The sequence below is a fragment of the Raineya sp. genome, assembly GCF_053497555.1.
On sequence record NZ_JBRCWE010000101.1, the window covers coordinates 1 to 40,611 of the forward strand.

33 protein-coding genes and 1 tRNA gene are annotated in these 40,611 nt (G+C 39.5%); 18 read left to right on the top strand and 16 right to left on the bottom strand.

All coding sequences use genetic code 11. The annotated features are described in order from the left end of the window. Positions 1 to 4 precede the first annotated feature (4 nt). Positions 5 to 79, bottom strand: a tRNA-Val gene (locus tag ACWITO_RS12870). 102 nt (positions 80 to 181) lie between these two features. Further along, the gene (locus tag ACWITO_RS12875; RefSeq protein ID WP_448530402.1) at positions 182 to 1,180 is read right to left on the bottom strand and encodes a 3-oxoacyl-ACP synthase III family protein; all 999 of its coding nucleotides are present in this window, start codon (positions 1,178 to 1,180) and stop codon (positions 182 to 184) included. 171 nt (positions 1,181 to 1,351) lie between these two features. Here ACWITO_RS12875 and dusB point away from each other — a divergent pair, with 171 nt between their 5' ends. The 3 genes from dusB to ACWITO_RS12890 all read left to right on the top strand — a co-directional run bounded on the left by dusB (position 1,352) and on the right by ACWITO_RS12890 (position 4,025). Then, positions 1,352 to 2,338, top strand: coding sequence for a tRNA dihydrouridine synthase DusB (dusB, locus tag ACWITO_RS12880; RefSeq protein ID WP_448530403.1), 987 nt, complete (start codon positions 1,352 to 1,354; stop codon positions 2,336 to 2,338). 228 nt (positions 2,339 to 2,566) lie between these two features. After that, the gene (locus ACWITO_RS12885; RefSeq protein WP_448530404.1) at positions 2,567 to 3,397 is read left to right on the top strand and encodes a CheR family methyltransferase; all 831 of its coding nucleotides are present in this window, start codon (positions 2,567 to 2,569) and stop codon (positions 3,395 to 3,397) included. A gap of 4 nt (positions 3,398 to 3,401) precedes the next feature. Next, on the top strand, positions 3,402 to 4,025 hold the full coding sequence (locus ACWITO_RS12890; RefSeq protein ID WP_448530405.1) for a chemotaxis protein CheB: 624 nt from the start codon (positions 3,402 to 3,404) through the stop codon (positions 4,023 to 4,025). 4 nt (positions 4,026 to 4,029) lie between these two features. Here ACWITO_RS12890 and rpiB read toward each other — a convergent pair whose 3' ends face one another. Continuing rightward, positions 4,030 to 4,461 (bottom strand): ribose 5-phosphate isomerase B, encoded by a 432-nt coding sequence (gene rpiB, locus ACWITO_RS12895; RefSeq protein WP_448530406.1) that lies wholly within the window; start codon positions 4,459 to 4,461, stop codon positions 4,030 to 4,032. A 108-nt stretch (positions 4,462 to 4,569) separates the two neighbouring features. Between rpiB and ACWITO_RS12900 the strand changes: the two genes are divergently transcribed. Both ACWITO_RS12900 and ACWITO_RS12905 read left to right on the top strand, forming a co-directional pair. After that, a complete protein-coding gene (locus tag ACWITO_RS12900; RefSeq protein WP_448530407.1) occupies positions 4,570 to 6,780 on the top strand; it encodes an FG-GAP-like repeat-containing protein in 2,211 nt (736 codons plus the stop codon). A gap of 81 nt (positions 6,781 to 6,861) precedes the next feature. After that, entirely contained in the window at positions 6,862 to 9,741 is a 2,880-nt protein-coding gene (locus ACWITO_RS12905) for a T9SS type B sorting domain-containing protein (RefSeq protein WP_448530408.1), read from the top strand. A gap of 6 nt (positions 9,742 to 9,747) precedes the next feature. Here ACWITO_RS12905 and ispE read toward each other — a convergent pair whose 3' ends face one another. Further along, positions 9,748 to 10,560: a 4-(cytidine 5'-diphospho)-2-C-methyl-D-erythritol kinase gene (ispE, locus tag ACWITO_RS12910; RefSeq protein WP_448530409.1), complete on the bottom strand. Its 813-nt coding sequence runs from the start codon at positions 10,558 to 10,560 to the stop codon at positions 9,748 to 9,750. A gap of 166 nt (positions 10,561 to 10,726) precedes the next feature. Further along, entirely contained in the window at positions 10,727 to 11,827 is a 1,101-nt protein-coding gene (gene ychF / locus ACWITO_RS12915) for a redox-regulated ATPase YchF (protein ID WP_448530410.1), read from the bottom strand. Positions 11,828 to 12,134: 307 nt separating this feature from the next. Between ychF and cphA the strand changes: the two genes are divergently transcribed. After that, a complete protein-coding gene (gene cphA, locus ACWITO_RS12920) occupies positions 12,135 to 14,759 on the top strand; it encodes a cyanophycin synthetase (RefSeq protein ID WP_448530411.1) in 2,625 nt (874 codons plus the stop codon). A 44-nt stretch (positions 14,760 to 14,803) separates the two neighbouring features. Here the strand turns inward: cphA and ACWITO_RS12925 are convergent, their stop codons facing one another. Together ACWITO_RS12925 and ACWITO_RS12930 are read right to left on the bottom strand one after the other, a co-directional pair. Continuing rightward, positions 14,804 to 15,721 carry a universal stress protein gene (locus tag ACWITO_RS12925; RefSeq protein ID WP_448530412.1) on the bottom strand — a complete coding sequence of 306 codons (918 nt, stop codon included), beginning with the start codon at positions 15,719 to 15,721 and terminating at the stop codon, positions 14,804 to 14,806. A gap of 90 nt (positions 15,722 to 15,811) precedes the next feature. Beyond that, on the bottom strand, positions 15,812 to 16,564 hold the full coding sequence (locus tag ACWITO_RS12930; protein WP_448530413.1) for a collagen-like triple helix repeat-containing protein: 753 nt from the start codon (positions 16,562 to 16,564) through the stop codon (positions 15,812 to 15,814). 277 nt (positions 16,565 to 16,841) lie between these two features. Between ACWITO_RS12930 and ACWITO_RS12935 the strand changes: the two genes are divergently transcribed. Further along, positions 16,842 to 17,255: a LytR/AlgR family response regulator transcription factor gene (locus ACWITO_RS12935; RefSeq protein WP_448530414.1), complete on the top strand. Its 414-nt coding sequence runs from the start codon at positions 16,842 to 16,844 to the stop codon at positions 17,253 to 17,255. Between the two features lie 31 nt (positions 17,256 to 17,286). Here ACWITO_RS12935 and ftsY read toward each other — a convergent pair whose 3' ends face one another. Continuing rightward, positions 17,287 to 18,243 (bottom strand): signal recognition particle-docking protein FtsY, encoded by a 957-nt coding sequence (gene ftsY / locus ACWITO_RS12940; RefSeq protein WP_448530415.1) that lies wholly within the window; start codon positions 18,241 to 18,243, stop codon positions 17,287 to 17,289. A gap of 74 nt (positions 18,244 to 18,317) precedes the next feature. Between ftsY and ACWITO_RS12945 the strand changes: the two genes are divergently transcribed. Beyond that, positions 18,318 to 20,021, top strand: coding sequence for a M3 family oligoendopeptidase (locus ACWITO_RS12945; RefSeq protein ID WP_448530416.1), 1,704 nt, complete (start codon positions 18,318 to 18,320; stop codon positions 20,019 to 20,021). Positions 20,022 to 20,139: 118 nt separating this feature from the next. Here the strand turns inward: ACWITO_RS12945 and ACWITO_RS12950 are convergent, their stop codons facing one another. The 7 genes from ACWITO_RS12950 to ACWITO_RS12980 all read right to left on the bottom strand — a co-directional run bounded on the left by ACWITO_RS12950 (position 20,140) and on the right by ACWITO_RS12980 (position 26,600). After that, positions 20,140 to 21,105: an AAA family ATPase gene (locus tag ACWITO_RS12950; protein WP_448530417.1), complete on the bottom strand. Its 966-nt coding sequence runs from the start codon at positions 21,103 to 21,105 to the stop codon at positions 20,140 to 20,142. A gap of 99 nt (positions 21,106 to 21,204) precedes the next feature. Continuing rightward, positions 21,205 to 21,864 carry a polysaccharide deacetylase family protein gene (locus ACWITO_RS12955; protein WP_448530418.1) on the bottom strand — a complete coding sequence of 220 codons (660 nt, stop codon included), beginning with the start codon at positions 21,862 to 21,864 and terminating at the stop codon, positions 21,205 to 21,207. Beyond that, on the bottom strand, positions 21,864 to 23,069 hold the full coding sequence (locus tag ACWITO_RS12960) for a PP2C family protein-serine/threonine phosphatase (RefSeq protein ID WP_448530419.1): 1,206 nt from the start codon (positions 23,067 to 23,069) through the stop codon (positions 21,864 to 21,866). The genes ACWITO_RS12955 and ACWITO_RS12960 overlap by 1 nt, the downstream gene beginning before the upstream one ends. Next, positions 23,066 to 24,355, bottom strand: coding sequence for an ABC transporter permease (locus ACWITO_RS12965; protein WP_448530420.1), 1,290 nt, complete (start codon positions 24,353 to 24,355; stop codon positions 23,066 to 23,068). The genes ACWITO_RS12960 and ACWITO_RS12965 overlap by 4 nt, the downstream gene beginning before the upstream one ends. Before the next feature lies 1 nt (position 24,356). Beyond that, positions 24,357 to 24,611 (bottom strand): transporter, encoded by a 255-nt coding sequence (locus tag ACWITO_RS12970; protein WP_448530421.1) that lies wholly within the window; start codon positions 24,609 to 24,611, stop codon positions 24,357 to 24,359. Next, positions 24,598 to 25,740, bottom strand: a complete 1,143-nt coding sequence (locus ACWITO_RS12975) for a glycosyltransferase (protein ID WP_448530422.1) — start codon at positions 25,738 to 25,740, stop codon at positions 24,598 to 24,600. Before ACWITO_RS12975 ends, ACWITO_RS12970 begins: the two co-directional genes overlap by 14 nt. Then, a complete protein-coding gene (locus ACWITO_RS12980) occupies positions 25,737 to 26,600 on the bottom strand; it encodes a hypothetical protein (protein WP_448530423.1) in 864 nt (287 codons plus the stop codon). The genes ACWITO_RS12975 and ACWITO_RS12980 overlap by 4 nt, the downstream gene beginning before the upstream one ends. Positions 26,601 to 26,700: 100 nt before the next feature. Here ACWITO_RS12980 and ACWITO_RS12985 point away from each other — a divergent pair, with 100 nt between their 5' ends. The 10 genes from ACWITO_RS12985 to ACWITO_RS13030 all read left to right on the top strand — a co-directional run bounded on the left by ACWITO_RS12985 (position 26,701) and on the right by ACWITO_RS13030 (position 39,938). Continuing rightward, a complete protein-coding gene (locus ACWITO_RS12985; protein ID WP_448530424.1) occupies positions 26,701 to 27,288 on the top strand; it encodes a DUF3109 family protein in 588 nt (195 codons plus the stop codon). Then, entirely contained in the window at positions 27,257 to 29,488 is a 2,232-nt protein-coding gene (gene porW / locus ACWITO_RS12990; protein WP_448530425.1) for a type IX secretion system periplasmic lipoprotein PorW/SprE, read from the top strand. The genes ACWITO_RS12985 and porW overlap by 32 nt, the downstream gene beginning before the upstream one ends. A gap of 102 nt (positions 29,489 to 29,590) precedes the next feature. Further along, on the top strand, positions 29,591 to 30,886 hold the full coding sequence (gene glyA / locus ACWITO_RS12995) for a serine hydroxymethyltransferase (RefSeq protein WP_448530426.1): 1,296 nt from the start codon (positions 29,591 to 29,593) through the stop codon (positions 30,884 to 30,886). A gap of 136 nt (positions 30,887 to 31,022) precedes the next feature. After that, complete coding sequence (locus tag ACWITO_RS13000; RefSeq protein WP_448530427.1) at positions 31,023 to 31,367, top strand: heavy-metal-associated domain-containing protein; 345 nt, start codon at positions 31,023 to 31,025, stop codon at positions 31,365 to 31,367. Positions 31,368 to 31,437: 70 nt separating this feature from the next. Next, positions 31,438 to 32,463 (top strand): 4-hydroxythreonine-4-phosphate dehydrogenase PdxA, encoded by a 1,026-nt coding sequence (gene pdxA, locus ACWITO_RS13005; RefSeq protein ID WP_448530428.1) that lies wholly within the window; start codon positions 31,438 to 31,440, stop codon positions 32,461 to 32,463. Positions 32,464 to 32,589: 126 nt separating this feature from the next. Further along, positions 32,590 to 32,769, top strand: coding sequence for an antitoxin VbhA family protein (locus tag ACWITO_RS13010; RefSeq protein WP_448530429.1), 180 nt, complete (start codon positions 32,590 to 32,592; stop codon positions 32,767 to 32,769). Positions 32,770 to 32,835: 66 nt separating this feature from the next. Further along, entirely contained in the window at positions 32,836 to 36,681 is a 3,846-nt protein-coding gene (locus ACWITO_RS13015; protein WP_448530430.1) for a DUF7149 domain-containing protein, read from the top strand. A gap of 10 nt (positions 36,682 to 36,691) precedes the next feature. Further along, entirely contained in the window at positions 36,692 to 38,209 is a 1,518-nt protein-coding gene (locus tag ACWITO_RS13020) for a M28 family metallopeptidase (protein ID WP_448530431.1), read from the top strand. 132 nt (positions 38,210 to 38,341) lie between these two features. After that, positions 38,342 to 39,652, top strand: a complete 1,311-nt coding sequence (locus tag ACWITO_RS13025) for a DUF349 domain-containing protein (RefSeq protein ID WP_448530432.1) — start codon at positions 38,342 to 38,344, stop codon at positions 39,650 to 39,652. Positions 39,653 to 39,716: 64 nt separating this feature from the next. After that, on the top strand, positions 39,717 to 39,938 hold the full coding sequence (locus ACWITO_RS13030) for a DUF2795 domain-containing protein (protein WP_101359004.1): 222 nt from the start codon (positions 39,717 to 39,719) through the stop codon (positions 39,936 to 39,938). Between the two features lie 65 nt (positions 39,939 to 40,003). Here the strand turns inward: ACWITO_RS13030 and ACWITO_RS13035 are convergent, their stop codons facing one another. After that, positions 40,004 to 40,309, bottom strand: a complete 306-nt coding sequence (locus tag ACWITO_RS13035; protein WP_448530433.1) for a DUF3467 domain-containing protein — start codon at positions 40,307 to 40,309, stop codon at positions 40,004 to 40,006. Between the last annotated feature and the right edge of the window lie 302 nt (positions 40,310 to 40,611).

The window sequence follows — 40,611 nt, forward strand, 5'->3', positions numbered from 1 at the left end:
GGGGTGGAGTTTGAGGGATTCGAACCCCCGACCCTCTGCTTGTAAGGCAGATGCTCTGAACCAGCTGAGCTAAAACTCCTTTGTTTTTGTTTGGGACTGCAAAGGTTTCACTTTTTTTTCTAAGTTCCAAATTTTTTTCAAAAATTTTTTTAATATTTTTTGTATATTCTTGGAAATCAGACTACCAACGAATAAGAGCAGAAGCCCAAGTAAATCCACTACCGAATGCCGCAAGACACACCAAATCCCCTGCTTTGATGCGTCCTTGCTCATAAGCCTCGCAAAGGGCTATGGGAATAGACGCCGCCGTAGTATTGCCGTATTTATGGATATTACTTACAATTTTTTCATCAGGCAAGTTCATTACTTGCTGAATGTACTTGGTGATGCGTAAATTGGCTTGATGTGGCACTACTAAATCCAAATCAGCTTCGGTATAGCCGTTGGCTTGCAGAGCCTCGCGAATCACTTCGGGGAAACGTTGAACAGCGTGCTTGAAAACAGCCTGTCCCTGCATAAAAGGCAGATGTTTGCCTTCTTCCACCATAGTAGCCCAAATGCGTTGTTTAAGCCTTCCGCCGGGGTGTTCAAGCATCAAATCTTCTGCGTACGCTCCTTGCGAGTGCAAATGTGTAGAAAGTATGCGGCTTTCGGGCTGGGTAGTTGCTTGCAATACTGCCGCTCCTGCTCCGTCTCCGAAAAGCACCGCAAAATTTCGGTTACGAGTGCTTAGCTCTAAAATATTGGACTGAATTTCCGAACCAACTACCAAAACATTTTTATACATTCCTGTTTTGATATACTGGTCGGCGATAGAAAGCCCATAAATAAAACCCGAACATTGAGCCCTGACATCAATAGCCCCAATTTCCCGAAAAGGCAATAACCTCTGCAAAAGTACGCCTGAACCGGGAAAATTGTAATCGGGACTCAAAGTAGCTAGTACAATCAAATCTATATCTTGGGCTTGCAGACCTGCTCTTTGTAGGGCTATTTTAGAGGCTTCTGCCGCCATTGTGGCAGTGGTATCTTTCCCCTCTGTAAAAAAACGCCTTTCTTGAATACCCGAACGCTCTATAATCCATTCGTTAGAAGTATCCATCAGTTTTTCTAAATCAAAGTTCGTAACAACATTTTCAGGTACATAGTATCCTAAACCTGCAATTTTGGAATAATACATAAAAATTTTTGCGTTGAAAATGATAAAGGGGCAAAACTAACAAATTCTTTGAAAAATTATACCAAATATTTGAAAAGTTCTACATTAAATTTTTGTGAAAATATTGTGGATTTTATTTGGCTCTTTCTAATTCGCTTTTTTTCTTGTATTTTTGCATAAAAATCTTTGGCAATGGTAAAAATTGGAAAAATAGAGTTAGGAGAATTTCCTTTGCTTTTAGCCCCGATGGAAGACGTTTCCGACCCTCCTTTTCGGGCTGTATGCAAAGCAGGTGGGGCAGATTTGATGTACACCGAGTTTATTTCTTCCGAAGGATTGATACGAGATGCCGTAAAAAGCAAGCAGAAATTAGATATTTTTGAATACGAACGCCCTATCGGCATACAACTATTTGGCTCTGATATTGAAACAATGCGAATTTCTGCAGAAATAGCCACCCAAGTTAGCCCTGACTTAATAGATATTAACTATGGTTGCCCAGTGAAACAAGTAGCTTGCAAAGGGGCAGGAGCAGCACTATTGCAGGATATTCCTAAAATGGTCAGAATGACAGAAGCTGTGGTAAAGGCTACTCACTTGCCCGTAACCGTCAAGACACGCTTAGGCTGGGACGAAAACAGCAAAAATATTGAAGAAGTTGCCGAAAGGTTACAAGATATTGGTATTCAAGCTCTTACTATACACGGCAGAACACGTGTGCAAATGTATAAAGGTGAAGCAGATTGGATGCTCATCGGCAGGGTAAAAGAAAATCCACGTATCAAAATTCCTATTTTTGGAAATGGTGATATTGATAGCCCTCAAAAAGCCCTCGCCTATAAAAATCGTTATGGTATAGATGGTATTATGATAGGCAGAGCCGCAATTGGTTATCCTTGGATTTTCCGAGAAATCAAGTATTTCTTACAAACAGGTGAGCTACTACCTCCGCCAACTATTGAGGAGCGTATAGAAGCCTGTCAGAAACATTTGCAGTTTTCAGTAAAATGGAAGGGAGAACGCTTGGGCATTTTGGAAATGCGTAGGCATTACGCAAGCTATTTTAAGGGCTTTGAAAATTTCAAATCGTTTAGAATGAGATTGGTAGAAGCCGTTACAGAAGCCGAAATCATACAAATTCTTGGTGAGGTAGAACAATTTTATACAGCATTTGTATAACAAAAACCCTCATTTTTACGTTATTACAAAAAAGATAAAATACATTCAAATATTACACCACGCTCATAATTTTATTTTGTGGCAAGGTATTTGAATAAGTTTTATCGGTAAGTTTTAGTAAAAGTTTAAAGATACGAAAAAAGCAAATCTTCATAAGGTTTGCTTTTTTGCTATCAAAACTTGTAAAGTTTTCATAAAAATTTGTATTTTGGGCAAAATTATTCGGGTATGTTAGAGCAGGAAATAGAAATCAGCGAAATTCGTCTGATAACCGATTTAATACGGCAAAAGTACGATTACGATTTCACGAATTATGCAATGTCTTCGTTCAAAAGAAGAGTAGCAAGAGTGCTGGAAGTCTATAAGATGGATAGCGTAGCTACGTTGGTTCGCCGTTTAGATGCAGATGCTAAATTTTTCAAGGAGTTTCTGACTGAAATTACGGTGAATGTTACGGAGATGTTTCGCGACCCTACGTGCTGGATAGCTATACGCGATCAGATTATTCCTCATATCTTGCAAAACAATAATCGCTTTTCTATATGGCACGCAGGTTGCTCATCAGGAGAAGAGGTCTATTCTATGGCAATTTTGCTTGAAGAAATGGGAATTTTGGATAATGTCCGCATTGTAGCTACCGATATAGACCACGTAATTTTGGATAAAGCTCGCGAGGCTCGTTATCACCTCAAAAATATGGAGGTAAATAAGAAAAATTACGCCGCCTTTGGCGGAAAGTTTTCTTTGGAAAAATACTACCGCGAAGAAAACGGCAAAGCCGTAATGGACAAAAATCTTGTAAGAAATGTAGAGTTTCGTGAGCAAAATTTAGTTACAGGAACACCTTTCAGTAAGTTTGACCTTATCCTTTGCCGAAATGTAATGATTTATTTCAACCAAACGCTGCAAAATCAGGTCTTGAAGTTATTTCACGAAAGTTTGTTCAAATACGGCTATCTGGTGATAGGTTCAAAAGAATCTTTGATTTGGTGCGAATTGGCAAATAAATTTATCGTGGTAAATAACGAGGATAAAATCTACAAAAAAATTAGAGATTAGCAGAATGGCAGTTGTTTTGGAAAAAAATAAATACAATCTGCATAATCAGTACAAAGCGATTGTAATAGGTGGCTCGGCAGGGAGTTTTCAGGTGATAAGCAAGATTTTGCAACATTTGCCCGAAGATTTCCAAGTTCCTATTATTATGTGTTTGCACAGGCTCAAAGATGTACGCAATGGTTTCGCCGAAGCACTTAATATCAAAAGTAGCAAAATTATCACAGAACCCGAAGATAAAGAGCATATCCGCAAGGGCTGTATTTATCTTGCCCCTGCCAATTATCATTTGGGCGTAGAATTAGGCAATACTTTTACGCTTTCTACCGAAGAAATGGTCAATAACTCTCGCCCCGCAATTGATATTACTTTTGCAACGGCTTCTTATGTTTTTCGTAATAAACTTATTGGCATTTTGCTTTCAGGGGCAAATCGTGATGGCGGACTTGGAATGAAGCGAATCAGCGAAAGAGGTGGGCTTACCATTGTCCAAGAACCCAAAGAATGCCTCATTGATACAATGCCCAATGCCGCTTTGGAGCTTGCCCCGCAGATAGACCACATTCTTACTACCGACGAAATTATTGATATGCTTCTGCAATTGCACAAATTGTATGTTGCACAAGTCTGAAAATCTACCCGCAAATCATTTTTTTCACTCGGTTTTCGTGCCTACCTCCTTCAAAATCAGTTTTCAAGAATGTTTCTACCATTTTTAGAGCTTCGTCTGTACTTACAAAACGAGCAGGCAAGCAGATAATGTTAGCATCGTTGTGCAAGCGAGCCAATCGGGCAATTTCTTCGTTCCAGCATAGAGCGGCACGAATTTGGGCGTGTTTGTTGGCGGTCATTGCTACTCCATTGCCACTGCCACAAATCAGGATACCTCTTTTACATTCGCCATTTTCTACGGCAAGAGCAACAGGGTGAGCAAAATCAGGATAATCTACCGATTCGGCACTATGCGTGCCAAAATCTTTTACTTGAAAGCCTTTTTGTAAAAGCCATTCTTTTACAGATTCTTTATACGCAAAACCTGCGTGGTCTGCACCAATAGCTATGAGCATATTATTTTTATTTTTTGCGTAAAATTAGTGATTTTGACGAAACCCAAAATCAATATTTGGGCTTTCCAACTTTTTTCCTAATTTTGATGTTATTCCAAAAAAGTTTTTATGAAAACACGATTGGTCTGGTTTGCGTGCTTTTTTATCATTGAGAGCTTGCAAGCTCAAAATTTCACTTTTACCCAAAAAACTCTACATCAAATACAAGGGGGAAATTTTGAAAATGCTTGGGCTGGGGGCTTAAATTCGCCTCAAATATCACCCATAGACCTCAACCAAGACGGCACAGACGACCTTTTTATCTACGATAGAGCCAATCAAAAAATTTACACTTTTCTTGCCCGCCCCGCTGAAAAAAAATATCGCTACACCCCCGAATATGAAAAATTTTTCCCCGATTTTGAGGACGCAGGTTGGGTGCTTCTGCACGACTACAACTTTGACGGCAAAAAAGATATTTTCGCAGGCTATAATTTTGGCGTACAAGCCTACCTCAATGTTTCTGCCTATCAGCCTACTTTTCAAAAAACCTATGACCTACTAATGACCGAAAGCAGTAATATTGCTTTCCCTTACAATTTGGCTATTTTTTCAACGGATATTCCTGCCTTCTATGATGTAGATAACGACGGCGACCTTGATGCTCTTTTCCTTGATTTCCATAACGGACTTATCGAACTGCACCTGAACCGAAGCAAAGAACGCTACGGTAATGCAAATTTTTTAGAATTTGAGCGTATCAACTACTGCTGGGGTGATTTTCTTATCAATGAACTTAACTGCGATGATATTGTTTTTGATGTGGCTTGTCCTTTCAATAATTTACGCACCTCTGATGGCAGACAAAAGGTTTTGCATACAGGTTCGGCTGTTTTGCTTGCCGATTTAAATAACGACAACTTGCTGGATATAATGCTTTCGGGGGTGAGTTGTGATAAAACCTATGTAATGCTCAATCAGGGCACTAACAAAGGGGCTATTTTTCGTAGCTTTACCACAAACTTCCCTCATAACAAACCCATTGATATTGCTATTTTCGCCGCTTTGTATAGTTTTGATGTAACCTTTGACGGCAAAAAAGACCTTATGGTTTGCTCCAATCTCAAAGAAGACGAAAACGGCAATGCCGATTTTGCAAATTCCGTGTGGCTCTATGAAAATAAAAACACCAATAGCCTTCCCGATTGGCATTTCGTTCAAAAAAACTTTTTGCAAAATACAATGCTTGATGTAGGGCAAGATTCTGCTCCTGCTTTTATAGACTACGATGGCGACGGTGATTTGGATATGTTTGTAGGTAATAGCTTTTACACTGCCACTACTATTCCCGCTTCTAAACAGAAATTTGCGACTATTCACTTTTATCGCAATCAGGGTACGCTCGAGAAAGCTAATTTTGTATTAGAAGACGCTGATTTTCTCTCCCTTTCCCAAAAAAAGTTTATCCAAATTGTACCGCAATGGGTAGATATTAACCAAGATGCCAGTTTGGATTTAGTTTTTTCGGCTTTGGAAAGCGAAACACAGAAAAATATTGTGTATTTTTTGCCTAACCAAGCTCCGCGTAACAATGCCGTTCAACTCAACGAAAATTTTATTCCTTTCCCTTTGGCAATTGAACGAGGTGATAAGATTTACTTTTACGATATAGAACAAGACGGCGACCTTGATGTTATCCTTGCCAAGCCACTTGGCAATTTGGTTTTTGTAGAAAATTGGAAAGGCAACTTTATTGAAAGGAATAAAAATTTCTTGCAAACTACCATTTCTGCCACAGCTCGCAATCCGAGCATAAGCATTGCCGATTTTGACCAAGACGGCAAAGATGATTTAGCTCTTGCCACCGATGAAGGCAAACTTAAATTCCTAAGCAATCTGCGAGAAATCTATCAAAATAGCAGTGTAAATTGGCAAAATTTGTTTTTAGAAACAGAATTGAGCAGTAAAAGGTGGGGAAAAAACCTTATTCTTGCAAGTGCCGACCTCAATGCGGATAGAAAACCTGATGTAATCATTGGCTCTTTGGCGGGCGGCGTGCAAATTCTACAAAACGAAAACCCCAATGCAGTTTCTACCACTGAACCAGCCTTTTGGCTGATGCCTAATCCTGCGAAAAAATATGTGTATATCCGCACTACGCAAGCAGGCGAAGTGGTGTTTTTCAATAGTATAGGGCAAAAAATAGCCGAAAGTAAAGTTTCTGCTATTGCCCAAGAAGTGGCTTTCAGAGTAGAAAATTGGGCAAATGGCATATATTTTGTGCATTTTATTCCGCAATCGGGCGAGAAAAAAATTGCAAAATTTTTGAAATTTGACTAAATTGCTTGTTACCTTTTAGAGCAGAAAGCGAATATATGTAAAACCTCGCTATTCTGAAACGATGTCTAAACTTTGGAAAATATGAAAATCTTTCGCTCTATTATTCTTTTACTCCTTTTGCTTACAAGTTTTAGCAAGGCTTGGGCTACACACTTGCAAGCAGGACAAATTACGCTTACACGTTTAGACCCTATTTCGCTTACCTATCGCATTACACTGATAGTGTATCGGGATAAAGTGAATTTTTTTGGCACCGGAGCTACTGCAGAGCTTTCGGAAACAGCTACTATTGTTATTTATGGTGCGAGCAACCAAGTTATTGCAAGACTTGAAAACGTACCCCTTGTGAATTTAGACGCCAGCGACCCCAATGTTGATGTAGGCAGATACGAAACTACTTACACTTTTCCCGGACAAGGTTCTTTCAAGGTGGCTTTTTCAGAAAGTTTTCGGAATGCTTGTGTGGTAAATATGCTTTCTCCCGACCAAACAGATTTGTATGTAGAAACACAAATCGTTATCAATCAGTTTTTGGGCATAAATAATTCGCCTGTACTTCTTTCTCGCCCCGTGGATTTTGCAGGTTTAGGGCAAAAATTTTTACATAATCCCGGTGCCTACGACCCCGATGGCGATAGTCTTGCTTTTAAGCTCGTAACCCCTCAGAGTGGCTTAAATACCAATGTTAGAGGCTACCGAGACCCCAGCAACTTTTTAGGACCTGCCGAAGCGGGCGGACCGGGTTCTTTTGGCATCAGTGCTACACAAGGCACCGTAACTTGGGACACGCCCAACACGATTGGCTGTTTTAATATTGCTATTCGGGTAGAAGAATGGCGTAGAACCCCTAATGGCAATTACATATTTTTGGGCTATGTAATTCGCGATATGCAAATTATTGTTCGCAATTCCAACAATCGTCGTCCTATTGTGAATGTTCCTAACAATATTTGCATTGCCGCCAACGAAAACCTTACCGCCCAAATTACCGCTTCCGACCCCGACGGGCATTGTATGCGTTACGAATTTACAGGGCAAATGTTTGATGCTTCTGCTCCCAATCCTAAACCTTTCATTACTTTCAGCGGTGGGAACTACGTGAATCAGTGCTTGGTAACCCCTGCCGCTGTTACTTTCAACTGGAACCCTTCTTGTACATACATACGCGAAAGACCTTATCAAGTCATTGTGAAAGTTACAGATAACCCGCCCCCTACCTTACAACCTGCTTTGGTAGATATAAAAGTTTGGGAAATTACGGTAGTAGGTCCCAAACCGCAGAATTTGCTGGCTACCGTAGATAATGTAAATGATTTCATCAATCTAACTTGGTCTCCTTATGTATGTGCTTCGCAGGCACAAGAAATCATCATTTGGCGAAGAGAGGGCTGTCCGACAAATAACCCTGCTGTTTGTGATGTAGGTGCCCCCGATGGGCAAGGTTATTACGAAATAGGCAGAGTACCCGCAACAGCAACCTCTTTTACCGACCGCACCGCCCGAATTGGTGTGGTGTATTCATACCGAATTTCGGTGGTATTTCCTCGCCCCAAAGGTGGTGAAAGTTATGCTTCTGATGAAGTTTGTACTTCACTTGCCGTTGATGTTCCCATTTTTACCAAAGTTGATGTAACAGAAACTTCCACCACCACAGGTAAAGTACGAGTAGAATTTGCTCAACCATTTCAGTTTCCCAACGGAACGCCACCTGCTCCTTTTGGCTATAAAGTGTATCGTGGCGAAGGGATTCGTCCTGCCAGCGGTGTAACTTATACCGAAGTATTTAGCCTTTTGAATGTAAATCCTGCCGATACGGCTCTTATACGCTTTACGGATAACAACCTCAACACACGCGATAGGCAGTATCATTATCGCATAGCTTTTTTTGCAAATGCTACCAATGAAGCCAGCAAAGTATTTCGTGATTCTTCTGATGCCGCTTCTACGGTGCGTTTGGATATTCAATTTGTAAGTAGCTGTTTGCGTTTGGTATGGAAATATGATGTCCCTTGGGGCAATAACCGCCGTTTCAATCACGATATTTTCCGAGCCGAAGGCTCGCCGAGTGGCTTTACAGACGTAGGCGACTACTTCCCTACTTTCCAAGATGCTGGTATTTTTGATGATAGCAACGTACTGCTTCAGAGCAATTACTTCTACTACACTACTACAAGGGGTTGGTATTTTAACGACGCTATCAGCAATTACTATCAGCAGCTGGCTGTGCCACTGGTAAATAACTCTCAAATCAATTCAGGCTCGCCAAAAGATGTAATCAAACCCTGTCCGCCGATTTTGAGCATTGCTGAAATAGATTGTAACAATTTCCGACAAACACCGCCCTTTTTCAATAGACTTACTTGGGTAAATGATAACTCAGGCAACCCTGCACCTGCTTTTTGTGGAAATATTGGCGATGGTTGCGAGTTTGAACCCAACAACATTGCCTTTTTCAAGATTTACTACAAACCCAACCTGAAAGCAGACTACGCCGAAATCGCACAAGTAGCGGGTAATGTATTTACTTTTGACCACACCAATTTACTTTCTTTGGCAGGTTGTTATGCTGTTTCGGCAGTAGATAAGGCAGGCAACGAGGGCGAAAAAAGTAATGAGGTTTGCGTAGATAACTGCATTACGTTCTATTTGCCCAATGCTTTTACCCCCAATGGCGATTTAATCAATGATGTATTCAAACCTTATGAAAATGATGCCTATTCGGTGGCTTTTGTAGAAAAAGTAGAGTTTGAAGTGTATAATCGTTGGGGGAAGCGGGTATTTTTCAGAGATAATGATATTCGTATCAATTGGGCAGGTAATACTACTTTTGAAGGAGATGGCGATGGAGGTGGCAAGTTGCCCGCAGGTTTGTATTATTATGTGGCAAGGGTTCGGTTTCTTCGCCTCAATCCTGATGAAGCCGAGCAAGTCTATAAAGGCTGGGTGCAGATTTTGCGATAAAATGCTTTATACCATCTCCCCTTTCCATATCCAAAATTTTTCGGAATAGCGAAAGGTTTGAGGAAGGCTATCAAAAATTCCATAAATAGCAGAGCCCGAGCCTGTCATAGACGCATACAAAGCTCCTTGTGCGTAGAGTTGAGCCTTAATTTCTGCCAAAATAGGGTATTTTTCAAACAAATGCTCCTCAAACTGATTTTTGAGCCAGTTTTTCCATTCGTGTAGCGGAGAGCTTTCTATGGCTTTCTGTAAATCAAACCCAATAGGTGTGGGCTTTACACCTTTATATGCTTCTGCTGTTGAAATCGCAAAACGAGGATACACTATCATTATTTTTTTACCTTTCAAATTCAAGCCCGTGGGCAAAAAAACATCTCCTTTGGCAAAGCAAATTTTAGGTGTGTTTTCTATAAAAAAAGCACAATCGCTCCCCAAACGGCTGGCATAGGCTTGCATTTGCTCAAGACTTAAACCTAACTTGAAATATTCGTTGAGCATTTTTATCAAAAAGGCTACATCTGCCGAGCCGCCGCCAAGCCCTGCACCCATAGGAATATTTTTCAGCAAAACAATGCGAACAGGTGGCAGAGCAAAATCTTGGGAAAGCAGTTTGTAGGTTTTGTAACAAAGGTTTTCTTCAAGCGAAGCCTCAATTGCCAACCCTTTGATTTCCAAAGTTAATTTTTCAGAAGGCAAAATTTCCAAAACATCTTGCAGAGGTACAGGATAAAAGCAAGAAACTAGATTATGATAACCATCGGGGCGTTTTTCGGTAATATACAACCCTAAATTGATTTTAGCATTTGGGAAGCTAATCATTGGCTCAAATGGTAAATTTTGGCAGAATTATTTACATTCAAAAAATTCAGCGTTCAGGGCTTTAAGCTTTATCATTTGTTTTTTACGTACGAAATCAATTTTCTAATGTCTAAAAATCTTGTTTCACGCTTCTTGTTTCCTGATTCCTATTTCTCTAATACCAAACTTACACATTAAAACGGAAGTGCATAATATCGCCGTCTTCTACAACATAATCTTTGCCTTGCATAGCCATTTTACCTGCTTCTTTGCAGGCTTGTTCAGATTTATATTGCATAAAATCAGCAAATTTGATAACTTCTGCCTTGATGAAGCCTCTTTCAAAGTCGGAGTGAATCACGCCAGCGGCTTGGGGGGCTTTCCAGCCTCTCTCTATGGTCCAAGCACGTACTTCTTTTTCGCCAGCGGTAAAGTACGTAATGAGATTGAGCAATTTGTAAGCGGCACGAATGAGTACATCTAAGCCCGATTCTTCTAATCCATACTCTTTCAAAAACAACTTACGTTCTTCTTTATCTGCAATTTCTGCAATCTGAGCCTCCAAAGCCGCACAAATACGTAGCACTTCTGCACCTTCGTCTTTTACAGCTTCCCGAAGGGCTTTTACGTGATGATTGTCTTCGTGCAAATATTTTTCATCAACATTTGCCACATACAAAACAGGCTTCATTGTGAGCAAAAACAAGTCTTTTACGGCTTCTTTTTCTTCTTCGGTAGCATCGGGCAAAGTTCGTGCATTTTTTCCCTGTTCCAGATGAGCTTTGTAACGTTTGAGGGCTTCAAATTCTACTTTGGCTTTGCTATCTCCCGATTTGGCGGCACGCTCTACCCTACCAATTTTTTTCTCAATGCTTTCTAAATCTTTGAGTTGCAATTCCATTTCTACTACTTCCTTATCCGAAACTGGGTTCACAGGTCCGGCAGAGCGTACTACGTTGTCGTCATCAAAGCAACGCAAAACGTGGATAATTGCATCAACTTCACGAATATTTGCCAAAAAGGCATTGCCTCGTCCTCCACCTTTGCTTGCCCCTTTTACAAGCCCTGCAATATCTACAAACTCCACGGTAGTATGCACAATTTTTTGAGGCTTTACAATATCGGCAAGAGCGTACAAACGGCTATCGGGTACATCTACGATGCCGACATTGGGATCAATAGTTGCAAATTCATAATTTGCCGCAACATTCTGAATGCTGGTGAGTGCTGAAAACAAAGTAGATTTTCCTACATTAGGCAAGCCTACAATTCCACATTTCAAAGACATAGTAACAATCTATTTTTTAGGCTCGCAAAAATAGAGAGAAAAAATTGCTTTCGCAAACTGAAAAAACTTATGCCGTAATGTAGCAGACTGAATAAGCTATTTTTTGCAATTGCTATGAGCGAAAATATCAAAAATGGTTGCTGTTTTTGCTTTTGGCTATGTTTTACCCTCTCAAAAATCAGCGAAAGTTTTTGCTAAAAGCAAAAAACAAAATAAAAGTCTAAATATTGACTTATTTGCAAATTTTTGTTTTATTGCCAAAACTATCTGCGAAATATCTTTTGGTTTTACTAAAATTTTTACCCTTATGAAAATTTTGAGCATACAAGCCTTGCGAGGTCCTAATGTTTGGAGTATCCAACGCAAAAAACTTATTCAGATGCGTTTGGATTTGGAGGATTTGGAACACAAGCCCACCAACAAAATCAAAGGTTTTTTGAGCCGCCTGAAAAAAATGTTTCCTTCTATGTACGAGCATCGCTGTTCGGAGGGCGTGCCTGGTGGCTTTTTTATGCGGGTAAAAGAAGGAACTTGGATGGGGCACGTCATTGAACACATCGCTCTTGAAATTCAGACACTTGCAGGTATGGATACAGGTTTTGGCAGAACCCGCCAAACCAAAACACCCGGAGTGTATAATGTTGTGTTCAGTTATGTAGAAGAAAAAGTAGGCATTTACGCCGCCGAAGCCGCAGTACGTATTGCCGAAGCCCTCGTAAAAGGCGAGGAATACGACTTGCAAAAAGATATTCAAAAAATGCGTGAAATACGTGAAGAGGTACGTTTGGGTCCGAGTACAGGCTCTATTGTAGAAGAAGCCATAGCACGCGATATTCCTTGGATAAGGTTGGGAACAAACTCTTTGGTACAACTGGGCTATGGAGTAAATCAAATGCGGTTTCAGGCAACTATCACCTGCAAAACCAGCAATATTGCCGTAGAAATTGCTTGCGATAAAGAAGAAACCAAGCGTATGCTCGCCAACAATGCCATTCCTGTTGCCAAAGGCGATACTTGCGTAGATGAAGAGGATTTGGCAAGGGTTATCAAAAAAATTGGTTATCCGATTGTCATTAAACCACTGGACGGCAATCACGGCAAAGGGGCTTCTATCAATGTAAAAACTTGGGAAGCGGCTCTAGAAGGATTCAAACACGCCAAAAAATACTCTCGCCGAGTGATTGTCGAGCAATTTATCACAGGTTACGATTTTAGAGTACTGGTCATAGACCACAAAGTAGTTGCCGCCGCCCAACGCATACCCGCCCACGTAAAAGGCGATGGCAAACATACCATTCAAGAACTGATTGATATTGAAAACAAAGACCCCCGCCGTGGCTACGGACACGAAAACGTACTTACGGAAATTACCGTAGATAGAGATACCCTTGATTTACTTGCCAAAAAGGGCTATTCGCTGGAAACTATTCCTGAAAAAGGAGAGGTTGTTTATCTCAAATCTACCGCTAATTTGAGTACAGGAGGCACTTCTATTGATGTTACCGACCTAATGCACCCCGAAAATGTATTTTTGGCGGAAAGAATTTCTCGTGTCATTGGTTTGGATATTTGTGGCATTGATATTATGGCTCCCAACCTTACTGAACCGCTTTCCGAAAATGGAGGAGTAATTTTGGAGGTAAATGCGGCACCGGGCTTTCGTATGCACCTTGCTCCTGCCGAAGGTTTGCCTCGGAACGTTGCCGCCCCCGTGCTGGATATGCTCTATCCTCCGGGCAAGCCTTCTCGTATTCCTATTATTGCCGTAACTGGCACAAATGGCAAAACCACTACTACTCGCCTCATTGCTCATATTGTAAAAAATATGGGCTATCGGGTTGGCTTTACCACTTCCGATGGCATCTATGTACAAAACCATCTTCTGGAAAAAGGGGATACCACAGGACCTTACAGCACCGAATTTATCCTCAAAGACCCTACCGTAGAATTTGCTGTTTTAGAATGTGCAAGAGGGGGAATTTTAAGAGCTGGCTTGGGTTTTAGTCGTTGCGATATAGGCATCATTACCAATATTGCCGAAGACCACTTGGGGCTAAACGATATTGAAACGCTTGATGACTTGGCTCGTGTAAAAGCCGTAGTGCCCAAAAGCGTAAAACCCGATGGTTGGGCAATTTTGAACGCCGAAAACGAATATTGTGTAAAAATTGCCAAGGAGCTAGAGTGTAATGTTGCCTATTTCAGTATGGACGAGGAGCATCCTGTTGTAAAAAGGCACTGCAAAGCAGGCGGAATTGCCTGCGTATATGAAAATGGCTTTGTTACTATCAAAAAAGGTGAGTGGAAAATACGTGTAGAAAAAGCAAGCCATATCCCTATTACAATGGGCGGAAAAGCCAAATTTATGATTGCCAATGCCCTAACTGCAACACTTGCGGGCTATTTGGCAGGCTTTAAGACCGAAGACATTAAAGTTTCTTTGGGAACTTTTATTCCTTCGCCTGCTCAAACGCCGGGCAGAATGAATATTTTTAACTTCCGCAATTTCCAAGTAATGATTGATTTCGCCCACAACCCTGCGGGTTATTTGGCTATTGAGGAGTTTTTGGCAAATGTAGATTCGCCTTACAAAATTGGCATTATTGCAGGCGTAGGCGACCGCCGTGACCAAGATATTATGGAATGTGCCAACATTGCCGCTCGTATGTTTGACCACATCATTATCCGACAAGAAAAACACTTGCGAGGTAGAACAGAACAAGAAATCATTGACCTCATTCTGAAAGGTATCAAAAAATCTAAGCGTAAAGTAACCCACGAGGTAATTCGCAAAGAAGTTGATGCCCTCAAACACGCTATTTCCTTGGCTCAAACTCGCAAAGGCACTTTCATCACAGCTCTGAGTGATGTTATTGATAATGCCATTGATGTTGTGCAAGAATACTTGGATAAAGAAATAGAAGCAAGCTAATTGAAAAAAACAAGGGCTTCGTTTTATGGAAGCCCTATTTCTGATTATTTGACCTCCCAACGAATGGCAAGTAGCGGAACATTGGTGGTATAAACGACTTCTTCGGTACGACTTCCGTCAAAGATTTTATCCCAAAAACTGCGTTTGTGTGTAAACATCACGAGCATATCGGGTTTATACACGCGTACAAACTCTTTCAAGCCGCCGTGAATATCATTTTCTTTGCGTGTTTGCATAAAAAAGAGTTCCATTTTAGAATAGGCGAGCTTTTCTCGCAGTTCAGCAATAAAACGGCGATTCGGAAAAGTATCTAATTTTACCATTTCAGGGTAATTGGGATAAACGTGCACTAGCTGCAAGTTGGCATCAAAAATACGAGCAAATTCTAAAACTTTGCTAATTTTAGGTTCGGGGTTCATCAAATCGGTGGCAAGGGCTATATGCTCAATTTTCGCACCCTGATAAGAAGCAGGTACGGCAATTACAGGCACTTTTGAGTTTTGAATAGTATTGGAAGCATTGCTTCCAAAGAAAAGTTTTTTCATTCCGCTGGCTCCCGTAGTTCCCATTACAATCAAATCTGCTTTGTATTGCTCTGCTATTTCGGCAATGCTTTCGCTTACAAGAGGGCTTAACCGCACTACATAAGCAATTTCTCTTTTGGCAGAGGCTTGCACGCCAAGGGCTTCTATGTGCTTTTGGAGCTTATCTTTTTGCAAAATAGTATAATTTTCCAGAGCTTCGCTATGTTGCTGTCCTGTAAGATTGACAGGAATTTCGGGTTGCGAAACATTTACAAATACAAAGCGGCAAGGCTCTTCTTGGTTGATACGTAAGACAAGTGTTACTGCTAAATCGGCATTGGCAGAAAAATCCGTAGGAATGATAATGGTCTTCATTGCTCTTATGGTTTGGGGTAAAGTTATCAAAAAAACGCTAATGCCCAAGATGATTTCGGGCATTTTTTTTAATGATTTTTGCAAAAAAAATAAGACATAGCCATAAGCTATGCCCTATTTGTTTTCCTTCGTTTTTTTCTTGTATAGCTATGCTTAAAGCGTACGAGATGTTACATTGGCTACGGGAATTTGCATTGTGATAGTACCACTGGCAGGTGCTGTATTACCGTTAAGATTCTGGGCAACGGCATTTGTATTACCATCGCCATCACCAGAGTGATCTTGGAGTGTGATGTTGAGTGTGAGAATACCTGTGCTTGAATTGTAGCTAACAGAGGTTATATTAATTGTATCAGGGTTGTTTATGCTGCTGTCAAATATTCCAAGACTTTTTTGATGAAATCCTCCTGTTACAGGAACTCTCACTTGCCCATTTATATTAACCCCTGTGATATTAGATACTGCCAAAGCACCAATATTGTTTGCGGTTGATTGTAAAAATACACCCAAGTTAGAACCTGTAGCATTGGTAAGTTGTATAAATAGGCTTCCAGTTGAGGAAGATGTATTGTAGTTGTAAACAACCGTTTGCGACAAACGATTCAGTTGTACGTTGTCATCAGCAGGAGAACCTCCCAAATGAGTTGTATTATCGCTTAATCTAGCTCCTTGTAAAGTAAAACTTACAGGAGTAGCCAGAGTAATGAAAGCATCTTGTCCATTTGCACCAGCGGGTCCAGCAGGTCCTTGGGGTCCAGGTGCTCCATCTTGTCCATTTTGTCCTGCAACGCCCTGTGGTCCTGGGTCGCCTTTATCGCCTTTGGGACCTTTGCAAGCACCAAACGTGAGCAGTAAGCCAAAAAATACGGCTACCAAAATGCGAGTTGTGTAAGTTAGTTTTTTCATAATTTTTTATTTTTTGGAGTTAAACATTAAAAAATCTGTTTTTCTTACAACAATCTTTGTTCCAAAGCACTTGAAAAGGTCTTTTTATTGTCTGAATGAGGCTGTTTATTTCGTGAAAGGCTAAAACGGACTCGTGTGAAAAAAATGCAAATTCATTGCAAATTTCGTAAGCGGCTGTTTTTTTTGCCTAAAAGGCGGTTACCTTTGGGGGCTTTTGTAGTATAAATGAATACGAAAAAACACTTCTTTTTGTTTCACTATCTAAAACTTTTTGCCTATGAAACAACTTGTACAATTCATTGTAGATTTAGAAGAAAATTGTCCTTTGTATGCGGTATTTGAAAAAATCAGGAACTTGCCCTTTGTGAAAACAGTGTATCTGAACACAAAAAAATTTTTAGAAATTTCCGACCGCAAGCAAACTTATCAAATCCCTTTTGATGAAATTATTTTCTTGCAAGCAATGGGCAATTATACGCAGGTACTTACTACCGAAAAAACGTATTGTTTTTCGCGTCCTTTGAAAACACTTTTACAAAAACTACCTGATGAGTTATTTTTGCGACCGCACAGGTCTTTTGCAGTGAATAGAATGTTCGTCAAAACTTGGGGAAAAGAATTTTTAGAAATCTCGACAGGTGAGAATATTCCCATTTCAAGGCGGAAGAAATCAGAATTAAATGTTGCTTAAATGCACACTAAAAAGCCTTTTGTAAGGCTTTTTAGCTTTTCTTGAAAAGAGAATCTACAAATTCGGCTCGGTTGAAAACCTGCAAATCTTCAATTTTTTCTCCCACGCCAATATACTTGACAGGAATTTTGAATTCATCAGAAATACCAATCACTACGCCACCCTTGGCAGTACCGTCTAATTTGGTAATTGCCAGAGCCGTAACATCGGTGGTTTTGGTAAATTCGCGTGCCTGCATTACAGCATTTTGCCCTGTACTACCATCAAGCACAAGTAAAACTTCGTGAGGAGCATCAGGAATAAATTTCTGAATGGTTTTTTTCATTTTGGCAAGCTCATTCATCAGATGCAGTTTGTTGTGCAATCTGCCCGCAGTATCAATGATAAGCACATCTGCTTGCATTTCAGAGGCTTTTTTAGCCGCCTCAAATACCACACTGGAAGGCTCTTTGCCCATACCCAACTCAATCACAGGCACGCCTACGCGTTCGCCCCAGATTTTTAGTTGCTCTACTGCCGCCGCCCTGAACGTATCCGCCGCTCCTAAAACTACTTTTTTGCCTTTCAAATGATATTGAGCCGCCAACTTTCCGATAGTGGTGGTTTTCCCTACGCCATTTACCCCTACTACCATAATTACGTAAGGGTGATTGAGCTTGGGAATTTCAAAATCTGCTAAATCTGCGGATTTGTTTTCTTGTAAAAGAGCCATAATCTCTTCCCGCAAGATTTTATCCAATTCTTCGGTATTCAGATATTTATCTCTTTTTACACGTTCTTCCAAGCGTTCTATGATTTTCAGTGTAGTTTGTACGCCTACATCAGCCGAAATCAAAATGTTTTCCAGTTCGTCGAGTACCTCTTCATCAACTTTAGATTTACCCGCAATGGCTTTGCCCAATTTGGTAAAAAAGTTTGTCTTGGTTTTTTCTAAACCCTTATCCAGTGCTTCCTTTTTTTCTTTGGAAAACCAGCCAAATAGTGCCACAATCGTAAAATTTTTAGTAAAACTTTGGCAAAAATAAGGTTTTTTTGAATTTTTGAGAAAAAAATGAGCGGTTTATGCTGAAAAAAAGAAACTTTCTACCTGCCGATTTTCAAGTGCAATCTTGGGAAAATATTTTACCTTTTTACCAAAACCTTTTGGAAAGGAAAATATCTAATGCAAATGATTTAAGACAATGGTTCCGAGATAGAAGTGAGCTGGAAAGTATGCTATCCGAAGATTTAGCTTGGCGTTATATCCGAATGACCTGCAATACAGCTGACGAAACGCTTGCCCAAAGTTTCAATGATTTTGTAAGCCAAATACAACCACAAGCCACCGAATACACACATAAGCTCAACGAAAAATGCTTGCAAAGTCCTTTCCTTGACGAATTGCAAAATATTGAACCTGCTTTTCGCATTACGATACGCTCTTTGCGTAAGCAAGCAGAAATTTTTAGACAAGAAAATATCCCTTTGCTTACCGAACTGCAAATAAAAGAGCGTGAATATGGGGCTATTGCAGGTGCTATGACTATCCGTTGGGAAAATGAGGAACTTACCTTACAACAAGCCGCCAATTTGCTTGATGAGCAAGACCGCAATATCCGTGAAAATGCTTACTTGGCTATCCAAAATCGCCGTTTGGCAGATAAAGATAAGTTAGACGATTTGCTTTCCGAACTTATCCGCTTGCGTCATCAGGTTGCTATCAATGCAGGCTTTAAAAATTTCAGAGATTATGCCTTTGCCTCTTTGGGCAGGTTTGATTACTCGCCTCAAGATTGCTATGCTTTTCACGAAGCTATCAATAAAGAAGTGATGCCCCTTGTCAATGAAATTTTTGAGCGACGTAAAAAATCTATGCGATTAGAGAGCCTTCGCCCTTGGGATTTGCAAGCCGATACCAATGGCTTACCCCCTCTCAAAGTTTTTGAAAATACTGATGAGCTAACCGAAAAAACAACGCTCTGCTTGGATAAATTAGACCCATTTTTAGGCAACTGCCTCCGTAGAATGAAAGAAATGGGGCATCTGGATTTGGCTTCTCGCAAAAATAAAGCACCCGGCGGCTACAACTACCCTCTTGCCGAAACGGGCTATCCCTTTATTTTTATGAACGCTACTTCCAATTTAAGGGATTTAACAACGCTTTTACACGAAAGCGGACACGCTGTTCATTCAATTTTATGTAAAGATTTGGAAATCAATGCTTTCAAAGACCCCACTGCCGAAGTTGCCGAACTCGCCTCTATGAGTATGGAACTGATTACACTTCCCTTTTGGGATATATTTTTCAAAAATGAACAAGACCTCAAAAGAGCCAAGAAAGAACATTTAGAGGATATTCTCACAGTACTTCCTTGGATTGCCTGTATAGATAAATTTCAGCACTGGCTCTACGAGAACCCTAACCATAGTATTGAACAAAGAAAAGAGGCTTGGGTAAGTATTTACAGCGAATTTTCACCTCAAATGATAGATTGGCAAGGATTGGAGCAATTCAAGGCGTATCATTGGCAAAAGCAACTTCATATTTACGAAGTACCTTTTTACTATATTGAGTATGGTTTTGCCCAACTCGGTGCGATTGCTGTATGGCAAAATACCCAAAAAGACCTCAAAAAAGGTTTGAATGCTTATTTAGATGCTCTTGCTTTGGGCTACACCAAACCTATTCCCGAAATATACCAAACCGCGAATATTTCTTTCAATTTTTCAGCGGAGTATATCAAAAATTTGGTGCATTTCGTTCAGCAAGAGTGGGAAAGTTTGTAGTTTCAAGTAGAAACACTAATGAGGCGAGTTTTTATACCAAAACCTGACAGGTTTGGTAAACCTGTCAGGTTTAGTAGTTTGATAAGCCGATTTTGTTAGGGTATAAGAGAATAAGCACTTACAACAAGGCTTCAATGATATTATCAACACTAATTCTTTCTGCTTCGGCTTTGAAATTGCGTACAATTCTATGACGTAGTATGGGCTTGACTACTGCTTTTACGTCTTCAATATCAGGTGAATATTTGCCGTGAAGCAAAGCATTACATTTAGCCCCTACTATTAGGTATTGCGAAGCTCTGGGACCCGCCCCCCATTCCAAATAATCGTTGGCTTCTTTGGAAGCATTTTGCGTATGAGGGCGAGTTTTTTGTACGAGTTTTACAGCATATTCTACCACATTATCCGCCACAATTACCTTACGAATAAGCGTTTGGAAATACAAAAGCATTTCCGCATTCAATATTTTTTCAAGTTCTACTTTCAAGCCTGATGTAGTGTTTTTCACTACTTGCACCTCGTCCTGATAGCTCGGATAGTCCAATATCACATTGAACATAAACCTATCCAGTTGTGCTTCGGGCAATGGGTAAGTTCCTTCCTGCTCTATGGGGTTTTGAGTAGCCAGCACAAAAAAAGGTTTGGGCAGTTCGTAGCGTTTGCCTGAAATCGTTACAGCATATTCTTGCATAGCCTCTAAGAGTGCCGCTTGCGTTTTGGGAGGAGTACGGTTAATTTCATCAGCCAAAATGATATTGGCAAAAACAGGACCTTTGATAAACTGAAAGTTGCGGTCTTTATCCAATGTTTCTGAGCCTGTAATATCCGAAGGCATTAGGTCGGGGGTGAATTGAATACGATTGAAACTCAAATCCAGTACCGAAGCCAAAGTTTGCACCAGCAAGGTTTTGGCAAGCCCAGGCACACCCACAAGCAAACAATGTCCCTGCGAAAAAATAGAAGTAAGAAGTAGCCTTACGGTTTCCTCTTGCCCTATGATAACTTTTCCGATTTCTTTTTTGAGTTTCTGGTACGAATGAGCGATAGCATCAGCAGCTTCTACATCAGATTGAAATGGCGTCATAGCTTTTACAACAAGATTAAAATAATTTGCAAGATTTTAACAAGAGACTTTTACAAGCAATTTCGTTCAGAAACGTAAAAGTAAAAATTTTCGTACTTTCTACAAACTACTACCAGCAGTTTTTGTTTGCACGGAAGGCAACTTTGCAAATTGAAAACCTTTTTCAGAAAAATGCTGTAAAAAGCGGGGCAAGACATAAATCAGATTCCGAGTAGCCTTGATATTATCGTGAAAAACCACAATAGAGCCATTTTCAGCGTGTTGGATAGTATTTTGCAAGCAGACCTCTCGGTCAAGGTCGGGGGCAAAGTCGTAAGAAAGCACGTCCCAAAGAACAATTTTCAAGTTTTTTTCAATTTCTTTTCGTAAGCCAAAAGCCAATTTGCCATAAGGTGGGCGAAAAAGAGTATTGTCTATTTTTTTTTCTTGCATTATGTTTTGGCAAAGCTGAATATCGTTTAAATATTCGCTTTTCCCAACTTTCCAAGCGTTGAGGTGATGATAAGTGTGGTTTCCTACTTGATGATTTTCCTGCAAAATAGTTCTAAAAATTGAAGAATGTTTGCGAATATTATCGCCTACGCAAAAAAAAGTCGCTTGGGCTTTATAGTATTGCAAAGTTTCCAGCACAAAGGGCGTAAGTTCGGGAATGGGACCATCATCGAAGGTTAGGAAAATAGTAGGCTTTTCTTGGGGCAACCGCCACCAAAAAGATTGAAACACTTTGGGCAAAATAGCAGGAATTTTGAAATATCGCATCAAGGTAAAATTTTGCAGGAAATCATTGTAATATCATCTTGAAGCGGTGTTTCTTTCCGAAAATCGTTTAGTGCTAAAATAAATTCGCTGTGCAATTTTTCTAAGGGGCAGTATGCCCATTTTTTAAGCAAAAGGGCTATTCGCTCATCACCAAATAATTCATCTTGGGCGTTAATGGTTTCGTTTAAGCCGTCGGTATAGGCAAAAATAAGGCTTTCTTCTTTCAGAATCATTTGGGCTTCAGCTACAAAGGGCAGGGGGTCAAAAATACCCAATACCGTTGTACCCTGTTCCAAGCGTTGCAAATGCCCATTGGTTATGAGAAAAGGTGGGTTATGCCCTGCATTGATATAGTGCAAAAAGTGCGTTTGGTAGTCGTAGGTGGCTACAAAAAAAGTAATAAAGTTCTCGCCTTGTGCATTTTGCAGAACCAAGTAGTTGAGTTCGGCGACAATATCGCGTAAATTTTGTGTTTGGCGAGTAATGGTACGCAAAGAAGCCTGAAAATTAGCCATCATCATAGCCGCCGCAATACCTTTTCCTGAAACATCGGCTATGCAAAACAAAAATTTTTCTTTACCCAAAGGAATAAAATCATAATAATCGCCTCCCACGGTAAAGTGCGGGGCATAATACGCCGAAATCTGTAATTTTTCGGTTTGAGGTAAATTTTTAGGGCAAAGCCTTTGCTGAACTTTGGCAGCAATATCCAACTCTTTCCGAAAAACCTCTTGCTCCAACTGCTTTTGAGCAAGTTTTTTATTTTCAATCGCTACAATCAGAATATTGGTAAGTGTGCATATGAAATCGGCATCCAAGGGGTTGCTTTGGCTCGCCGAAGCAAAAAGAAAAGCCAAGGAATTTCCTTTATGAAAAACAGGTATCACCCATTCAAATTCTGCAAAAGTTTCTGCAAATACACTTTCTTGTACAGGAAGAATAGCCTGAGGAGCATCGGGCAAAAACTTTTCAAAATCAGGGCTATCTACAAGATTTTTAACGCCAAAATGCGTTTTACAATACCATTTACCAAAATCATTTACCCACAAAGCCATTTTTTGAAGGCTCAAATTGCCCCGCAATGTAAAATTGTAGATGCGGTACAAATGCTCTTCTGCCATATTGTTGTTGATAGCCTGCGTAATTTCTAGCAAAGCCCCCAACGATAGCTCTTTTTTTTGCAGAAGAGTATTTAAGGCAATCATTTGACAAGCATTTTGGGGTCATAGGCATCGCGTAAGCCATTGCCCAGTAAGTTGAAAGCAAGTACCAAGAGGCATATTGCCATACTTGGATAAAAAATCAGATGCACTCCCAAGCCCGTATCCGAACCGATAAAATCTTTACCTTCAGAAACCATCATTCCCCAAGAGGGTGTAGGTGGCTGAGCCCCCATACCCAAAAAGCTCAAGCCCGCTTCGGTAAGAATTGCGGCGGCAAAGTTAGAGCTAATCATTACAATCAGCGGACCAAAAAGATTGGGCAAAATATGCCTAAACACGATACGAAAATTGCTCAAACCCAATGCTCGGGCGGCTTCAATGTATTGCTTTTCTTTGATAGCCATAATTTCGCCACGTACCAAACGAGCAATTTCTACCCAAGTAGTAAGCCCCAAAGCAATAAATGCCCCCAAAACACCTCTTCCCAAAGCCAAACTAATTACAATTACAAGCATAATTTGTGGAATAGACCACACGATAGTCATCAAGAAGTTGATAGCATAGTCTATTTTCCCACCAAAAAACCCTGCAAGCGAACCCAAAGTTACTCCCAATATCACAGAAATAAACACTGCCACCAGCCCAATGCCCAAAGAAATTCGCGTGCCTAAAATCAGACGACTGAGCAAATCTCTGCCTTGCTTATCAGTACCCAAGAGGAAAGTACGTTTTTCAATATTTTTTTGCTCAAACTCGCTGATGATTTCGGCTTTCGTAGTCTGATTGATTTTGCCCTCGTAGTCAATATAAAAAACCTTTTCTCCTTCGGTATAGTAGGGCTTTCCGTTGAATTTTTCCGCATTAGTAAGATTTTTAAGCCCACTCAATTCGCCTACATACAAAGACTTGACTGCGGCAACAAGGCTGTATTTTTCTTTCTTGGGCGAATCATCTTTGTTGGTTACCCCTTCCATTGTATAAGTAACTTCCAAAGTTTCTTTATTTACCTGATAGTTTTTGATAGGCACAATGGTATATTCGCTGGGCAAACCAAAAAGCATTTTTTCAAAAAAAGAGGGCTTGTATTGAGGGATATTTTTATGCTTTTTCAGAAAAGTAGCTTCATAGCCCGGCGGCTTGAGCTTTACATACACCGAGCCATCATCGGCATTGGGGGTACTATCTGGCATTATCAGATAGCCCAAAATAGCCACAATTACTGCAATAATAACCACTACCAAACCTGCAACAGCAGTGATATTGCTAAAAAAACGTTTCTTTACGTAATACCCGGGCGAATGATGTACTTCTTCTTTTACTGCTTGCATACTAACGGCTATTATGAGCTAAAAGTCCTTCTTTGGTAGCTAAATAGTAGTAGTTGCGAAAGTTATCCTCAAAACCTTCGGTACTGCTTACTACTTCGGAAAACTGGTTCAAAAAACATTTTACCCAGCCTTTTTCAATCATTGCTTTGAGCGTATTTTTCAAAGTGGTTTCATCAGTTTTTACGGCTTGCTGTATTTTAGCAAAACTTTCAACGAAGTAGATTTGGTCAAGCACTTCAAACTCAAGTTCGTTCATAATGTCGGCTTTTCCATTCATAGCTTTTCAGTCTGCTTATTAGGGCAAAAAAAACTGCATAAATGGGGTACAAAACAAACAGAAAAGGTATCCAAAATGCAAACTTTTTTTGCTGAAAAAAACGCAAAACGGCAGTCAAAAATACAAATTCTGCAACAAATTTGAAAACAAGTAAGCCCAAAACTACCCAAGTTTTTTCAAAAATCCAAAAAGGAAGCACCAAAACTGAAAGGTTAGCAAGAAAAATAAATACTGCAAGCATTTTGGTGAAAGAATTTTGGTAATGCTCCCATTTGCTTGCCCAACGCTTGCGTTGATGAAAAAACTGCTTCCAATTTTCATTGGCTTGCGTACTTACAAGCACCGCTTGCGATTTCAGGAATTGTACTTTTTGAGGAAATTGTGTTGCTATCTTATGCATCAAAAATTCATCATCTCCCGAAGGAATATGCTCCGAACCTGCAAAACCACCTACTCGCTCAAAAATAGTTTTTTTGTAGGCAATATTTGCACCATTGCACATTGTAGGCTTGTGCAAAGCTATGCAAGCCGCTCCTGTACCTATAAGGCTGGCAAACTCCACTGCTTGCCACTGCTGAAAAAAATTATCTTTGGCAAGTATGCGAACAGGCATACTCACGAAATAGACATCTGTCTGCTCTAAATATTCCAGAATAGCACTTAACCAAGAACTTGGTACTCTGCAATCGGCATCGGTGCATACAATCCACTTACCTTCTGCCCGACTGATAGCTTGTGTAATGGCTCGCTTTTTGGGCGAAAGGATATGAGAAAAGGTATCATTTTTCAAAATATGGCTATTGGGTAGGGAATTTTGGGCATTTTTTACAATTTCTAAGCTTTCATCTTCCGAAAAATCATCAACCCACAAAATTTCCCAATATGTTTGGGGCAAATCTTGCTGAATAAAATCTGCTATCAGTTTAGGCAAATTGCCTGCTTCATTCCGAAAAACTACCACTACCGATAGCAATTTATTCTCCTCTCTCTTGCCCGCTTTGGAAACAGCAAGTTGAGAGTTGAGCCTACCCCACAGCCAACTAAAATAAAGCACCATTCCTCCATAAGCCAAAAGAAACAGAGCAACTAGCACCAAAAAAAATATCACAAATTACGCAATTTGAGTTCTTTCAGAAAATCGGCAAGGGCTTTTTGATAGGTTTTGCCATCTTTTTCTTTGATTTGTTGCAGATTTTTTTTCAGCGTAACCATTTTTTTCCGCTCTGAAGCTGTCTTTTCATAAAGCATCTGCGTATGCCGAAAAGGAAACGTTTCATCTTTCAAAGAATTAAAAAAAAGAATGGGCTTATCCAGTTCTGTTATTTCTTTCTCTACATTGAGCCAATTCGGCACTACCCAACGAACATTGAATATCGGGTACAAATCTTGCAGATAGCTCTGCAAAGACACAAATCCATTTTCAACAACTATTCCCGCCAAACTCATTTCATTACCAAGTCGTATAGCAGAATAAGCCCCCGCCCCTTCACCATAAAATACAATTCTATCAGAGGGAATTTCCAAAGTGTTTCTCAGATAATTATAGGTAACCAGTGCCGTTTGGTACAACTTTTCGGGGCTTTCAACCGATTGGGTTTGCTCATCGAGAATATAATTTGGCACTATCACATTCATTCCCAAATAATTCCAAATTCTATATCGCCAAATATTTTTTTCCGAATAATAGAGTTTATCTGCATTTTGCAAGTACAAAAGCCAAATTTTATTTTCCGACTTGCTTGGAATAATACAGGCTTCAATATTGCCATAAGCACTTGGTAGAGAAACTTTTTCATACTCCAAGCCAAATTGCTTCATCTTTTCAGAAAAAAAGAAGGTTGGCACTTCCACAAGGCTTGGAAAAGCAAGTTTCTGAAAACTACTTTTTAGCCAAAAATAGCCCCCAACATAAGCCAAAAAAAGCAAGAAAAATAATCCTATGAACGCTTTTTTTCTTAAATTTTTCAAGGGTTGTTCAAAATTTTTGAGTAAAAACGAAATTGGCACGAATTTATGAAAATTTTTATGTAAATTGCGAAAATTTTTGATACCTTAAATAAAATCCCCAATGCTCATTGTTGAAAACGCCTATATCTCTGACGATATTGCTGAATATTACTTCAAATGCGATTTAGAACGCTGTAAAGGTGCTTGTTGCGAAGCAGGTGATTTGGGTGCCCCACTGGAAGAAAACGAACTTTCTATTTTAGAACAAATTTTTGAGCAAGTAAAACCCTATATGTCTGAAAAAGGCAGAGAAATTGCCGAAAAACAAGGCTTATACATACTAGATAGCGACGGCGATTTTTCCACAACCACCATAGATGGGAAAGAATGTATTTTTGCTGTAAAAAAAGATGAAAAAGGCACTTGGACTTGTGCCATTGAAAAAGCCTTTCAGGAAGGTAAAATAGATTTCCAAAAGCCTATTTCTTGCCATTTATACCCCATACGCATCACCAAGTACGCCCAGTACGAGGCTCTCAATTATCACCAATGGGAAGTTTGTTCGCCTGCTTGCGTATTAGGCAAAAAAATGCAAGTACGGGTATTTGAGTTCCTTAAAGAGCCTCTCATTCGCAAATATGGGAAGGCGTGGTACGAAAAGCTCAACCAAGAAGTAATTGGATGGGAAAAAAGACGAAAAACTCGCTAGCTATGGCTTGATTTTCGCTTATGAATTTACCAAATTTCAATGCCCAACCTTTATGAAGCAGACTGCTTTTCTTTTGCTCATATTCCTTTCTTTAGCTGGCTGTAAGCATTACCACAACATTACGGCTCATTACAACGCCTATTTTTTGGCAAAAGAAAAAATGCTGGAAGCCGAAAGAAAAATTTTTAGCAGTCGTAAAGACAATTACAATCGGATTTTGTATGTCATTCCATTGCTGGATACCAATATGCTCAAAGGAATGAAAGCCGATTTTGACGATTGCATCAAAAAAGCCGCCTATGCCATAGAACGCCACGAAATAAGCAACTGGACTGATGATTCTTATCTGCTCGTAGGCAAAGCACGTTTCTATAATCGTGAATTTTCTGATGCTACCAATACTTTCAAATACATCAATGGCACTTCCAAAGATAAAATAATGCAAGAAAAAGCTCTCATTGAGCTTATGCGTACCTACATAGAAAGCAATCAGTGGAACGATGCCGATATTGTCAAGAATTATTTACGCAAGTTTGAAGTAAGCAAACCCAATTTGGCTCAATACTACTTGGTGCAGGCTCATCTGTACCGCCTTCGCAAAGATTATGAACGCACCGCAAAGAGTTTAGAATTGGCTTTACCTGATATAAAGCGAGGCGAAAAAAAAGCACGACTGCTCTTTTTGCAAGGGCAATTGTACCAAAAACTTAAAAATGACAAAAAAGCCTTTGAAAACTATGCCAAAGTTATCAGAAATAAGCCCCCTTACGAACTGGAACTGCAAGCTAATTTGGCTATGATGCTTACAGGCGATTCTGCCAAAGTTTTTTCCGCCAAAACACAAAGAAAGTTGGAAAAAATGCTTAAAGACTTCAAAAACCAAGACTATCTTGATGAAATCTATTACGATTTGGCAATGCTTGAACTCAAACGCAACGATTTACGCAAAGCCGTAAGTCTGCTCCAAAAATCTGCCCAAGCCAAAGGTACAGGCGGACAAAAACCTTATACTTTCTTACGATTAGCAGAAATTCATTTTGATAAATTGCGTGATTACGAAACAGCAAAATCGTATTACGACAGCACAATGGCTCTTTTGCCTAAAGATGAAGAAGGTTACGAAAAAATTGCCAAGCGTTATGAAGTGCTTGATGAGTTTATCAAATATTTGCGTATTGTTCAGTTGGAAGATAGCTTGCAAAGAATGGCAAAAATGCCTGAAAACGAATTGGACGCTTATTTAGAAGCAAGTATCGCCCGAAAAGTGAAAGCCGAAAAAGACTTGCAAAAAGCTCGTGAAAAAGCCCAAAAACAAGCCGAAGCCGAAAAAGAACTTTTAGGCAAAAATACTTTACAAGAAGAAAAAAATCGCCAAAATAGCGAATGGTATTTTGATAATACCACCCAAGTAGAAGCGGGCAGAAAAGAATTTCGCCAAAAATGGGGCAATCGCCCACTTGCTGATAACTGGCGGATTTTGAGTCGTATTTCAAACGAAATTGATGAAACCATTCCCCAACAAAATCTCACTACCAAAGAGCAAGCCATCGCAGAGCAAGAGCAAATCCGTGAGGAAGTAAATAACCGAAAAAGAGCTGTAAAATCTCAAATTCCACGTAGTCCAGAGGCTTTGCAAAAATCTTTGCAAAAATGGGAAAATGCTTCGCTCAATTTAGCCAAACTCTACCATTTTCAATTGGACGAACTGCCTGACGCCGAAAAAACCTATTGGAGCATACCCCAAAAAGTACAAAATTCTGAATACGAACCCGAAGTATATTATTTGTTATATTTGCTCTACAACCAGCAGAAAAACACTGCAAAAGCCCAAGAAATGCGAAACCTCATTTTTCAAAAATTTCCTAACTCTATTTATGCCAAACTCATAGAAAACCCTAATTATTTGGCTGAAAGTCAGGCTCAAAATGAGGTTGTTCAGAAAGAATATGCCGAAATTTACGAGAATCTCTACGAAAAACGTCAGTACGAAGCCACTATTAAAGCCCTTGACGAACTGCAAAAAAAGTATCCCGAAAATGCTATTCCTGATAAAATTGAAGCCCTAAAAATTATTGCCAATGCCCGTTTGCACAAGAAGCAAGAAAAATTAGCAGAAGATTTGGAAGCATTTTTCCGCAAATATCCCGATAGCAAAATTATTCAGCATTTCAAGAAAATTGGTGAGCTGAAAAAAGAGTGAAAATCTACAAACTATTGCATAAAATTCGCCCCGAACAAAAAAATTCCAAAATTTGTTCTTTTTTCGGAATTTGCTTACTTTTGGACAAAAACCGCAACGCAAATGAATTCTACCGCAACACACTCGTACAAAGATACGACCATTTTCAATCTGATTGAGCAAGAATACAAACGCCAACTGCACGGCATAGAACTCATAGCTTCCGAAAATTTTGTTTCCGAACAAGTAATGCGAGCTATGGGAAGTGTACTTACCAACAAATATGCCGAAGGCTTGCCCAAAAAACGTTATTATGGAGGTTGTGAAGTAGTTGATGAAGTTGAACAAATTGCCATTGATAGAGTAAAGGAACTTTTTGGAGCAGTTTGGGCAAATGTACAGCCTCATTCGGGAGCTCAAGCAAATGCCGCTGTAATGCTTGCTATATTGAAGCCCGGTGATAAAATTTTAGGTTTTGACCTTTCCCACGGCGGACACCTCACACACGGCTCGCCTGTCAATTTTTCGGGCAAACTCTATCAACCTTCTTTTTACGGCGTAGAACCCGAAACAGGGCTTATCAATTGGGACAAAGTGGAAGAAATTGCTATGCGAGAAAAGCCCAAACTCATCATTTGTGGGGCTTCGGCTTACTCTCGCGATTGGGATTATGCTCGCCTGCGTGCCATTGCCGATACGGTAGGGGCTTTGCTAATGGCTGACATCTCTCACCCTTCGGGGCTAATTGCTAAAAAATTGCTGAACGACCCTTTGGAATACTGCCATATTATTACCACTACCACACACAAAACTCTTCGCGGTCCTCGGGGCGGCTTGATTATGATGCGGAAGGATTTTGAAAACCCTTTTGGTATCAAAAACCCCAAAGGCGAACTTCGCCTGATGTCCGAATTATTGGACTCTGCGGTTTTCCCTGGCACGCAGGGCGGTCCTTTGGAGCACGTCATTGCCGCCAAAGCAGTAGCCTTCGGCGAAGCCTTAGAACCCTCCTTTGCCGAATATGCCCAGCAAGTTCGCAAAAATGCCCAAACTATGGCACAAGAGTTTATACGCAGAGGCTATAAAGTAATTTCAGGTGGTACAGATAACCATCTAATGCTTATTGATTTGCGTTCTAAAAACCTCACAGGTAAGCTCGCCCAAGAAACGCTCATCAAGGCAGATATTACTATCAATAAAAATGCTGTCCCTTTTGATGATAAATCGCCTTTTGTAACTTCGGGTATGCGTTTGGGTACGCCTGCCGTTACTACACGTGGCTTGAAAGAAAACGATATGCTTCAAATTGTAGAATGGATTGACGAAGCCCTGCAAAACCACGATAACGACACCAAACTCGCCCAAATCCGTGAAAAAATAAACTCACAAATGCAGAAATATCCACTTTTTGCATACTAAACCTAATTGTTTAGGTATAATATGCAAGAAACGGGATTTAGAACATTGGATATTTAGCTCTTAACTCAGACTCTTGAATTTTTTAACGCAAATAACTACATTTTTTGAAAGTCAAACCTTTAATTTACCCTATAATATGAAAAAATTTGCTTTTCTTTTCGCTTTGATGTTTGTGGCGATATTTGCTTTTGCCCAAGAAACTGCCGATTTGCAAGAAGTTCAAATCAAAACTTCGGCAGTATGTGGAATGTGTAAAAAGAAAATAGAAAAGGATTTAAGCTACGAAAAAGGGGTTGTAAGTGCCGATTTGAATGTAGAAACTAAAATCGTAACCGTAAAATACAATCCTAAAAAAACAAGTGTTGCAAAAATCAAAAAGGCTATCAACAAAGCAGGCTACGATGCTGATGAACTACCTGCCAACCCCAAAGCCTACAACAAACTACCTGAATGTTGCAAAAAAGATAACAAGGTACATTAAGAAAAATGGCAGAAAATTTTAGCTTTGCAGGAGCTAAAACTTTCTGCTCTCGACCAAATTATGAATGACTATGCAAGTCAAAAAAGATGAAAAACCCATTTTAGGCATCACCTTAGGCGACTACAATGGCATAGGTCCCGAAGTTGTATTGAAGGCTCTTGCCGATACCCGTCTGCTCGCTTTTTGTACGCCCATTATTTATGGCTCTCTGAAAGTCCTGAGCAAGTATCGTAAAATATTGCAGATTGAAGACTTTAATGCTATTCTCATCAAAGATGCCGAACAAGCTAACCCTCGCAAAATCAATCTTATCAACTGCTTTGATGATGCCGATGTGCAACCCGGGCAGGTAACCGCCGAAGCAGGCAAAGCCGCCTTTTTATGTCTTGAAACCTGCACCAAAGACCTTTTGCGTGGCATTTTACAAGGTGTAGTTACTGCCCCTATCAACAAGTACAATATCCAAAATGAGCATTTTCAGTTTGTAGGGCATACCGAGTATTTTACAGAAAACTTTGGTGTAAGCGACTCGCTGATGTGTATGGTAAGCGAAAAGCTAAAAGTGGCTTTGCTTACAGGGCATATCCCTTTGAAGGAAGTTGCTTCTAAAATTACCAAAGAAAAATTACAAGGCAAACTTGGCTTACTTATTCGTACTTTACAAAAAGATTTTGGGGTGCAAAAGCCTAAAATTGCTGTACTCGGCTTGAACCCTCACGCAGGCGAAGAGGGGCTATTGGGTACAGAGGATATAGAAATTATTGAACCCGTAGTACGTGAAATTCGCAAGCAAGGAAATTTGGTATATGGTCCTTTCCCTGCCGATGGCTTATTTGGGAGTGGTAAATACGCTTCTTATGATGCCATTTTGGCAATGTATCACGACCAAGGTTTGGTAGCTTTCAAAACTTTGGCTTTTGAAGAAGGGGTAAATTATACGGCAGGCTTGCCTATTGTACGCACCTCCCCCGACCACGGCACTGCCTACAATATCGCAGGGAAAAATCAGGCAAACCCTAACTCTATGTTGCAAGCCATTTACACCGCTTGCGATATTATCAAAGCCCGACAAGGATTGAAATTGGCTATTGCGTAAATAGTTACAAGCCATTTCAAAATGACACAAATAAACATTTTGTCCTAAATATTTTGTAAATTTAATGAGAATTAACACCTGAATATGTTTAACACAATAGAAATAGACAGAAGCAACCTGACAATAATGGGTGTAAAATTTTCAGACTTAAAAACGCTTGAAAGCACTGCAAATGCTTTGGGAAGCAATATGTTTGAAGGATTTAAACCAACACCAAAAGGAATAGAAATTATACGGGACTATATAACTGGAAAAATATCACTGGCAGAACTTGTGGCTTTTGCCAAACAAAAAGCCTATGTCTAATTCCTTCAAATACATAGACCCTGACTTCACCTACACTGACCCCCAAACAGGAGTTTTAAAGAGTTTATGGACGTAACCTTAAAAGAATTGAACCCAAGAAAAGCACTGAACAAAGCCTTCTTAAAAGTAAAACCTAACAGGACTGAAATTGAAGGTTTCAAGACCAATCTCATTACTTTACTCGACAGGATAAATGACACCGAAAGCGAAGAATTTCATAAAAACTTGGTTTCCGACTTTTTAAAGAAAACCTATTACGACCCAAACCATTTTATAAATACCAAAGGTCGAAACGACCTTGTTATTCATAACGGACAAAATGCAAACTCGACAGTTGGCGTAATTCTCGAAGCAAAAAAGCCGACCAACAAAGCCGAAATGCTCACCCGTGAAAACATCAATAAAAAAGCATTTCAGGAATTGGTGTTGTATTACTTACGTGAGAGAATTACGCACAAAAACCTTGAAGTAAAACATTTGGTGGCGACCAACATTAATGAATGGTTCATTTTTGACGCTACCCTATTCGACAGACTTTTTGCTCAAAACAAAAACCTTGTCAAACAATTCCAAGACTTTGAAGACGGACGATTGGCTGACACGAAAACCGATTTTTTCTACAAACAAATTGCCGAACCGTTTATTGACAGCATTACTTCTGAAATAGAGTTTACCTATTTCAACATTCAGGACTTTCAAAAACCATTACGCAATACCGACAAAACAGATGATAATTCGCTGATTGCCTTATTCAAATTGCTTTCTCCAGAGCATCTTTTAAAACTTCCTTTTGCTAATGACAGTAACAGCCTTGACAAACGTTTTTACAGCGAGTTGTTGCACATTATCGGCTTGACCGAAACCAAAGAAGGAAGCAAAAAGCTGATTGAGCGAAACAAAGCAGGTGAACGCCACACAGGAACAATCCTTGAAGATGCGATTATTCAACTTGACAGCTTAGATAAATTGAGCCGATTGGAAAAGCCAAACCAATTTGGTAACACACAACAGGAACGACTTTTTAATGTTGCCCTTGAACTTTCGATTACTTGGATAAATCGCATTTTGTTTTTGAAGTTGCTGGAAGCTCAACTTATCACTTACCACAAAGGCGACAAATCGTATTCGTTTCTTAACCTTGACAAAATCAAGAATTATGACGACCTGAACAGCTTGTTTTTTCAGGTGTTGGCTCGCAAGCATGACGAACGGAACGAAGATGTAAAAAAGGCTTTTAAGAAAGTTCCTTACCTCAATTCTTCACTTTTTGAACCGACCGAACTCGAACACGCTACTATCTTTATCAGCAACCTGAACGACAACAAAACCATTCCGATTTTTTCGCAAACCGTGCTGAAAGATGCGCAAGGCAAAAAACGGTCTGGAAATATCAATACGCTTCAATATTTGTTTGAGTTTTTAGATGCTTACGACTTTGGAGCCGAAGGCGGTGAAGAAATTCAGGAAGACAACAAAACGCTTATTAATGCTTCGGTTCTTGGGTTGATTTTCGAGAAAATAAACGGCTACAAAGACGGTTCGTTTTTTACTCCCGGTTTCATCACAATGTATATGTGCCGTGAAACCATACGCAGGGCAGTAGTGCAAAAGTTTAATGAAACCAAAAACTGGAATTGCCAAAACATAGATGAACTCTACGAAAAAATTGATTTTACCACTGTTGAAGGAAGAAAAGAAGCCAACAAAATTGTAAACAGCATCAAAATTTGCGACCCTGCCGTTGGTTCAGGACACTTTTTGGTTTCGGCACTCAATGAAATGATTGCCGTAAAAAACGACTTGAAAATTCTGCAAGACCGTGACGGAAAACGCCTGAAAGAATATCAGGTGGAAGTGGTGAATGATGAACTGATTGTAACAGACGAAAATGGAGAACTTTTTGAATACAATCCAAGCAACAAAGAAAGCCAACGCGTACAAGAAACACTATTCCATGAAAAACAAACCATTATTGAAAACTGCCTTTTCGGGGTGGACATCAATTCCAACTCGGTAAAAATTTGCCGTTTGCGTTTGTGGATTGAGCTTTTGAAAAATGCCTATTATAAAACCGATTCCGATTCCCACGATTTAAATCGTGGGCTAAATTCAAATCGTGGGCTATGGGAATTGGAGACGCTTCCGAATATTGACATCAATATCAAATGCGGAAACTCACTCGTGAGCCGTTTTGCATTAGACCAATCTATAACCCACGTTTTCAAACGTGAGAGCAAATGGAATATTGATACCTATAAAATGGCGGTGTCAACCTACCGAAACGCTGAAAGCAAAGAGCAGAAAAAAGAAATGGAACGACTGATTGCTGAAATAAAATCGGATTTCAGAAGTGAAATATCATTAAACGACCCAAAAGTAAAGAAACTGCGAAAACTTTCAGGCGAACTTTTCCAAATGACCAATCAAGGGCAACTTTTTGAAATGAGCAAAAAGGAAAAAGCCGATTGGAACAAGAAAGTAAAACAGCTGACAGAAGAAATCAAAAAATTGGAAGCCGAAATTGAAGAAATAAAATCCAACAAGATTTTTGAAAATGCTTTTGAATGGCGTTTTGAATTTCCCGAAGTGCTGAATGATGATGGTGATTTTGTGGGATTTGATGTGGTGATTGGAAATCCGCCATATATTCAACTGCAAGCCATGAAAGAATTTTCGGAACAAGTAAAAAGATTTGAATACAAAACCTATGAAAAAACAGGCGATATTTATACGCTTTTCTATGAAAAAGGTATTCAAATTCTTAAAAATGGTGGTTTTCTTGCTTACATTACCTCTAATAAATGGATGCGGGCAGGCTACGGCAAATCTACACGTGCCTTTTTTTGCCAACATAACCCCCTCAAACTCATTGACCTTGGCAGTGGCGTGTTCGAATCGGCTACTGTTGACACCAATATCCTACTTATCCAAAAAACTACCCAAAAACCTACCCATTACCACCTCCAAGCACTTGACCTCTCCAAAGAAAAAAACATTACTTCCTTTAATGCCTTTGCAGACCATTGGACTACCCTTACCCAACTCTCCGATGACGCTTGGACGATTGCTAATGAATTAGAACAACGCATCAAACAAAAAATTGAACAAAAAGGCACGCCCCTCAAAAATTGGGATATAAACATTTATCGTGGTATTTTAACAGGTTACAACGAGGCTTTTATTATTGATGGCAAAAAGAAAGACGAACTCATTGCCTTAGACCCCAAAAGTGCAGAAATTATCAAGCCCATTTTACGCGGCAGAGACATTAAACGCTACAAAGCCGAATTTGCCGATTTGTGGCTGATTGCTACTTTCCCTGCCTTAAAATTGAATATTGATGATTACCCTGCCGTAAAAGCATATTTACAAAGTTTTGGCAAACGCTTGCACCAAACAGGTGAGGAATTTATTGATGAAAATGGACAAAAAGCCAAAGCAAGAAAAAAAACAGGCAACAAATGGTTTGAAACACAAGACCAAATTGCCTACTACCCCGAATTTGAAAAGGAGAAGGTGGTGTATCCTGAAACTACTTTATGTTCCTCTTTTCATTACGATAATAAAAATTATTTTGTGGATAAAACAGCATTTATTTTGATTGGAAAAGACATTTTGTTTTTGACCTCTATCTTTAACTCAAAATTTTTTGAATGGTCATATAAATGCTTGTATTCTAGTGTAACACTAGGCGAAAAAGGATTTCAATTCAACAAACACGCTTTTGAACAATATCCCATACCGAAGTTAAGCGAAGAGGAACAGCAGCCCTTTGTGCAGTTGGTAGAGCAAATATTAGCATTAAAGGAACAAGGCAAAGACACAACCGATTTAGAAAATCAAATAGACCAATTGGTTTATCAGCTTTACGGCTTAACGGAAGAAGAAATAAAAATTATTGAGAACAACTAAAACGATAGAAATGCCAATACATCACATCTTCACATATTGCCAAGCAAAACTAACTGAAACACCTGCCAAAACTTGGCGACAGCGTATGTCTTTCCACCGAACAACAGACAAACAATTAGCACAAAAGAAAGAAAAGCAACATACAACAGCAGTTTGGCGTGATAGCAACAATTGCAGAACTTCGTATAATAGTTTTGTAGTAAGTATAAATGCAGTTCACCGCCTCAGTGTTTGGGCTAATAGTCCGCTACTCCGCATAAATATAAAAAGTTTCCACACTTTTTTTGCTTTCTCACTCGTTTTTTATTTTTTCACCACTTGGAGTTTTTCACAAGATTTAGACCGAGTTCGTAAAAACCTGCAAAAGCTCTGTTCCCCCGAATTTAATGGCAGAGGCTATGTGAAAAAAGGCGATTCGCTTGCCTCTGCTTGGATTGCCCAAGAATTTGAAAAAATTGGCTTGCTAAATTTTGAAAATTCTTATTTCCAAAATTTTAGTACAAGCATCAACACTTTTCCCAAAGAAATTCAGTGCAGTTTGGACGGAAGAAAATTAGTTTTAGGCAAAGATTTTATTATCGGTGCTGATAGCCCTTCGGCTTTTGGAAAAGCGGCAGTAGTTTTGCTGGATACCCTTCTTTTTTCGGACAAAGACCGCCGAAAAAAATTTTTTGAGCAAGATTTCCGAAAAAAAGCCTTGGTGTATCCTGTACGTTGGTCAAAAAAATTTGCCGAGCTGAGCCGTACTGAAATGGAAAAGTTAGAACAGGCAAGCGTATGGGTTTCTTTGCACCCCAAACTCACAGCAAGCGTTTCCGTATGGCAAGATAAACTGCCCGAAATTCAGATTTTGCAAAGCGTTTGGAAACCATCTTGCAAACAAATTAAGTTTCATATTCGCAACAAATTTATTGAAAAGTACAATACGAGTAATGTAATAGGCTATCTCAGAGGCACTACCCAGCCCGATAGCTTTTTGGTTTTCACGGCTCATTACGACCACTTGGGTAGTATGGGCAATATCTACTTTCCCGGTGCCAACGACAACGCCAGTGGCGTTACGATGCTTTTGGAGCTAGCTCATTATTACAAACAAAATCCTGCCAAATATTCGGTTGCTTTTATTGCTTTTGCCGCCGAAGAGGCGGGACTGATAGGCTCACAGTTTTATACTCAAAACCCTCTGTTTCCTTTGACTCAAATTAAAGTACTGCTCAATTTGGATTTGGTAGGCACAGGTGATGAAGGTATTACGATAGTGAATGGGGCTATTTTTGAAAAAGATTTTCAATTGTTTGAGAAAATCAATGAGAGCCAAAAATTATTGCCCAAAGTTGCCAAAAGAGGTAAAGCCGCCAATTCTGACCATTACTTTTTCTCAGAAAAAGGCGTAAAAGCCTTTTTTATTTACACTATGGGGGGCATCAAAGCATATCACGATATTGACGATAAGCCCGAAACATTACCCCTGACAAAGTATAAGGAACTTTTCAGGCTCATTACCGAGTACATCAAAGTATGTGAATAAATTTTTGCTTTTTTTGGAACGTTTTTTGAAAAAAATTGTTACCTTTGTTACCTAACCTAATAGCTTAAAACACTATTTTTCAACGCATAGCCTTATGTTTCTGATGTAAAGGCTATAAAAATTGAAACTGCTATGAACATTACCTACAATCACCCTTACGGCTATATTGCAGATGGCAAAGTTTTTTTGAAAGGCTATTTGAACTATCCTGATAGAGAAATTGGCGTAGTCAAAGAAACAGAGGAAAAATCCATTGAATATTTTGAAAAACGCTATGCCGAACTTTGTGAAAAAATCAATAAACTTGAACAAGATATTCATCAAGCCGAAAACAAAGGCTCTTATTTGATGAAATTGCTTCACCTTCGCGAATATACGCTACAATTCAAAGGGTTAGGTGATTTTCCCGTTTTACTCTCCCGATTAGATGAATTAGAAAAGTTTTTGCGTTCTCTGATAGAGCAGAACCGACAACGCAATTTGGATATTAAAAATCAAATTCTTGCCGATTTGGCTTTGCTCGTAGATGAAACCGACTGGAAAACCACCGATGCCAAAGTAGAGGAACTCAAACAACGATGGATTCGTACAGGGGCAGTGGAAGAATCGCAACAGGCAGAAATGGAAGAGCATTTCACTCGCCTCATCAAGGCGTATTATCAGCATAAAAAAGAACATTTCAAACGAAAAGCCGAAGAAGTCAAAAACAGACTCAATCAATACCGCTTGCTTGTGGATAAAGCCAGTATCCTCAAACTTTCTGATGACTTTGAAGCTACGGCTCTTGCTTTCAAAGAAATGCAACAACAATGGAAAACCATTGGCAAAGTACCTCAAAAGAAATTGGAAAAATATTGGGAACGCTTCAAAAAAATCAATAATGAATTTTTCCACCGATACAAGCAGTTCAAGGAAGGCGTGCCAGTGGAACAAATCAAGCCCTTAGACCCCTTGGAGCAGGCTCGTATCGTTCAGGAAAAACTTTGCAAACGTGCCGAAAGTCTAATTGGTGTAAATACCGAAGCAAGCGTAAATGAAGCCAAACAACTTCTTGTAGCTTGGAAAAACGAAGTCAATAACCCTCGCTATTTAGATAAAAACCTTGCCAATCGTTTTCGTTATGCTTGCGATAGAATTTTTGAAGAAAGCTACCTGATGAAAGTCGTAATGCGAAAGTACCCTGATTTCTATCAAAAACCCAAATTAGACCAGTTCCGCATAAAGACGAGTTTCTTACGAGAACTTATCCGTAAAGATGAGCAGGAAATTAACATAGCAGAAAGTAGTGAAAGCTACAAACCCGAACATAAAAGTTTCAATTTAGCCACACAAAAGCGAAAGGTTCAGGTGAAAAACATAATGCTTGAAGAGTTTGATAAAGAACTCAAAAAACTTTATACACCACCCAAAAATTTTCAGAAAAACTACGTTCCCAAAAAATAAAACCACAAATTTTTGTTTTTTGTACATTTTTGGTAAATTGTTGAACTATAAATTTTGATGCCTTATGTATTGGACTCTTGAATTAGCCTCGTATCTGGAAGATGCTCCTTGGCCTGCTACCAAAGATGAATTGATTGATTATGCGATTCGTTCAGGAGCACCTATGGAAGTAATTGAAAATTTACAAGAACTTGAAGATGATGGGCAACCCTACGAAAACATTGAAGAAATCTGGCCTGATTACCCAACCAAAGAAGATTTCTTTTTCAACGAAGACGAATATTAAAATGAAAAGCTAACCCAAATGGTTAGCTTTTTTGATTTTAACATCGTTGAATACAGGAAGGTAACTTATGCCTCTCCAATTTTTCCGAAAGGCAAGGTAATATTGCCGCCCCCTCTGATTTTACCGAAGTTGTTTTCGTATATCTCAATATTTTCTTTGAGAGCATTCAGGAAATTTTGAGCGTGTTCGGGGCTCATCACTATCCGTGAAACTACACGAGGTTTAGGTAAGCCGGGTAGTATCGTGATAAAATCAAATACAAACTCGGTTGGAGAATGAGAAATCATCACGAGATTAGAGTATGTTCCTTCGGCAAGTTCCGCAGGAAGTTCCACATCTATTTGCTGTTCGTTGGGGTTTTTCTTTGCCATAAATATATTTTTTGGGTAGTTATTTACGTTCAAAAAGCTCAAAGTTTGATGTTCAAGCCTTCAAGGAATTTGTCGCTGATTTTATGTGTCAGGTATTAAACCAACGTGAGTTACAAGACTAAAAATTTGATTATCAAGTTTTTATTTTTAACAACTTAAATCCCCCCTTATTTACCTCCCTGAAAACGAGGTGAGATAAATAAGCATAAAACTTTGATTTTCAGGTGTATAGCTCCCATCTCCTTTGGAGAGGGGCTGGGGGTGAGGTCAAAAAACACAATATTGCAAAAATAATCAAATTT

Excerpts from the sequence above, each read along its gene's own strand:
- ACWITO_RS12985 (WP_448530424.1), top strand. The coding sequence starts at position 26,701 with ATGCTCATTGTTGAAAACGCCTATATCTCTGACGATATTGCTGAATAT.
- ispE (WP_448530409.1), bottom strand. The coding sequence starts at position 10,560 with ATGATTAGCTTCCCAAATGCTAAAATCAATTTAGGGTTGTATATTACC.
- ACWITO_RS12905 (WP_448530408.1), top strand. The coding sequence starts at position 6,862 with ATGAAAATCTTTCGCTCTATTATTCTTTTACTCCTTTTGCTTACAAGT.
- ACWITO_RS12885 (WP_448530404.1), top strand. The coding sequence starts at position 2,567 with ATGTTAGAGCAGGAAATAGAAATCAGCGAAATTCGTCTGATAACCGAT.
- ACWITO_RS12950 (WP_448530417.1), bottom strand. The coding sequence starts at position 21,105 with ATGACGCCATTTCAATCTGATGTAGAAGCTGCTGATGCTATCGCTCAT.
- ACWITO_RS13000 (WP_448530427.1), top strand. The coding sequence starts at position 31,023 with ATGAAAAAATTTGCTTTTCTTTTCGCTTTGATGTTTGTGGCGATATTT.
- ACWITO_RS12930 (WP_448530413.1), bottom strand. The coding sequence starts at position 16,564 with ATGAAAAAACTAACTTACACAACTCGCATTTTGGTAGCCGTATTTTTT.
- ACWITO_RS13020 (WP_448530431.1), top strand. The coding sequence starts at position 36,692 with ATGCCAATACATCACATCTTCACATATTGCCAAGCAAAACTAACTGAA.
- ACWITO_RS12945 (WP_448530416.1), top strand. The coding sequence starts at position 18,318 with ATGCTGAAAAAAAGAAACTTTCTACCTGCCGATTTTCAAGTGCAATCT.
- ACWITO_RS12900 (WP_448530407.1), top strand. The coding sequence starts at position 4,570 with ATGAAAACACGATTGGTCTGGTTTGCGTGCTTTTTTATCATTGAGAGC.
- pdxA (WP_448530428.1), top strand. The coding sequence starts at position 31,438 with ATGCAAGTCAAAAAAGATGAAAAACCCATTTTAGGCATCACCTTAGGC.
- cphA (WP_448530411.1), top strand. The coding sequence starts at position 12,135 with ATGAAAATTTTGAGCATACAAGCCTTGCGAGGTCCTAATGTTTGGAGT.
- ACWITO_RS13035 (WP_448530433.1), bottom strand. The coding sequence starts at position 40,309 with ATGGCAAAGAAAAACCCCAACGAACAGCAAATAGATGTGGAACTTCCT.
- ACWITO_RS12875 (WP_448530402.1), bottom strand. The coding sequence starts at position 1,180 with ATGTATTATTCCAAAATTGCAGGTTTAGGATACTATGTACCTGAAAAT.
- ACWITO_RS12965 (WP_448530420.1), bottom strand. The coding sequence starts at position 24,355 with ATGCAAGCAGTAAAAGAAGAAGTACATCATTCGCCCGGGTATTACGTA.
- ACWITO_RS13010 (WP_448530429.1), top strand. The coding sequence starts at position 32,590 with ATGGGTGTAAAATTTTCAGACTTAAAAACGCTTGAAAGCACTGCAAAT.
- ACWITO_RS12970 (WP_448530421.1), bottom strand. The coding sequence starts at position 24,611 with ATGAACGAACTTGAGTTTGAAGTGCTTGACCAAATCTACTTCGTTGAA.
- ACWITO_RS13015 (WP_448530430.1), top strand. The coding sequence starts at position 32,836 with ATGGACGTAACCTTAAAAGAATTGAACCCAAGAAAAGCACTGAACAAA.
- ACWITO_RS12925 (WP_448530412.1), bottom strand. The coding sequence starts at position 15,721 with ATGCCCGAAATCATCTTGGGCATTAGCGTTTTTTTGATAACTTTACCC.
- ACWITO_RS12935 (WP_448530414.1), top strand. The coding sequence starts at position 16,842 with ATGAAACAACTTGTACAATTCATTGTAGATTTAGAAGAAAATTGTCCT.
- rpiB (WP_448530406.1), bottom strand. The coding sequence starts at position 4,461 with ATGCTCATAGCTATTGGTGCAGACCACGCAGGTTTTGCGTATAAAGAA.
- ACWITO_RS13030 (WP_101359004.1), top strand. The coding sequence starts at position 39,717 with ATGTATTGGACTCTTGAATTAGCCTCGTATCTGGAAGATGCTCCTTGG.
- ACWITO_RS12955 (WP_448530418.1), bottom strand. The coding sequence starts at position 21,864 with ATGCGATATTTCAAAATTCCTGCTATTTTGCCCAAAGTGTTTCAATCT.
- dusB (WP_448530403.1), top strand. The coding sequence starts at position 1,352 with ATGGTAAAAATTGGAAAAATAGAGTTAGGAGAATTTCCTTTGCTTTTA.
- ychF (WP_448530410.1), bottom strand. The coding sequence starts at position 11,827 with ATGTCTTTGAAATGTGGAATTGTAGGCTTGCCTAATGTAGGAAAATCT.
- ACWITO_RS12960 (WP_448530419.1), bottom strand. The coding sequence starts at position 23,069 with ATGATTGCCTTAAATACTCTTCTGCAAAAAAAAGAGCTATCGTTGGGG.
- ACWITO_RS13025 (WP_448530432.1), top strand. The coding sequence starts at position 38,342 with ATGAACATTACCTACAATCACCCTTACGGCTATATTGCAGATGGCAAA.
- ACWITO_RS12890 (WP_448530405.1), top strand. The coding sequence starts at position 3,402 with ATGGCAGTTGTTTTGGAAAAAAATAAATACAATCTGCATAATCAGTAC.
- glyA (WP_448530426.1), top strand. The coding sequence starts at position 29,591 with ATGAATTCTACCGCAACACACTCGTACAAAGATACGACCATTTTCAAT.